The following is a 57671-nucleotide window of genomic DNA, read 5'->3' as shown; positions in this document are numbered from 1 at the left end:
TTCACAGTTCGAGACTTGGATACGGATTCTGTCATTTTCAGGCTAAAGAACCACCATTTTGACATTAAGGGAGAAGTAATTGGTCCCCGCATTGTTATTCAAGCTGCTCCGGCCTATAGGGGCATTATAAGTGATTCATTATTATGGGTAAAACCGGTACATGTGGATACGGTCTTTTGTACAACAAACTGGAAAGATTTGCGTCCATTCTATATCATAAAACAGTCTCCAGACGCGGCAGACTATGAATGGTTTACAATATGTTGGGCAGGAGTGAATAATTACTCTATGAGTGAACTTCTTAATAAGAAGCAATTATCAGATGTATGGGCATTAAAGAGCGGCTTATTGTATGCCTATTTTCAAGGTGAAGAAAAAAGCGGATACGGTTTCTGTCCTGCTGATGGAAAAGCCAAGACCTATTCCAAATTGTTCAAGAATGATGTAGACAAATATTGTCCTTCCATTGATTTCAGTATACCGATGAACATAAGCTCTCTTTTTTGCAAGAACGGTTATCTTTATATGTTGGTAGATGCTTTCAAATTCTTTGAAGAAGGTGCGAAGCCTCCTTTTCCTGATTTGAAAGAAGACAGTAACCCGGTATTGGTGAAACTTAAATTAAAAAAAGAGAAGTTGTTTTACTAGAACAAAAAAGTATGGCTATGAAAACATTAAAGACAATATCAGCAGCATTAGTCTTGGCAATTACAGCAAGCTCTTGCCACCAAGACGGAGAACAGGCGGATGCAACTTCGCCATTAAAAGACAATCCTGTTGTAGCCCAACAAGAGTGATACAGCTTCAACTTTTTGGATACAGGACTTTGAAGGAAAACTCATTAAATAAATCATAGCCGAGCACTTAACTATTGTGCCACCTGATTTCAGCACTCAGGCAGTAGCTACGCTAGACCGTGGGGAACATTATTGGTTTACGCGCGAATAGTATAACACTGACAGACAACAAATTGAGTGTATTCGGACGTTCCCTCAACGAGCTGGGACTGAAGGTAAAACACACCCGAACGGGAGTGTTATGCTGCGTAGTGAAACGTGAGAAACAGGGTACAACTGCAACAGACACTTTATCTGTCACACTTAAACTGTTAATAGACAAACCATTACAAAGGTGTGACAGATAAATTCGTGTTTTTAGAGTATGTATTTACTCAATAGGATATGTTTGATCGCAAGTATCATTCACTACTATCTCAAATTGGGCATAGACTTCATGCGCAACTATCACTTTTACCGTATAAGCTTTCTGTTCCAATTCATTAATTGCATATTCGATATTGACCGGACAAGTGCAATTTACCTCTCCTTTAGCTTTTACATTCTCATAAATAGTAAGCACATTACCATCTACTTTTACAGACACATCACAAGTTTCGGCATCACAAGAAACCATCCGATTCTGATGAAAGAAAATCAACGAATTTTCTTTCATACTGCAACGAATACTCTCTAAAGCATTTCCTACCGAACGTTCGGATAAGCATTCACTCATCTTCGCATTTCCTATTACCTCTTCTTTATTGTCGCAACCGCATACGACTAAGATAATAGATAACATCAGAGTACAACTCCATAATCTGCTTTTTCTCATATCTTTAACTATTTATATGTAATCATTCGTTCTTCTATATTGTTTCCATCTGAAATATAAATATAATATTCATCTTGCACCCAAGAATCCGTATTTATTTTCACCTCTCTTACCCCATTCATGCTATTCTGAGCATAGACTCGTTTTCTGCTACTATTATAAACTTCAATAGACTTAATAGACAAAACAGAACCTAAAGCCTTTCCCTTGCTAACAGTATTAACTGCTTTTATTATAAGTTCTGAGCTAGCAGAACACAAGCCCAACCAATAATATGGCGATGTTATTTCACAATTTATTATGAAAGGATTTGCAGCCCTTCCACAATCATTCTCCGCATAAATATACAATCTCCCATCAGCACAATCATCAGTATGAAACGAAAGTGATGTTTCGCCCTGCAAATGACGATTTGTAGATGTTACACATGTAAAACGGAATGGTTCAGTAGTATAAGGGCGTGATTTATTACCTGCCTTATCTGTATACTCTAACTTCAAATTAAAATCACCCGAAACATATAAAGTATTACCATGATCAATATTAGTGGTGATACTATTCTGTCCTTTATCCGTTTCCCAATATAGACTTCCGACATAAGGTGAAGGAACATTACTTGTAGCACTAATAGTTGAATAATACATTCCGTTTGGAGTGCTTATATTTGCTTTTATCTCGTAATATTCTGACCATGCAGAGCTTGCATTATTCAACGTCAAAGTAGGAGTATTATATATTTTCTTGCTAATAGACAATGGTTGATCATCCATTGTCGAAGAAGGAGCATAAGTAGTAACATCCCAATTAATAACACACCCAACAGGCAATTGGTTAGTTATATAATAATTTCCTGTCAAATTAAAATGAGGTAAGTCATTTATAGAGAACTTCCCATAATCATATGAATCCAAAGACACCCTACTTCCTAAATCTTGTGGTATAGAAGAAAATTGCGCATGCTCCTTATCAGAATTATAGCATTCTACTTTATATCGAAATGCTTCCTCGTAAGTAATGATATTATCATTATTATAATCAGAACCAACCTTTTTATTATTATCCGGCTGATAACCAGATATTCCACTAATCCAATAATAAGCAAACTTATCATAAGAATTGCCAACTCCACCATACGAATATTCATCACCTCTACATGCTGTATAAATATTACGATTTTCTTTCTTTAAAACATCAATAAAACCTCCACTATTACATGTTGTAAGAACAACATTAAGACAACGAACCTTAATTTGATCTAGTAAACTTGCAAATACCGAATCAGTCATAGAGCTATTCCACAAAGAAAAAAAATAGTTTTGCCCATTAGATGTCATACCACCATGACTTGTTATAAAAATAGTCAAATCATCAGTCTCAGTCAAAGAAGTAGCATAATTTTCCAACGTGGAATATACAGAAGAGTAAGTTGCATTTCCTGTTATATCAGGTACTCCATCATTATCCAAATCCAAAGGAGAAGAATCATACGAACCATTATTTAAATTTCTGTCATCACTAGGATCTGTACCATCAGACATAAGAACTTTAATATTAAGTTTATTATAGCCATATAATTTAATTAGTGACGTATAAAAAGCCGAACAGTTATTCCAATATCTAAGATTATTATTCTCCTTGTCAGCCCCTCCGTTGATAATCAAGGCATATTTATTAGACACCTTCGTTAATGATCTCGCTTGTGCAATATAACTAAATGGTTCAACAGGTGTGCAAGATTCAACAGTCGTATAGAGCACTTTTCTAAAATTTTCAGTGTTAGGTGGAAATGTTCCATTCTTAATTTCAACATTTCCATCTAACGATACATACACATATCGACAAGAATGGGCCCAATTCTCTATCGGTTTATCATCTATAAAAAAGAACCAACAAGGATAATCAACAGTTGGAATATAAGTAAAAAAACTCTCAATAGAATCATTACTTTCTTTCACCTCATTAGTTACAAACATGTTGATACCTAATGTATCATTCTGCAAAACCTGCAATTTAACTAAATTACACGCTTGCTCTTGAGTTAATACGCTAGAACCTCTAAGTTCAATTTCCTCTTTCTCATTCCTTTTCGAGTCTATAAAAGAGTCATTACATGAAACCATTTCCATAGTAAGGAATAATAACATAACACAAACTACCCTGTTAATCATAGCATCTTTTTTTGCGTTCAAAGTTATAGTAATAGCTTTTATCTCATTTTATAAAAGCGCCAATAAAAATCTTTTATTCTTTAACCATTCACTAACTAATTTCTGCAATTTACAAAAAAATAGAATAACAAAAGAATAAAAGACAAAAATATTCATAGTCTATTACATAACAGTGTCTTCCATTTTATTTAAAAAATAAGTTTGAGAAAACCAACAAACCTATTAATGTACATTAAAAACAGTTCTCGTTCGTATGCTAGGATTCAAGATGCATTTAACTATTTGTATATCAAAAAGATGCAAGGTATCTTAGATAAATCCGGCAATTTTCCCTGCCACTCTTTTACCGTCTTGGTCTTAATATATTCTCCTTCACAAGTGATATTGGCAGCAATGCACAACTTGGTTTGAGGACGACAGTTTTTCAGAATGTCTTCCGCCATCTTATTGTTTCGGTAAGGAGTTTCGATAAAGAGCTGCGTTTGGTCTTCTGAGTAAACGCGCTGTTCCAATACCTTAATCCGCTTGGCTCTTTCGCCCGGCTCAATGGGAAGGTAACCGTGGAAAGCAAAACTCTGACCGTTAAAGCCCGAACCCATGACAGACATAATAATGGAAGAAGGCCCTACTAACGGAACCACTTTCAGGTTCTTACGCTGGGCAATGGCTACTACATCGGCTCCCGGATCGGCAACAGCAGGACAGCCGGCTTCGGAAATTACTCCCATAGACTCACCCGACATTAACGGTTTCAGATAGCCAGAAATGTCTTCGGGAGAAGTGTGCTTGTTTAATGGATAGAATGTAAGTGAATCAATATCAATGCTACGCTCCACTTTCTTCAAAAAACGACGGGCAGAACGCACATCCTCGACTATAAAATGCTTGATGCCAAGGATAATTTCCTTGTTATATACCGGTAATACGTTCTCGACGGGAGTGTCGCCCAAAGTGACGGGCAACAGATATAATGCTGTTTCCATAATTCAGTTCTTTCAGAATAATCAGGGCTTGAAATCAACTTCACTCAATATACGGCGATAGTCGGTATCGTTCAATAAATCATTTATGGTTACGTCGTCATGAGTCTTCATATATTCGTCTATCAGCAATATGCCCATCCACACACCGATACTTGCCGGGGTTCGCTCACCACCTGTCATAATCGGTATAAAAGGGTCTTTACGAATATAGCTGCGCACAATCAACGGATCGGTAGCATCCAGATGTCCGTTGTCCAGCATACCTTTCCATAAGGCTGCTTTGTTCTTCCTGCACCATTCCGCCTCTTTCTCGTCATATCCCATCTCTTTCTCAAATGATTCATAACCTAATATGCGGGCTACTACCCAATTGATTTTTCCCCTATGCAGAATCATATCGAGCAAGGTACGTCCGGGACCCCAAGGCATGGGATATTCGCTCAATAAATAAAAGGTGAAACAATCTGGAACAATGCGGTCGGGCTCCATGCTGCGGCATTGGTAATCGTAGTAAAAACGTTTATAGAGGGGATAATCGGCCCCCATATATTTATCTATGCTGAACCCTACGATGCTGTCTCCTACCACTACCGACTGGTTGAGGGCGGAAAGTTGGGCATAGAAATGAGGAACGGGCAAAGAGGGAACTTCTTTCTTCAACTGCTTGAAGCCTTTGGTGAGTTTCTTCTCTATCCAACCCATATCCTTGAATTTTTCTTCGGCATCCTGTACCAATACCAATAAGGTGGTATCGGCATAATACTCCATCAGACGGTCGTTTATCTTATTGTCGTCCACTTCGCCGATGGCCAGCACATCTTCTATCAGAAGTTTGGTGGCTTGCGGAAAATCAGTATTCATCTTTTGCAGTGCCGAAAGGTTGTTCATGGTCACATACTCGAACAACAAACGGTCATAACGGGCTACTCTTATATCCAAATCGGCAGTATTGCCACTCTTTCCTCCGTTCCAATGACAAGAAGAAAGAGCAACAAGACCTACCAATATGAATATAATTTTGCGTATCATCTGTGATTATCCGTAAATGATATTTCCGTTTTCGTCTTTATATTCGTCCAATCCCTTTTCGTAAGTCGCCATGGCGCGAAGACTCATACCTACGCTGGAGAAACCACCGTCGTGGAAAAGGTTCTGCATGGTCACTTTGCGGGTGAGGTCGGAGAACATTACTATGCAGTAATCTGCGCACTCGTCGGCAGAAGCATTGCCCAGCGGAGACATACGGTTGGCAAAATCGAACAGTTTGTCCATGCCTTTTACGCCCGAACCGGCAGTGGTCATGGTCGGTGACTGGGAAATAGTGTTTACACGCACGTGATGTTCACGCCCGTAGATATATCCGAAGCTGCGTGCAATAGACTCCAATAATGCCTTTGCATCAGCCATATCATTGTATCCGTAGAATGTACGCTGTGCGGCTACATAACTCAAAGCCAAAATAGAACCGTATTCTGCAATGGCGTCCAGTTTCTTGGCAGCCTGAATCATTTTGTGGAACGATACGGCAGAGATGTCTAAAGTCTTGCCCAACATATCATAATCGAGGTCATCGTAAGTACGTTTTTTACGAACATTGGGAGACATACCGATAGAGTGCAAAACAAAATCTATCTTGCCACCCAGTACTTCCATTGAACGCTTGAATACATTTTCCAAATCTTCTACACTCGTAGCATCAGCAGGAATCACTTCGCAATGCAACTTGTCCGCCAAAGCCGAAACTTCACCCATACGGACTGCCACCGGAGTATTGGATAATGTAATGACAGCACCTTCCTCAACAGCTTTTTCTGCCACTTTCCATGCAATGGACTGTTCATTTAATGCACCAAAAATAATACCTCTTTTTCCTTTCAACAAATTGTAACTCATACCTATATTAGTGTTAAATTAGTTTGCAAAGATACAAACAATAAATGAATTATGCCTCATTTTTGCACACAAATGCAAAAAGAATGCAGTTTTAGAACAGTTTTTCCACTTCAAAAGTTTTAAAATATCAATAAATCCCACTATTCTGTCAAATTATACACACCCGGGAGAATCACATCCGCTATATTTGCTTCCGAATTAAGAGGTTTTTTCATAATATTTATTTAAGGTTAGGATTAGGTTAGATGAAACATTATCGCTCTTCTCGCAGACAGCCCGTGAGGGTGGTTTACGAGAGGGGGTGATAAGCCTTCTTAAGACAAGACACGAGGATTACGATTATTAATCTTAAACATACAATATAATACTCATGATTACATTATCAAGAAAAATGCTGCTCATCATTGCTGCATGTCTGCTGCCATTCTTTGCAGGATGCAACAGCTGCCCAAGTACAGACAGCCCGGAAGAAATAATTTCTCCGGATGTGTATGCCGGCCTTCCTTTTCGGATGGACAAAGTGGAACAACCGCAGTTTCCCGACTATTCGGTCAATATCATCGACTTCGGCGCGGTGCCCGATGGAGTGACGCTAAATACCCAAGCCATCAACAATGCTATAAAGGATGTTAATAAAAGGGGAGGCGGAAAAGTCGTGATTCCGGCGGGACTTTGGTTGTCAGGGCCTATCGAATTATTGAGTAATGTCAACTTATATACCGAGAAGAATGCGTTGGTGCTGTTTACCGATGACCATTCGCAATTCCCCATCATCGACACGTCGTTTGAAGGATTGGAAACACGCCGTTGCCAATCGCCTATTTCGGCTCGCAATGCCGAAAATATCGCCATTACCGGTCATGGAACATTCGACGGTAACGGAGACACATGGCGTCCCGTGAAAATGGACAAGCTGACCGAAAGCCAATGGAAGAAAAAAGTGGCATCGGGCGGCATTGTGGATGAAGACACTAAAGTATGGTATCCCAGTGAAGGTTCGAGAAAAGGGGCTATGGCTTGTGTCAACTTCAATGTGCCCGAAGGTATTGAGACGGATGAAGAATGGGAAAGCATCCGTGACTGGTTGCGCCCGGTATTGCTGAACTTTGTGAAATGTAACAAGGTGCTGCTGGAGGGTGCTACATTCAAGAACTCTCCTAGTTGGTGTCTGCATCCGTTGTCATGCGAGAATATTACAATTAACAAAGTTACCGTTTCCAATCCTTGGTATTCACAAAATGGGGATGCCCTCGACCTGGAATCTTGCAACAAGGCATTGATTATCAACAATTCTTTTGATGCGGGCGATGACGGTATCTGCATCAAGTCGGGCAAGGACGAAGACGGGCGCCGGCGCGGAGAGCCTTGCCGGAACGTGATTGTGATGAACAACACGGTGCTGCACGGACACGGCGGTTTTGTGGTAGGCAGCGAAATGTCGGGGGGAGTAAAGAATATCTTTGTCGATAATTGCACGTTTCTGGGTACGGATGTCGGACTGCGTTTTAAGAGCACGCGCGGACGCGGAGGTGTGGTGGAAAACATCTATATCAGTAATATCAATATGATTAACATTCCTAATGAAGCGTTGATTTTCAACTTGTTCTATGGCGGAAAAGGACGTGGAGAAGACCCGAATGAAGATGATAAAAAGGACGTGGAGGATATTCTTCCTGCAGTAACGGAAGAGACGCCGGTGTTCCGCAATATCTTTATCAAAGACATTACTTGCAAGGGAGTTGGAAGAGCCGCATTCTTCAACGGTTTGCCGGAGATGAGAATAAAGAACATAAATATGGAGAACATCACTGTATCCAATGCCAAAGAAGGCATCGTTTTGAAAGAAGCAGATGGGGTAAGCATGAAGAATATCAAGATAGAATTATTGAAAGATGGTTCTACTCTGAAAATGCAGCAAGTTTCCAATGTGACAATTGACGGACAGACTCATGCTGAAGTTGGAGCCGGTGGGAAAGAACTCAATTTCTAATAATTTTCCCGATAATGGGGGTTATGACATCAGTCGAATGCAATATTATCTTTGTTACGAATTTAATACATATAATAATGAAAAGACACTCAATGATTGCCCTCGCATTGCTGGCAGGATGCTGTACCGGTTCTTTTGCGCAGCAGGCAGAAAAGAGGCTGACAGTAGAAGTCAGTAACGAATGGACCAAGAATAAGACTGATGAACCTATTGTTATAGACCTAAACAGTCTAAAGACCGGCTTCAACGTAAAATCGGCCACTGTATGGGAAGGTAACAGAGAAATTCCATCTCAATTGGACGATTTGAATCGGGATGCCCGTGCCGACGAGCTGGCTTTCCTTGCCGATGTGCCGGCCAAAAGCAGCAAGAACTTCCGCATCGTCCTTTCTTCCGAAAAGAGCGACAAAACTTATCCTGCCCGCACCTATGCCCAAATGAAAGCTTACGGACATAATAACAAGTATGCCAACATTACCGGATTTTCAGCTGCCGGAGCGGAAAACGTATATAGCTTTGTCTATCATCACGGGCCTGCCATAGAAAGTGAACTGGTGGCTTACCGTATCTATTTCAACGAAAAACAAACAGTTGACCCTTATAGTAAGGTAAACAAACGCCTGGAAATAAAGGAAACCTGCTTTTATCCCACGAAAGAGCAACGTGCAAACGGCTATGGCGACGATGCCTTGCGGGTGTACAACAGCGGTGGAGTAGGTGCTTTGAAAGGCTGGAACGGTAAAGAAGCGACCCACATAAAACCGGTAGTAAACCGCACGGAGCGGATATTGGCATCCGGTCCGGTACGCGCCATTGCAGAAGTGGAAGTCATAGGCTGGGAATATCAAGGAAATGATTTGAATATGACCAACCGGTATACCATTTACGGTGGGCATCGTGATATACGCATCGATGTCATGTTCGACCGTCCTTTGAAAGAAGAAGTTTTCGCTGCAGGCGTACAGATTTTGAAAAAAGGAGAGCACATGAGTGACCACCAAGGGTTGCTGGGCAGTTGGGGTACGGACTGGCCCGTAAGTGATACCTTGGGCTATGCAAAGGAGACCACAGGTATGGGAACTTTCATCCCTAAATACAGAACACAGGAAGTAGAAGATGCGTCCAATTATCTATATATCCTGCAAGCTCCGGGAAAACAACATTTCCATTATTACTCCACTTTTACTTCAAAGAAGGAGAGTTTCGGATTCAAAGACATGAAAGCATGGTTCGAGTACCTTCCCGAATGGAAAAAGGACTTGGAACATCCGTGCAAAATCACAGTTAAATAAAAGCAGTACTATGAAACGACTCATCGCTCTCTATCTGCTAGAAGCATGCTTCTTATCGGCTTCTGCACAGAATTACGTATCTCAAGTATGGATAGCCGACCAAGGTAACGGAACTTATAAAAACCCAATTCTCTACGCCGATTATTCCGACCCCGACATTTGCCGCGTAGGAGAAGACTATTACCTGACTTCGTCCAGTTTCAACTGTCTGCCGGGATTACAAATATTGCATTCCAAAGACCTTGTCAACTGGAGCATCATCGGTGCAGCAGTGCCCTATGCACTTCCCCCCGTCACCGATGTGCGCCCTGAACACGGCAATCGCGTATGGGCACCCAGCATCCGCCATCACGATGGAGCATTCCATATCTTCTGGGGAGACCCGGACCAAGGAGTATTTATGGTCAAAGCCAAGAATCCGGAAGGACCTTGGAGTGAACCTGTCCTTGTGAAGCCCGGAAAAGGAATTATCGACACCACCCCCCTATGGGATGAAGATGGTCGCGTATACTTGGTTCATGCGTATGCAGGAAGCCGTGCCGGACTGAAAAGTGTAATCAGCATCTGCGAACTGAGTTCTGATGCCACTAAAGCTATCACCCAATCACGCATCATTTTTGATGGTCACGAAGTACATCAGACTTGCGAAGGGCCCAAGTTCTACAAACGCAATGGATATTATTACATCTTCCATCCGGCAGGTGGTGTACCTACAGGATGGCAGGTGGTACTGCGCTCAAAGAACGTATACGGCCCTTACGAATGGAAGACAGTGCTGGCACAAGGAAAATCACCTGTAAACGGTCCTCATCAGGGCGGATGGGTAGATACTCCCACCGGAGAAGATTGGTTCATACACTTTCAGGATGTAGGCGCTTACGGACGACTGGTTCATCTGCAACCCATGAAATGGGTGAACGACTGGCCTGTAATCGGTGTAGATGAAGATGGGGATGGTTGCGGCGAACCTGTACTGACATACAAGAAACCCAATGTAGGCAAAACTTATCCCATCTGCACTCCGCAGGAAAGTGATGAATTTGACGGCTATACATTATCCCCTCAATGGCAGTGGCAAGCCAACATCAATGAGAAATGGGCTTATTTCAATGGAGGGGAAAGCTATGTGCGTCTCTACTCCTACCCCGTCAGCGAAGATTATAAGAGTCTTTGGGATGTCTCTAACCTGATGTTGCAGAAGACTCCGGCTCCCAACTTTACTGCCACAACCAAACTGACTTTCAAACCGACAGAAAAGTATAAAGGGGAACGTACCGGATTGATAGTAATGGGAATGGACTATGCCGGATTGGTGATTGAAAACACAGACAACGGTCTGATACTGTCACAGGTAGAATGTATGAAAGCCGACCGCTCCGGTTCTGAAAAAGTGAATGCTTCCGTTCCTTTAAAAGACGGTACCGTTTATCTCCGTGCCAAGTTCTCTGCCAACGGAGAGAAAATAAAAGGCAGCGAAGGAGGTCATGACCTGCTTGTGAAATGTCAGCTGAGCTATAGTACAGACAGCAAGAAGTTTCAACCACTGGGAAAAACATTCCAAGTAAAAGAAGGAAAATGGATTGGTGCCAAAGTTGGTATCTTCTGCACCCGCCCCGCCATTGTCAGCAATGACGGTGGTTGGACAGATGTCGATTGGTTCAGAATTGAAAAATAAAGAAGATATTTATCATCTTTGGCAGACCTGTATTGCATTAATAATTTAAAAGGGAGTGTGTCAAAACTAAACCAGCCTATCCCATCGTCAGCTGTAGGGGCAGGGTTTGCCTGCCCGAAGACACAAAGTAAACTGTTTTCGGGCGAGCGAACCTCGCCCCTACGAACTAAACGACAGTATTATCCACGTTTTGACACAATCCCTTTATACTAATTTGTAACAAACTTATCCCAAGAATGAAATCAGCACGCCGGCAGCCACTGCCGAACCGATTACACCCGAAATATTACTTGCCATACAGTATTGAAGCACATGATTCTTCGGGTCATACTTCAATGCGATTTCATTTGCCACACGGCTCGCCATCGGCACAGCACTCAGACCACATGCACCAATCAACGGATTTATCTTTTTCTTGGTGAACAGATTAAATACCTTCACAAAGAAAATACCACCGGAAATAGACAATGCAAATGCCAGGAAACCGCCAATCACGATGCCGATAGTTGTCCAGTTGAGGAATGCTTCGGTAGTCATGGTGGCACCAACCGAAAGTCCCAGGAAAATGGTGGCGGCATTCATGATGCTGTTTGATGCCGCATCAAACAGACGCGAGGTATCGCTGCCGATTTCTTTCACCAAATTACCAAACATCAGCATACCAATCAAAGGCACTGCACTCGGCACGAACAAGGCCACGACCGTAGTAACGACAATCGGGAAAAAAATCTTCAGCACACGCAGATTCTTAATTTCTGTCTTTGAAGGGTATTTCTTTTCTTGTTCTTTCATATTGATACTCAACTCCTTCTTGGTACACCACAGTTTGACTACCAAAGGAATGATAACCGGAACCAAAGCCATGTAGGAATAAGCTGCAATAGCAATCGGACCCAACAGATGAGGAGCCAACTTGATGGTAGTAAAGATAGCTGTCGGGCCATCAGCACCACCGATAATACCCAGTGCGGCAGCTTCCTTCGGCGTAAAGCCTATCAAAATAGCTACCAACAATACAGTGAAAATACCCAACTGTGCGGCAGCGCCGAAAATAGAGAGTCGCAGGTTACGAAGCATCGGACCAAAGTCCGTCAAAGCACCCACACCCATAAAAATAATAGGCGGAAGGAAACCTGTCTTTATCAACATATAGTAGATGAAATTCATTAATCCGAGGTCGTGTGCAATTTCGTGCAACGGCATCTCCCAAATGTTTTTCATCACCCCGTTCACCATTACCATGCCGTTTTCATCGGCTTGGATTACGCCCATTTCACCACCGGGAAAGTTGGCCAGCAATACTCCGAAAGCAATCGGAATCAGCAATAACGGCTCATACTTCTTCTTAATACCCAGATAAAGCAAGATGAACGCAATGGCATACATTATCAAGAACTGCGGCTCGGCAATAATATTGCTGAAGGCAGTCATTTCATATAGTCTTGCAAATATATCTTCCATTATAATATCTTCATTAATACGTCATCTTCCGACACTGAATCACCCGAGTTTGCACAAACAGCAGTGATGGTTCCATCATATTCGGCACGAATGGCATTGTATGTCTTCATAGCCTCCACATAACAGATGACCTCTCCTTTTGCCACTTTGTCGCCCACCTTCTTTGGTGTTTCCTGTGCATTCTTTACCAAGAAGAATTTTCCTTCCAACGGAGAAAGGATATCTTTTCCCTCGCCCACCGGAGCAGCAGCCTGAGCCGCCGGAGCAGCTCCCGCAGCAGCATTGAGGGTAGCAGGATCTACGGCACCGTAGGCTACCGTCACGCGATAGGGCTGGCCGTTTACATCCACCGTCAATACCTTCGTCTTGTTCTCTGCTTCGGCTGGAGCCGTCGCATTGGCTTTTTCTTCACGGCGCTTCTTCACATCCGCCAAGAAATCTTCTTTAGCCTTTCCACTCTTATAAGCTTCATACTGAGCCGGATGCATGGCATACTCAAAGAGTTCTTCATCGTCCTGACCCTTATCCCATTGCTTTTCGAGCATCATCTTACGGTATTTATCCAATTGGTCGGGATAATTATCCTGCGGATTACCATCGAAGAACTTGCGGCCTTCGCGTTCTGCCTTTTCTATAATCTCGGGAGCCAATTTGCCCGGCAGACGGCCGGCTTTGCCCAAAATCATATCCCAGATATCATCGGCAATCATGCCCCAGCGTTCTTTACCCTTTTCCATGGCCATTACGTTCATCATGGCAAGGTTCTTCACGTATTGGCTGAACGGAGTCACCAAAGGAGGATAACCGACACGCGGCCATACATAAGCCACTTCATTGAAGAGTTTTATCAGCAACTCGTCTTGAGTCATAAACGGCAAATTGCGTTTTGCCTTATACTTGTTAATAGATTCAAGATTTGTTTCGAGGTCGGCCATCAAGCTTCCCATCATACCGCCCGGAAGCCCCGGAGCAATTAAGAGCGAGTTCATCAAACGGTTCTTCGGGCTGATATATAGTCCAAGGAAATCATCCATAAATTCCTGAATAAGAGAACGTACTTTCATATACGCCTCCATATTGATTTCGGGCACTTTGAAACCGGCATCCTTCAGCATAGCCTGCACACTGATGAGATCGGCATGTCCCGTACCCCATGACAACGGCTCCATGCCGACATCAATATAGTCGCAACCCGCCTGGCATACTTCCAATATAGAAGCCATGTTGAAACCGGGTCCTGCGTGAGAGTGGTATTGAATGGGAATATTCTTTATCTTCTTGATTCCCGCTACTATCTTGCCCAGTGAGACAGGACGTCCGATACCTGCCATATCCTTGATACAGATTTCGTCAGCTCCGGCTTCGATAAGCTGTTTGGCCATGTTCACATAATATTCCACAGTGTGTACCGGAGAGAAAGTGATACAGAGGGAGCATTGTGAAATCATGCCGGCATCATGGGCATAACCGATAGAGGGGATAATATTGCGGACATCATTCAAGCCGCAAAAAGTACGGGTAATATCTGTTCCTTGCGCGTGTTTTACTTTATAGAATAATTTACGGACGTCTGCCGGAACGGGACTCATCCGAAGACCATTCAATGCGCGGTCTAGCATGTGTGTCTGGATACCTGCCTCGTGGAAGGGTTTTGTCCATTCGCGCACTGCTTTATTCGGATTCTCGCCAAACAATAAATTTACCTGTTCAAAACCACCGCCATTTGTTTCTACGCGGGCAAAACAACCCATTTCAATAATGGCCGGGGCAACTTTTACCAACTGGTCTACGCGGGGCACATACTTGCCTGCGCTCTGCCACATATCGCGGAAGACCAGACTAAATTTTACTTCTCTTTCCATTTTCCTTAAATGTGTTTTTCTTTTGGATTATAGCTTCTCAATTTTTATCACCTGACCTTTACCTGCCGTCAAAATCTCTACTGCCGCCTTAATAGCATCCATAGCTCCCGCATCGGCTGTAGGAGCTACTGTCGGCACTTTCTTGGGAGCTTCTTCGGGGGCTACCTTGTTGACAATAGTAATGAGGTACTTGCTCAGATAGATAACAATGAGTAGTATGACAAAAACAGTAGTCATTCCAACTACCATCAGCATCAATCCAACTCCTATGTTCTCCATAAATCTAGTGTTATTAATAGTACTTACTACACTTATAGGTTATTCAAAGCCTAAAAAGTGCTCAAATTTAGGCATTTCGGCTCTATTTTTATAATAAAGGGTTTGAAAAATATGCAAAATTAGTAGAAATCAAAATAGAAATTTCACCAAACATGGATTGTCATCTTCTACTCTCCGGAGTATTTTAGCCTGCTCTTCCTCTCCCACTAGCGGAAGCAATTTCTCCAACTCTTCTGTGGGCACCAGCATAAGCATATAATCTTCCGCTATCAGTTCCGGCCTCAGTTCGATGCCTTCGACGGTTTGTTTAAAAAAGTAAGATTTACCGGTATCGATGACTGCATCATAAATCAGCCAAGGATATTCCTCCGGCCCCTGTCCTACTTTGCCGATAGAACGGATATACTTTCCCTGACTGTCAAAGACCATCAGTGTGATATGATTGTATGTCGGATAATCTTCAGAAATAAATAATAGTTGCCATTACTTTCGCACACTCTGACAATATGTGCCAACAGTGAAGAGTCATTCGTTTCCAACAGAATGACCTCCACCTTAGTAAACAGGTCTTTTACCGATACGGAAGTTTCCTCCAAAGACACCTGTAGCACCCTCCTCTCCTCCTGTTTGGAAGAAGAGGAACAGGATGCCAACAAAAACAAAAATGAAAGAATAAAAAGGTGTTTCATAGTATTGGTTGTCCATCTTAAAATAAGATTTCTTCTTTAGACTTTCGCTTCTTTTCTGTCGGTTCGTCTTCAGCATATCCTACAGGAATCAAAACGGCCGGCTCGATATATTCGGGCAATCCTAAAACAGTGCTGCACTGAGAAGCATCGAAATTACACACCCAGCACGTACCCAAACCCTGCTCGGTAGCAGCCAGACAGAGGTGTTCCACCGCAATGGCTATATCAATATCTGCATGATCTTTGTTGTCGGCACGACGATGCCATGATTCTTCATGATTTGTGCAAGCCACAATGATACAGGGAGCTGTGGCAAGCCACTCACGCTTATAGCATTGCTGCAACGCCTTTAATGTAGGTTCATCTGTGACTATTTTAAACCGCCACGGTTGGAAATTAACTGCCGAGGGAGCCAAACGTACACACTCCATGATATACTCCAATTTTTCTGTCTCAACCGAACGACCGGCATATTTGCGGGCAGAATAGCGCGCTTTTACTAATTCTAGAAAGTTCATAAGCATTATTATTAGTTTGCAGACAAAAATACTAACTTTGCTAATATATCGCAAGCTTTTTGCCATGAGTAATCATTTATTCATCTCTTACGAAGTATTTATATTTTTATTCTGTAAATTCGAACCCTATTTGTTTTAAAATTAGTATCTTTGAGCCATTGGAAAACAACTCTACATTTTTATGTAAGTAAGAGTGTATGGTTGTGATTTGCTTTCAAATTAGTATCTTTGAACCATTGGAAACAACTTAGCTCAGCTATGAGTTTTAAGCTCCTGTGTTGTGATTTGCTTTCAAATTAGTATCTTTGAACCATTGGAAACAACAAGAAGCTCGTAAAGTAGCAGTAGAAGAAGGTTGTGATTTGCTTTCAAATTAGTATCTTTGAACCATTGGAAACAACTCTCGAGAAATAATTGCTTTGGCAAAAGGGGTTGTGATTTGCTTTCAAATTAGTATCTTTGAACCATTGGAAACAACACTAGCCGGTAGAGGAACACAAACGAACAGTTGTGATTTGCTTTCAAATTAGTATCTTTGAACCATTGGAAACAACGCCCCGCTCAAAAAGAATTGCAGAATACGGGTTGTGATTTGCTTTCAAATTAGTATCTTTGAACCATTGGAAACAACACAGCACGTCAAGTTATCTCGCGTTTGTCTGTTGTGATTTGCTTTCAAATTAGTATCTTTGAACCATTGGAAACAACTGAATACACATTACTATCTAATTTCCAATGAGTTGTACACATATCCAGAATTAAAAAACAAAGTTGTTTTCCAATAAGAAATCCCGTTTTAAATGGGATTTCTTGTTTCTAAAATAATTCCAATTGCTGTCCCGGAGTAGTTACGTCTTGTATTTTCTTTCCATAAAAAAGTTCTATAGCAGCAAATTGTTTATCAGTAATACACATTATTCCCACTTGTCCATATTCAGGCAAAAAAGATTTAACTCTATTTATATGAACAGACGCATTTTCGCTACTAGCACAATGACGAACATAAATTGAAAACTGAAACATGGTAAAACCATCCTTCTGGAGATTTTTTCTAAAATCAGTATAAGCTTTCTTGTCTTTCTTTGTTTCCGTCGGCAAATCAAATAATACTAGTACCCACATAATCCGATATTCACTAAAACGGTCCATTATCGTTCAGGATAACTCATACGACGAATTTCTCCACTAAAACATTTATATAGGGAAGCTGTGGTCTGAGCGACAGCTACCATTAGCGGACTACGCTTACCACCAATACGCACATCCAGTGTAGGAATAACAAGCAAACATGATTTTATTTCTTTTGTTAAATCCAAATTTGCGCCATACAATTTCACTAAGCCAAATACTAATTCATCAACATAAGGCCGATATGGTTCCATCACATCATCGGCCAAACAATATGCATTGTAACGATTATGATGATGAATTCCTAAAGTAGGAAGCAATCCACTTGTCACCAAAGCACGAGCAACGGTAGCACGAAGTATGGCATAACCATAATTCAACAAGTTATTAGGAGAAATTCCTTCCCTGTCACGAGTAAAGCCAACAATATCTGCAAACAAATTTTTCCAGTAAAAGGCTGCCGCACGTGCTTCCAAATTTTCAGGATCACCACTCTTCACTTCATTCGCCCAAATTCGCATACATTTCATTTCTTCACCCACACAAATACTCAATACAGATGCCTGATTATCTATTTTTGCTTTAATTGTTTGTTGCCAAAGTTGCTTTTTCAAGGGTAATGATGCATCCAGTTGTTGACGAAAACGTTCATTCTGAGTCGTATTTCCATATAAGGGAAGCATTAATCCCACAGGCATACTTTTACTATCACAAGTAATAACAGCACAATTATTCTCCAGTAGAGATTCCAACACACCGGAAGTGATAGTAATTTGTTTATGATCCAATATTACAATGCCTAAATCTTCAATCGGTTTTGTTATTTCCGATTGTTTTTTGAAAGATTCTGGCAGAGAAACACTTTTCTCAACTTCCGGAAGTTTGATAACTAATTGGTTATTTCGTAATGACAAATAGGTCGGATTACCAAAATAAAGTGTTTTTTTTATCATAGTATCGTATTTTGAAGGTTAATATATCACTTCCTTCGCAGTTTTTTCTGCTCTTTTTCAAAATTTTCAATGAAATGTATTTCTACAGGAGATAACTGGTTACTAATGCGTTCCTTAAACTTATCATATTCAAGATTTGCTTTTTTCTTTGCTAATTCTGCTGAAATAATTCTGCCATTTGTCTAATGTCAGCCAAACAGTATCATTACATAATGTAACCTCAATTCTTGACTCACCATCTATCGTTTGATATAAAAGAATTTGTCCCTTGTTTTCTTCCATAAAATAAAAGTATATTATTTTTTATGCAAACTAATTGATTCTAAGACATTTCCTAAACGATCAACTTTTATAGGTATACATATTTCTTTTATCATTTCATTGGTCCACGCCTTTTGCGCTTTATTATTACTACCTAATTCTATCGTCTGCAAAATAGGATTCGCTATTCTTGCAGGTATAAAATGTCCTTCATTTCCCGTGCAACTCACCATCTTATAAATCCTCCCCCTATCCAAAGGCTGGGCAATAATACCAGTAGCTAAATCATCTGTAGTAGGAAGATAAACCAAATCATTCGGTGACAACACAAAAATCGATTCATTATCATTTTCATCTTTTGGTGCAACAGGTAAACCTTGTTTTTGTCGTTCAATTGCAACATTCAGTGGAATAGTAGCATAACTTCTTTTCTTTATTACAGCATTCGTCTTATCACCCAGAACATTTGACTCATAAACAGCAAAAAATAAATTCGTTCCTTTTGCAGCTTCCACAAATTTAGACGATTTATTACCTAGTTTACCTACAGCAAACTTATCAGCTTTTTCATAAACGCGTACTTTAACGATAGGTTGATGATACTTTCCCTTATTCAGTTGAACAATATTACGATTCATTTCATCAATACCATCCGGTGAAAAAGCAATATCCGGATTATTATCCTTCTGTTCCAAATGACGCAACAATATCTTTTGGATACCCGTATCAGTAATACTACTCTCTATTCTCTTTCTGTCAAAACTAGTATCCAGCGGTTTTCTAGTAGCAAAGAATCGATCTTTAGTATCTTTACTAAAATAGTAGACCTCTATTTTAGAAAGATTTACATCACTCCAAGCCTCCCTGTTATCTTCAAAGTACTTCTTTATTCTCTTCTCATCAAATCCTAAATTCAAAAGTTCCAGTAATTTTCTCTTGAAGTCTTTCACGACTATGCTTTGAAGATTTTTCATCGCTTCATTTAAAGTTACTGTCTTTATCCTATGCAAATTAACTTCTCCAAATACCGTATCTTTATGCATGGATTTACGTATAGCCCAGTTGTCCCCTTTTTCCTGTCTCACAAATATCTTTTTACCTTCTTCATTGTAATGCAGAAAGTGATTAGTCGCTTTATTTATAACACGCAAATTCTGCTTAAAACTGACTATTATGTCTTCCAATATCCCATGTACGTCCTGTGTAAACGATCCCCACGGTTTTCTAATCACCCATTTATAATTGCCTTTATCATCAGTCTTAGCTTTATCACACAACAGCTTCTGCAAATCATATCTAGATAATTTTGCTTTAGCAGTCGCCGATTCATTATTCAAATAATTAATAATATTTCTATTTGCACACGCTATCACAATGGCATCCATTGCATGATGACGATGGTCGATTCTTTTCTTATTAAAACCTTTTTGCAATTCCAAAGGCATTGTTGGAATCTCATGATTTCCAGCACTTTTAGTTGTAAATTTATTCGTATCGGTCAACTCATTTAAACGTTGGAAACGAGGAAGTATAATTTTATTCCAGACATCATTTATACCCCAATCTTTTTTCAAACGATCAGTAATTCCTCCGGTGCAAGGAATCACATTCTTTGATATTACTTCTTCCTCTCCCTTTTCTCTTACAATATTAGAAAGAAGAGACTTTACAACTTTACTGATGTACCTACTATCATTCAACTGACGGGCAACAAACTCATCCGGAATATCATCCATCAAAAGTTTTTTCATCTTACCACGAGTCCGCGAATAGTTATCTTTTATAAACTGTTCATATTCATCCACAGAGAAAATCTTTACCTTTTTCCCAAAAGGAAGTTCCACTATCTCTCCATGGTGTTTCACTATAAACTCATGTCCCAGTAAATTATCTTTCTGTTTATTGACTTCCGCTTCACAAATCACCTTATTACTAAAAGAATCATCAAAATAGCGTGATTGGGGAATGACATGTTCTATCTCGTATGCAGGAGTAAACAGTTTGCCCAATGGTATCACTTCACCGGTATAGGGAGAACGATACCTTTGTTCCAGCCAAAGTTTATAACGCAAAACTTCCGACTTTGAGGGACGCTTCTTCAAGTCTGTTTCTGTAAATTTTTTCAATATATCCGCTATTTCTTCAGGCAAATCAGCCACACTATTTAAAACGCCATCTTCATAAATACGCAAAATATCCTGCTGACTTGGTGAATAAGGACGAACATTTTCAATCTCATATTCAGGATTCAAAAATTCCGTAAGCAAATACTTTATACGCAAGTTGGCATTCTCATTTTCGGATATTTGCTGTGTCATTTTAGCCCGTTTATCAGCCGGATTCTTCATCTCACGCCCCAATTCCACATGTATTTCATCAATATTCCCCACTTGTTTCCAAATATCACGAACAACACGTAGCGTTTCAATAATAATCTGCTCAACAATCGGATTACGCAATGAATGTTGCTTAAAAGATTCTAAATACGAATCAATATCAGCAGGAGATTCCCACTTGGTTATTTCTTTTGCTTCAGAATGACGGCCATAAACAATGTAACACACTAACCAAAGAGGCAAACCTTTGAAATCAGCAACATCAGCAAGATGAATTGCTTTCTCCCTCACTCTATTTTCTATTTTCTCATCACATTCTCCTGTTATTATCTTATCAATCCGTTCACGCGTTCCTTTATCTATCGAATTCTCACTCCAATATTTCCCCATACGCATTAAAGGCAATAATTTTTTAATTGCTTTTGCCGAATAGGAACCATATTCTTTTTTAAAAGGTGGAAATTTCTGAAATACATCAACAAAAGAAGCATTCAGGTCATGTTTATCCGCAAATTTTTGCAAGGCTTTTGCTATTTCATTCTTATTCTCAACTGAATACAATATATGCCATAAGGCTTCCTCATTCTCTTTTGTCAAGACTTCAATAGAAATATCACATTTCTCCAGCCGCGCCAACATCGATGAATGGGTTTCATTGCATGGATAAGGTTTGTCTTGTACATAATTCCAACGATAATTCTCTACCTCTTTCTTTAGTCCAAAAGCCGGATACTTCAAAAAGTTCTTCTGATCAATTTCTTTTTTACCATTCAACCAGTCAAATAAAGCAACGTAATCTTCTTCAGCCTTCAACAGCTCATTTGTAACATCCGCATCTTGTGCCAGGTCTTTCCTATAAATACGGAGATTTATTATAAATTGCCACAAACGAAATTCTTGAAACAACGGATGTGATTTAGCAATACATTTTATAGGAAAAGATTTTATTTCTCCTGTTTCCTTGTCAAGGCAATGGTTCTCCTCATAAGGGCAATTGTTTATTAATGATTTTTTGCTCTTAAGAGGACGTTGATAAAAGAGTATATCTTCCAAAAACAAATAAATAAAGTCCTGATTGCTGATATTATTCCGATGTGCTTCATTTATCGAATATAATTCTTCAATACAAGCAGTATACAATGCTCTATCTTGCAATTCCGAATGGAACTCCTTCTGCTTCTCCAAAATCAGTTTCAACTCATCCTTATAATATTTGCGTTCAATGGTTCTCACCAGTCTTCCACGAACTTTCTGATTAGGATTTTCTAAAAGCGTATCATAAATATAGGTACCTACTGTTTTATGAGTCTGATCAATATCTACTTCTGTTTTCTTCTTGAGCAATGACCAGTCATCTTCTTTAGGAGCGCGAAAAGAGCGTTTCACGTTCCCTTCCTTATCTTTTTTCGGCGTTCCGTCCTTCTCTAAATCCGTAGTTACAATAAACTCTTTAGTTTTGCCAACCCAATCAAGCGGCATATTACTTGTTCTCCGATATATCCACCCATTTTCCAAATGTACATTATACCAAGTATCCTTTCCTTTTTTCTCTCCGGAATCTTCTACCGCAATTACTTTAAGAGCATAGAATTCAACTAATTTATTGTTATTTTCCTCCTCTTCCTCACCACGTAATTGATGATATCCACGCTTTTGATTAAAATTCAATAATATCCAAGCTAATTCTTCTTTTGAAATTTTAGAAGTCAATCCTTTTTTACGAAGATAGTAGATAGTCCAGTCATAGGGTACTTTTTTATCATCCGTTATCAAATCCGGATGATTTAGTTTAAAGTCCTCCAGCATTTCTTTAAATGATTTTTGGAATATAAATTCAAACTGACCCGATTCATTTTTGCGCCAAGCCAATTTAGGCTCCTTTCCCTTGACTATCTTACCATACCTATCTAAATCTTGAGCAAAATGAGAGGGTAAAAATCCTAAAATATCAAGAATTCTATGCAATCGTTCTCTACGAAGTAAATATCGTTCACATAAACGACGACTTGCACGCAACTTGGTTCTATCGGCTGTTTGGGATATAGAATTACCTTTATTAAAATCTCCTATCATAGCTGCATCCATAGGTATGATGCGACTTCCTGAAGCCTGTATCTTAACCAGTTGTTCACTTCCCTCTTCATTGATAATTCCATTCACTACCGCCCAACCTATGCTATTGGTACCTAAATCAAGACCTACTATATTTTTCATAATACTACAATTCTATTATAACTTTTCAAAGTTATTAAATTATTCTGATAGATACTTGTTTCTTACATATTTATTTCATAGCTTTGCCATACTAATTTGAAGCAAGTCACAATAAGGATTATTCCGTTGTGAAGACATTTAGGTCGCCCTCGTCCTTTAACGGGGGCTTTTTTATGTTTGCACCGATAAAAAAAATACAAATATGAAGAAACTTGTGATATTTGATTTAGACGGCACATTGCTGAATACAATAGCTGATTTGGCTGCCGCTACCAACCAAGCTTTACAGTACTATGGCTATCCCACTCATGACACGGATGCCTACCGTTTCTTTGTAGGAAACGGAATCAACAAACTGTTTGAACGAGCATTGCCCGAAAGTGAAAGAAATGAAGAAAATATTTTAAAAATACGCTCTCAGTTCGTTCCTTATTACGATAAGCATAATGCTGATTTAAGCCGTCCTTATCCGGGTATGGAGGAACTACTGCTGACTTTGCAAAAGAGCGGAATAAAGACAGCCGTAGCATCCAATAAATATCAAGCTGCCACACGGAAGCTGATTTCACACTATTTCCCCGAAATAAATTTTGTGGAAGTATTGGGACAAAGGGAAGGAATACCTGCCAAGCCAGACCCTTCTATTGTAAATGATATCATTGCCATAGCCGGAGTTGCCAAAGAAGAAGTGCTGTACGTAGGAGACTCCAATGTCGATATGCAAACGGCGCACAATGCCGGAGTCACTGCCGTAGGAGTAGCCTGGGGATTCAGACCGCGAACAGAACTTGAAGCCCTTCATCCTGCACACATCATCGAAAAAGCAGAGGAACTGATTCCATTGCTCAATTGATTCGGACGAAAATATGTACAGACAGCAGATATAGTGAAAACATTTCATCAAAGGACTTCTCTTTATGGAAAATAATATGTATGTTTGACCGGCTTTAAATAAAAATGAAATGAAAAGGAATAGAATACTGATTATATTATTCGCTATACTGATAACGACCGGAGCAAAAGCTCAATTAAAAGAAACGATCCAACAGATATTAGGCAGTGACTCCACTCAAACAATATCCTCTGCGACCTCTTCGGATTCTATCCGCATCAAACAGATGCAGCAAGAACTTGAGACCGCACGTCTGAACGAGGCCAATATGAGACTTGAGATGGAGCAGTTGAGGCTTGAAACTTTCTCTGCTGATTCACTGAAACAGGCCCAGCAAAAAATGCGTATCGATTCGCTGAGGCGAGTGACCAAGGGAGTACCGGTTATAGTGGAAGGAGATACTTTATTCTACCTATATACCAAGCGGGGCGGATATACCCCTCAAACCAGAGCGGAAATGGATGCAGCCATCATCACTGAATTAGGAGAACAATTCAATCTGCATCCTGATTCCGTTTATATTGAGAACTCGGATATCGTTTCGGATATCATGTATGGCAATAAAGTGATTGTTTCTTTCACTGACCAAGACGGATTATGGGAAAACAGTACGCGCGAACAACTGGCAGAACATGTCCGTACAATTATTGTAAACAAGCTGAAAACAATGCACGAAGAGCATAGCTTTATACAATTATGTAAACGCATTCTCTATTTTATCCTTGTCCTGGCAGGCCAATACCTGCTTTTCCGGATTACGCTTTGGCTATACCGGAAAAGCAAAGTCAGGATACAGCAATTAAAAGACACCAAATTAAAGTCTGTCTCTATCCAAAATTATGAAATACTGGACACACAGAAACAGGTGAATCTCTTGATTTTCTTTGCCAATATGGTACGCTATGTTCTTGTCTTCCTACAATTGCTGATTACGGTCCCGATGCTGTTTGCCATCTTTCCGCAAACCAAAGATTTGGCTTACAAAATATTATTCTATATTTGGAATCCCATAAAAGAAATCTTTAAAGATATAGTGAACTATGTACCTAATTTATTTACCATACTGGTGATTTATTATGCCATCAGATATGTGATAAAAGGTTTGCATTATCTGGCAACAGAAGTTGACTCTGAGAGGCTGAAAATAAACGGTTTCTACCCCGACTGGGCTATGCCGACTTTCCATATCATACGGTTCCTACTCTATGCTTTTATGATAGCCATGATTTATCCGTACTTGCCGGGGTCTGATTCCGGCGTATTCCAAGGGATTTCCGTATTTGTCGGTCTGATTATCTCACTCGGTTCAAGTACTGTCATTGGTAACATCATTGCAGGGTTTGTCATTACTTATATGCGGCCGTTCAAATTGGGAGACCGTATCAAGCTGAACGAGACAACAGGAAATGTGGTAGAAAAAACGGCTTTCGTAACCCGAATCCGTACACCGAAAAATGAAGTGGTGACGATACCCAATTCATTTATCATGTCCTCACATACCGTCAACTATAGCGCATCGGCAAGAACATACGGACTAATCATTCATTCGGAAGTGACCATCGGCTATGATGCACCTTGGAGGAAAGTACATCAGCTACTTATTGATGCTGCTTTGGCCACTCCGGGAATACAGGCCAATCCTGAACCATTTGTGCTGGAAACATCATTAAGTGATTGGTATCCGGTTTATCAGGTCAATGCCTATATAAAGGATGCGGACAAGATGGCCATCATCTACTCTGATTTGCACCAAAACATACAGGATTATTTCAATAAGGCAGGCATTGAGATTATGTCTCCCCACTATGTTGCCACAAGAGATGGCAATGAAATAACCATCCCTAAAGAAACAGCCGAAGAATAAAATGAACAATTATCCGTTTTTTACGTTTTTATAGATAAATAGTATAAACTTTAAAAGAGCAATTTATGTCTGTTATTTATAAATTCTTATTTCCCTCAAAACCGGATGGTACAGCCATGTCATTACTATTATTGGCATTACGCATTTTATTCGGTGTATTATTGATGTCACACGGAGTGCAGAAATGGGCAAACTTCGATGCTATGAGTGGAAGTTTCCCGGATCCTTTGGGAGTAGGAAGCCAAATGTCTCTCATTTTGGCCATTTTTGGCGAACTGGTCTGTTCACTGGCTTTTATCTTCGGATTCCTTTACCGCCTTGCTATGATTCCCATGATTTTCACAATGAGCATGGCATTTTTTGTGATTCACGGTAATGACCCGTTCTCTGTCAAAGAGCTGGCATTTATCTATCTTGTGGTATTTGTTCTGATGTACATAGCCGGACCCGGCAAGTATTCTATCGACCACTTTATCGCCAAGGCTATTTCGAAAGCCAACAGATAAGTTAATTAATATGCTTTAAAAAGCGTCTGATATCATCTTCCAGCCTTTTATAAAGCGGAGATTCTTTGTAACTCGTATGCTTGCGGAGTACTATGTCAACTCCTAACTGACGGCGCTGATAGCTTGTCAGCTCATTATGGAACTGCATATCGTGCTCGGCAAGTTCTTTAATTTCCGCCTCACGCTCACGACGGAGAACATTGCAGACAGGTGTCAGCAACTTCATCACCACACTATCCATGATATGATGTCCCTGAATAAACATATAAGTATTATCCGGATAGACACCCAATTGGGCAAACTCTTCTTTCATAGCCTCTATCTCCCCTATCGCCTTGGGATGACGACGTTCCAGCTCCTGTAATTTCCGCCTTACACGCCGGCCCATATTTTCCAAACTGCGTTCGGGCCGATAAACACTTACTTGATCCAACTTGACAAACGAACAAAAGTCAAGCAATGAAAATTCGGATAATATATGTTTCCGATAAAACCATACCGACCAAATAAAAAGCGGGTAAGCAATCTGTGAATACATCTTCATAAAGGCAACAAAATCTACCAACGGATGGTCATTCAAAGTAGCCATGACACACACTTCATGCAAAGCTTCCGAATAACACTGATAGTTTTCAATGGCGTATGCATACGTATGAAACACATACTTATTATTGATAATATAGCGGGAAGTATGCGTAGCACCCTGAAGTAAATAGTCGTAATCACTGTCTACACAGGCAATCATATTCTGTCCCAGCTGTGCACCCAGTTCATTCATCAATACAGATTTCTTGCCTTTTGCCAAAGTGGTTTTGGAAGGAAGCATCACTTCAAAATAACGAGTATCATCTTCAAACTCTCCCAATAAGGTACGCCAAAAAGAAACATCATCGTAACTTTCAACATAAGCCACGATTTTCCGTCTTGCCTTTTTGGGCTTTAACATATTCGCCGCACCGATATATAAAGAAGAAAGGTTGTCGGATAATCTCTTTCCCATAGTCGTGTCGTTTAGTTAAATTCATTGTGTTATGTCGCTCACTTCGGTAACGGCATCAAGCCATCCGTCCATGACCAAAGCCGGCGAATGAGTAGTGAGTACAATCTGTACATTGGGATTCAATTCACGAATCAATGAAATGAGACGCTGCTGCCATTCAACATGAAGGGAAACCTCAGGCTCATCCATAAACAATACCCCATGCCGCTTGTCCTGTACCAAAACAGTGAGCAAAATAACCAATATCTGTTTTTCTCCCGAAGAGAGTTGGTAGGGATATAACGTATCACCGTCTTGCTCAAACAAAATCTCATTACTCTGACGGATGATTTTCTTTCCTGTTTCTCCGAAAAGGTCATCCATTAAATCCTGGAATTTCTTTTTAGGATAAGACATTTGGGCAGCACGCATTTGGTCTTCGGGATTACCGGAGGTAAGACACTCGATGATACGATTTCCTATGTTCACCTGATAGTCCAGATAACGACGTTGCAACTGATAAAGCTGCCAGTCCAGTTCTGTCTTCACATTCTTATCCGCCATCTTTTCGAGCAATTCGGAATGAATCAGCGGCCGGTCAAAACTTCTGATAACATCAAAATGAATTTGAGTTGCGTCTTCGGGAGAAAAGACAAAATGTACACCCGGTGCCGAGCCATTACTTAAAGCTCCCCCTTCCAAAGCGCTCAAACTATTTACAGACCTGTTTAGAATAGTACTCTTACCTATTCCATTCACCCCACTCAAAATGTTAACATCAGGGCGAAGTTCCCACGAGATATCCTTACGTCCCCACAACCGCTTAATCTCGATACGCTTAATATAATCAGCCTGCTTTTTCATTTTATATAAATTTACTATAAAGCAAAGATAGAAAATATAAAAAGAAACGCCTACATTTGTACTGTTATTTAAGGTAAAAAAGATATGGCTATTCAGAAGTATAAAGGACATTTGGCATTGCTGGGCGCTGCCATAATGTGGGGATTAATGTCACCCATCGGCAAAACGGCTTTAGAGAACGGAATTTCAGGACTTTCACTGGCAACTTTTCGGATGACGGGAGGCGCAGTCTGTTTTTGGATTGCATCTATTTTCGCACCCAAAGAACAAGTAAGGTCTCATGACTTGATGATGTTGTTCTTTGCCGGACTATTGGGTATCGTATTTAATCAAGGTTGCTTTACCTTCGGGTTATCGCTCACCTCTCCCATCGACGCTTCCATCGTGACCACCACCGCCCCGATTGCAACCATGATTGTTGCAGCCGTCTATTTGAAAGAACCGGTGACCGGAAAGAAAGTAATCGGCATCTTTTTAGGTTCTATTGGGGCTTTAACCTTGATTATGAGCAGCCAAGGCTCTACGGACAGTAACGCCGGAAGTATCCCGGGAGACTTGTTGTGTCTGGCGGCCCAGATAAGTTTTTCTTTTTATCTGGCTATCTTTAAAGGACTTATCAGCAGATATAATATCTTCACATTGATGAAATGGATGTTCACGTATGCCGCCATCTGTTTTATTCCATTCTCTTATCACGAAGTATCGGCCGTTCAATTCAATGAGATATCCCCCGCCACATGGGGCTGCGTCATCTTTGTTATCTTGGGAGGCACATTCTTTGCCTATATTCTAATGATGATAGGACAAAAGACATTGCGTCCGACTGTTATCAGTATGTATAATTACGTACAACCGATTGTCGGTACTTCCGTCTCTATTTTATTGGGAATGGGTACATTCGGACTGGCAAAAGGACTGGCCGTCGTATTGGTCTTCTTAGGAGTATATATTGTCACTCAAAGCAAGAGCCGCGAACAGATGCTGGCTGAACAGGCGGCTCAAAAAAACAGGGAATAACGGCTGTCACAAACACCCTCCCTCTACCGGAGAATTATATGATTGACTCTTCCAAGCGAAGTTGCTCTATATATTTCTCCGTGTCTTCCCAAAGCTGTTTGGCCTGCGGATGGTTCATGAACTTATCCTTCACTTTCTTCGGTTTGCAAGAAGCAAATAATTGTCCGGTCACTCCCGACACTTCTTCATCCAGCAATAAGTGAATAGCTGTTGCCGCCCCTTCTTTGGGAGTACGGATACAAGGGCGGAAAAACCAATCCGTCAGTTTATCAAACCACATATCCATACGAATGATATTGGTAGAAACAATTCCCGGGTCGGCGGCATTGACTGTAATCCCGCTATCCTTCACCCTTTCCGACAGTTCGCGCGTAAACAGCCACAAAGCCAACTTGGTGTTGCTATAAATAGGAATGCGCCAAAAGCTGCCAGGCTTTCCGCGCGAAAAAAAATCGGGCGTAATATGCCCTACAGAATAAGTGCACGAAACCATATTGACAATACGGCTCCCTTTCCCCATCAAAGGCAATAATTTCATAGTCAAAAGAAAAGGAGCAACATAATTCACCGCCACCGTTCTTTCCAGCCCGTCTTCAGTCTGCATCAAATGAGTACTCATTGTTCCGGCATTATTCATCAAAAGATCAATATGTTTTCCACGTCCCAACAGTCCGTCCGCAACATTGATAACAGACGCCATAGAAGACAAATCAACCTGACGTACTTCTATCTCCTTGTTTCCTGTTTCCAATATCATCTGATTCTTACGTTCCTCTCCTTTAAAAAGAGTATAACACAACATAATGACATGATATCCTGCTCCGGCTACAGCACGGGTAATTTCCTTTCCCATTCCTCCATCGGCACCGGTTATAACAGCTAATTTACTCATTTTTCCACTCCTGCTTTTATATATACATATTTATTTCTTCTCCAATCTCTCAATCTCTTTTTTCAAACTAGCCGGCAGTTCTTCCCGCAAGTGCTGGTGGCAAGCCATCTCGATAGTGTACATCCGTGCTATACAATAGTTGCTATGCTTACAGTTGCAACGCGCCTTCTCCTCTTCACGCATACGATTGACAAAACCGGGTTCATTGAGCAAAGCACGTGCCATCTGTACAAATTCAAAACCATAATCCAATACCTCATCAATCTTTTCACGCGAGACTAATCCGCCGACATATACTAACGGAATATCCTTGATTTCGGTTCTGAACTTCAAGGCATCTTCCAAAAAATAGGCTTCTTTGAAAGGCACAGTCGGAATCATCCATTTACCTACCAGCCTGACTCCATACTTCAACCACCAGCAGTCCATATAGTGAGTCATAGTCTTGATAGGCATCTCGCCGCGCATGACATACATCGGAGCCTTGCTAACAAAACCTCCACTCAGCACCAACGCCTGCGCACCATCCTGCACCAATCGTTTGGCTACCTGCATTGTTTCGTCTATCTCCATGCCTCCCTTGAAACCGTCACGCATATTCATTTTCACCAATACAGCCATATCACTACCTGCAGCCTGCATCACCTCGTTCATAACCATATCCATAAAACGCATACGGTTCTCTAATGAACCACCATACTCATCTTTACGATGATTGGTATAAGGAGAAAGAAACTGACTGATGAGATATCCATGTCCGGCATGAATTTCCACTGCGTCAAAACCGGCTTCACGCGCTAAATTGACAGAACGGCCATAAGCTTTTGCCATCACCGGAAGTTCGTCCTTACGCAAACCGCGCACAAATGTAGGAGAATAAAGATTGAAACCGGAAGAAGCTCCTACAGGAGTTACCCCACAAATACTTTTATGAGACATATTTCCACAATGCCCCAACTGAATGCCGGCTGCCGCACCTTCCTTATGAATGGCATCAGTTATCTTTTTCAACCCCGGCACTATTTCAGGACGCATCCACAACTGCCGATCAAAAGACAAACCGCTTTGAGCCACAGCAGCATAAGCGATTGTGGTCATTCCTACCCCTCCGGCCGCTACCGCACGGTGATAATCCAATAATTGCTGTGAAGGTACATTGCCCGGACACATGCTTTCAAAAGCTGCCGAACGGATGGTACGATTTCTCAAAGTAAGCGGTCCGATGGATGCCGAAGTAAATAGTTTAGAATCTATCATGACTTTTATAATTTATAGTCCAATCAGTTAATAAATAAAAGGAATCATTCGTTTTCTGCTACCCACAGCCTGTGCTCCAAACTCTTCACGATAACGATTACGGATAGAATTGGCACGAGGAGCCAGATTAGCAAACGTCCACAATACAAATACCCAAGCAGCCGGTGAACAAGTCAGTACGGCAAAACCTACCCATTCCAATAATTCTCCGAAATAGTTACCGGATGTGACATATCGGTACATCCCTTTCTGTGGCAAATAATGGCGGGTGTCGCCCGGTTTGCGCAAATGACGTATCACACTGTCCGAATGAATATTAATTCCCATACCTACAAAAAACAAAACCAATCCCGACCAGAAAGAAGGAGTGCCGAACCATGCATCCGAGTAAAGTCCGTCGGGGGCAATATAAAAGAGCCACTCGCCTTGCATCAGACCGTTCAACACATTAAAGACCACTCCCATCAGCATAATGGTAATAGGCATCCGGCTCTTTCCTTTCATCAGGAAAGGGAATATAAATGCACGCTGGAAATAATGCAATTCAAAAAGAAGAAAAAAGACAAGAGGTACTGCGTCGCAACGCACACTACTATTCCACCATAAATAAAGCATGACGAAAAACACCGGTGCTTCCATCAATACCCAACCCACTTTATTGTTCAGCGAAATTCCCCATTTAGAAGTTTGGAACATACCGTAGCCGGCACGCACATAATAAAGGGCTACAAATACAACACCCGCTAATGCAGTCATTGTCAGAAGCAATAATTCAAAAGTCTGTTGTTCCATACTCGTTCCTCCTTTTATTAGATTTAGTTAGTCACTAACAAATTTAAAGAAAATTCGAGAGAGGAGAAAGAATTTAGCTAGTTTTTGTGAGAAAAGACTATAAAAACAAGAATTTGACGAAAAACATCCGGCGTACAAGCGACCCATGTGTTCGCCCATACACCGGATATTCTCCTCATCAATTCCAAAAAGATTGTTACTTCATATATCCAACCGCTGACATTCCCTTGCCTGTCAAGTGAAACCGACACATTACGTTTTCATCCATGATGGAAGCAGATTGATTTCACCCATAAAAATCCCGGCTTATTTTTCAGCCATTATCTCTGCTTCAAAGGCACATATTCCATTTCTTCCAATACATTCTTATACGCCGGACGAATAATACGTTTTCCTTCAAAATTCAATTCCTCATTGCGATGTGCACACCAGCCTACAATACGCGCCATTGCAAACAATGGTGTGAAGATTTCCTGTGGCAAACCAATCATTTCATATACAAAGCCCGAATAGAAGTCAATGTTGCTGGATACCGTCTTTCCATTATTCTTAATCTTTCCGAACATAGCGATAGCACGCTCTTCCAACAACTCCAGAAAAGCAAATTCTTCTTCCTTACCTTTTTCTTTTGCCAAGTCACGTGCCAATTCTTTCAACAAGATGGCACGAGGGTCGGAAATAGTATAAACAGCATGACCGATACCATAAATCAGACCGGTTTTATCATACGCCTCCTTATTCAACATACGGGTAAAGTAGGTATCGATTTCATCCACATTCGTCCAATCCTTAATATTTTCCTGCAAATGATGGAACATATCCGCCACCTGAATGTTGGCTCCTCCGTGAAGCGGGCCCTTCAACGAACCGATACCTGCGGCAATGGCCGAATAAGTATCTGTGCGGCTGGAAGAAACGACACGGACTGTAAAAGTGGAGTTGTTACCGCCACCGTGTTCTGCCTGAAGTACCAACAGCAAATCAAGCGTGCGCGCATCAAGTTCCGTATAATCCCTTTTCAACATATATAGGAAATTTTCTGCAATGGACAGTTTTTCACGCGGATGACGGATATGCAAAGAACGGCCGTATGTGGCATGACGCAACATATTATATGCATAGGCAATGATTGTGGGGAATTTGGAAATCAAGTCAATGCTCTGGCGCATCAGATTATCACGCGAAGTATCATCCGCCTGCGGGTCGAAACGATACATCTCCAATACGCTGCGTGCCAGAATATTCATAATATTATTTCCCTCCAACTCAATGATATTCATTTTAGTCTTCTGCTCCAGCGGCGTATTATCATTAATCAGTTCACAGAAAGACGCCAATTCTTCCTTGTCGGGCAAATGGCCGGAAAGCAACAAATATGCCACCTCTTCAAAGCCGAAGCGTTTCTCTTTAATAATGCTATGTGCCAAATCTTCCAAGTCATAGCCACGGTAGAAAAGTTTACCGGGTATCGGTTTCAATCCTCCTCCGGGAATACGTTCATATCCCACCACATTGCCAATCTTTGTCAGTCCTACCAGCACTCCCGTGCCGTCTTCATTACGCAAGCCGCGTTTTACATCAAACTTTTTAAACAGTTCATTCTCAATCCGAGTCGCATTTTTCATTTCCTCGGAGAGCTTATAAATAATGTATTCCTTTTTCATATCCGTGAGTTTTTAGGAGTTTATTCTTTCTATTATTTCTTTTGTAAAATCAGAAGTTCCAAGTGACACTCCGTTCGGCATAAAACGAGCCAAATCATGAGTGGCGCGTCCTTCGCCAAAGCTGGCCTCCAATGCATTCACAATGAGTACTGCCGCCTTGTTCCAGCCGAAATGCTCCAGCATCATCACTGCCGACAGTATGAGCGAACAAGGATTTACCACATCTTTTCCGGCAATATTGGGAGCCGTTCCGTGAGTTGCCTCAAAAATGGCATGTCCCGTATTGTAATTGATATTCGCTCCCGGAGCAATACCGATGCCACCCACCATCGCTGCCAGTTGGTCGGAAATATAATCTCCGTTCAGATTCAACGTAGCCACTACCGAATATTCCTCAGGAATCAACAAAGTGTTCTGCAAAAATGCATCGGCAATGCAATCTTTAATGATGAGTTTGCCGGATGCCATCACTTCTCCGAACTCACGTTCCGCCACTTCATAACCCCATTTTTTAAACCCTCCTTCGGTGAACTTCATAATATTTCCTTTATGAACCAATGTAACCGAAGGCAAGTCATGCTCCAAAGCGTATTTACACGCCGCACGTACCAAACGTTCCGTTCCTTCTCTGGATACAGGTTTCACGCCAAAAGAAGAAGTTTCGGGGAAACGTACCTTTGTCACTCCCATCTCCTCATGCAAGAAACGATAAAACTTTTCGGCTTCAGGCGTTCCGGCTTCCCATTCGATACCGGCATAAATATCTTCCGTGTTTTCGCGGAAAATGTGCATATCCACTTTCTGAGGTTCTTTCACCGGAGACACAACCCCGCGAAACCAGCGTACAGGCCGCAAACAAACATACAAATCAAGTGTCTGTCGCAACGCCACATTCAAAGAACGGATACCACCCCCCACCGGAGTAGTCAACGGCCCTTTAATACCAACACCATGTTCTTGAAAAGCTTTCATCGTTTCTTCCGGCAACCATGACCCTGTTTCATTAAAAGCACGTTCACCGGCCAACACTTCCAGCCATTCTATTTCATGCTCGTTGCCGTAAGCCTTTTTCACGGCTGCATCTACAATTGACTGCATAGCAGGAGTAATCTCCGCTCCCACTCCATCGCCTGTAATATAAGGTACTGTCTTTTTCATCTTTTATCTTGCATTTAGAGCAGAGCCGGCACGGAACCAACCTATCTGCTGTTCGTTATAAGTATGTTGTACTTCAAAACTGTCCCGAGTGCCATCTTCATGGTGCAAAGTCACAGTCAGATGCTTACCTGGAACAAACTCCTTCAAACCTCCGACAGTTATTAAGTCATGTTCCTGCACCTTGTCATAATCCGCTTTATCAACAAAAGTCACTGCCAGCATACCTTGCTTCTTCAAGTTAGTCTCATGAATACGTGCAAAACTCTTTGCCAAAATTACTTTCACATTCAGGAAGCGGGGTTCCATCGCTGCGTGTTCGCGGCTGGAACCTTCTCCATAATTTTCTTCCGCAACAACCATAGAGCCGAGACCTTTCGCTTTATATTGCTTGGCCGTAGCCGATACACTCTCATACGTGTTTGTTAATCGGTTCCATACCTTGTTCGTTTCTCCATTGAAAGCATTTACAGCTCCCATCAACATATTATCGGAAATGTTTTCCAGATGTCCCCGGAAACGAAGCCATGGACCCGCCATCGAAATATGGTCAGTAGTACATTTGCCTTGCGCTTTAATCAGTAAAGGCATATCTGCAAAATCCTTTCCGTCCCATGCCGGAAACGGAGCCAATAACTGCAAACGCTGTGATTCGGGATTCACCTTAATTTCCACCTGTGCACCGGCAGGAGCCAAATAACCGGAATTACCCTGAGTGAAGCCTGCCGACGGCAATTCATCTCCCTTGGGAACGCTCAATTTCACCTTCTCGCCTTCTTGGTTTATCAACGTATCTTTCAACGGATTGAAACATAAATCACCGGCAATAGTCAGAGCCAATACCAATTCGGGCGAAGCTACAAATGCATGTGTATTCGGATTACCATCCGCACGTTTGGCAAAATTACGGTTGAAGGAAGTAACAATCGAATTTTTATGGGCAGGATCATCGGTATGGCGTTTCCACTGTCCGATACACGGTCCGCAAGCATTCGCCATAATAGTAGCCCCAATCTTTTGGAAAGCATCAATCATCCCATCACGTTCGGCAGTGGCTCGAATCTGCTCAGAGCCCGGATTGACAATCAGAGGAGCGGCCACAACCAAATGCTTTTCAGCTACCTGACGGGCAATGGAAGCGGCCCGACTTAAATCCTGATACGATGAATTGGTACATGAACCTATCAACCCGACTTCCATCTTACGCGGATAACCATTAACCAAGACCTTTTCGGCAAACTCTGAAATAGGTGTCGCGGCATCCGGTGTAAACGGCCCGTTGATATAAGGTTCCAATTCGGACAAATTGATTTCAATCACACGGTCGTAAAAAACAGAAGGATTGGCAACAACCTCCGCATCGGCACGTAAATCATTTGCAACATTTTCGGCCATCTCTGCCACAGATTCCCTTCCGGTAGCTTTCAGATACACAGCCATCCGGTCATCATAAGGAAACAATGAAGTGGTAGCTCCCACCTCTGCACCCATATTGCAGATAGTAGCCTTACCGGTTGCTGAAAGAGAAGCAGTTCCTTCTCCAAAATATTCTATAATGGCATTCGTTCCACCTTTCACGGTCAGGATACCGGCCAATTTCAGAATCACATCCTTTGGCGAAGCCCATCCATTCAAGCTCCCGGTCAGATGAACACCAATCAGTTTCGGCATCTTTAATTCCCATTCCATCCCGGTCATTACATCCACAGCATCGGCTCCCCCGACCCCGATTGCCACCATTCCCAATCCGCCGGCATTGGGGGTATGAGAATCCGTTCCTACCATCATTCCTCCGGGAAAAGCATAGTTTTCGAGTACTACCTGATGAATAATTCCTGCTCCCGGTTTCCAGAATCCGATACCGAAACGCGAAGAAACATCCCGAAGGAAATCGTATACCTCACGATTGGTTTCAGTAGCCGTCGCAATATCCGGACCGGCCCCTTTATATGCCTGAATCAAATGATCACAGTGCACGGTGGAAGGTACAGCGACAGAATTCTTTCCGGCATTGATAAATTGCAACAATGCCATTTGTGCCGTTGCGTCTTGCATAGCCACACGGTCGGGACGGAAATTCACATAGTCCTCACCACGTTCATAATTCTTCAGTTGGGCATCATCATAAAGATGCGTATACAGAATCTTCTCAGCCAATGTCAGCGGACGCTGTAACACGGCTCTTACCCGGCTTATCTTCTTTTCGAAAGAAGCATAAAAGGCTCTTAACATGTCCAAGTCATATACCATACCTTCTACTATTTATAATTATTACAGTTTTAAATCAATTTTATTTTTGGCAATATAAGGATAATATTCGATTTCTTGTGTAATCTATAATACGTTTAACAAAATAAAACATAAAGCCCTAACTAGAAGATTATTATTATCTTTGCAATTCTTATAGAAAAAAGCATCATTATGAACCAACATACACCCCTTTCTAATATAATTAACAAACTACAACGCAAAGAGTTGTTGCTAAAGTTAGAATATGATTACGAAAAAGAAACTTTCAGGCAACAGACCGAAGCAATGGGCATCGGCCGCAAAGTGAAACGGGGTATGTGCTGGTATCCCATATCAGCAGGAAGGAGTTACTATAACTCATTGAACCAACTGGTTGTAGAAGTAGAAAGACAAGAAGACAAAGACATAGAACATGTATTTGAGTTCGGCCGTCCGGTATGCTTTTTTACGCAAAATGCATCAGGCCAATTACATTATTTCAATTTTACGGCAACTGTCAACTACGTGGACGAAGACCGAATGGTAATCGTTCTTCCCTCGGCAGATGCATTGCTCAGCATTCAGTCAGCCGAATGGCAATTGGGAGTACAGCTTTATTTTGATGAAACCAGTTATCGGTTGATGTTCGAGGCGTTGGGACAAGTCATCAAAGCAAAAGGGAATCGCCTGGCAGAGTTACGTGAAATTTTTCATGACCATCAAAAGGCGGGAACCTTCAGTTTCGGCTTCACCCGCTTTCCATGGTTAAACAATACACAGGAGGAAGCAGTAAATAAAGTGATGCATGCCAAAGATGTTGCGATAGTCCACGGCCCTCCCGGAACCGGCAAGACTACCACATTGGTAGAAGCTATTTACGAAACCCTTCATCGGGAAAATCAAGTCATGGTGTGTGCACAGAGCAATATGGCTGTCGATTGGATTAGTGAAAAGCTGGTCGATCGAGGTGTTCCCGTATTACGAATCGGAAACCCCACCCGCGTCAATGACAAAATGCTTGCTTTTACCTATGAACGCCGTTTTGAGAGCCATCCCGATTATCCGCAATTATGGAGTATCCGAAAAGCAATACGCGAACTCTACGGACGTTCCCGCAAAGGAGCAGAGCGTGAGAATATCCGGCTGAAAATCAACTCACTGAAAGATCGTGCCACCGAACTGGAAATTCGCATCAACGAAGCACTGTTCGGCGAAGCACGTGTGATAGCCTGCACACTGGTAAGTTCCGCCAACAGAATATTGACAGGACATAAATTCGGTACCTTATTCATAGACGAAGCCGCACAAGCTCTAGAACCTGCCTGCTGGATTGCCATACGCAAAGCCGACCGTGTGATTTTTGCCGGTGACCATTGCCAGCTTCCCCCTACCATAAAATGTATGGAAGCAGCCCGAGGAGGATTAGACCGGACACTGATGCAAGAGATTGCAGACAACAAGCCCGACACCGTATCCTTATTAAAGGTACAATATAGAATGAATGACGAAATTATGCGTTTCTCATCAGAATGGTTCTATCATGGTGAACTGAAATCAGCCCCCGAAGTAAAATATCGGAGTATATTGGACTATGACACACCGATAGAATGGATAAATACAGAAGGAATGGAATGCAACGAAGAGTTTGTAGGTGAAAGCTTCGGCCGCATCAATAAGGAAGAGGCAGCGCTCTCCATTTCCCAACTTACCAACTATATCAATAAAATAGGTAAAGACCGTTTTCTGGAAGAACGGATTGATGTCGGATTAATTTCTCCTTATAAAGCACAAGTACAATATCTCCGTCAACTGATAAAACGAGATGCTTTCTTCAAACCTTACCGACACCTTATCACCATCAATACGGTAGATGGTTTTCAAGGACAGGAACGAGACGTTATCCTTATCAGTTTAGTACGTGCAAATGAAGAGGGACAAATTGGTTTTCTAAATGACTTGCGACGAATGAATGTAGCAATTACACGTGCACGCATGAAACTCATTATATTAGGAGACGCTTCCACACTGACTAAGCATCCGTTCTATAAAAAGTTATATGAATATATTTATTCGTTACAAACTCATTAAAAAAGGTAAGATTCTTTTGTGAAACAATATAATTCAATAACTTTGTGGCCAACAAATTGGAATTGTATTTCCGAATTATGAAAGAACCAACCATAGATCTAATAGCTTTAAGTAAAGGAAACACACAGGCTTTTGACTGTGTGTTCTTACTTTATTATCCTAAAGTAAAAACTTTTATTTATAGTCTGTTGGATAACGAGGAAGAAGCTGAGGACTTAGCACAAGATACTTTTATTAAATTATGGACTGCTAGGACCCAATTATCCCAAGTACAAAATATCAATGCATATATTTACCAAACAGCCAAGCACGTTTTATATACCTTTTTAGATAAAAAGACAAACACCCACACAGTTGGAATAGACAGTGTGCAGGACACTCCCTCTCTCGAACAAGTAGAAGAAATTGTTTATAGCCACGAACTTGAATCATTGATCAATCGTGCTATTGATAATATGCCCACACAAAGAAAGCAAATCTTCTGCATGAGTCGTAAACAAGGAATAAGTAATGAAGAAATCAGTCAACGACTGAATATCAGCAAACGTACCGTAGAAACTCACATATCCATAGCACTAGCCACATTACGGAAAGTTACTTCCGCATTAATGCTCTTCTAAATTTATTGCCTCAGAACTTTCCCTTTTCTTTTTCAAATCATAAAAAATGTAAAATACGCAAAGCACGTTACGTGTATTTATTCCTAACCGGGTCTTATTATTAAAAGACTGGAAGAAATGAAAAAACAACTGATATATCAAATTATCCGTAAACTAGCCGATAGAACATTACCGGCTTCCCAACGTGATATTGTATTACGCTGGTTAACCGGCCCACAAAATACTTCAGAAAAAGAGGAAGCCATGTTTCGACTATGGAATGAAACGAATGGCATAGAAGTTTCAGATGAGTCAGCAAAAAGAGCCTTACAAAATGTAAAGGAAAAACTCAATATAAACAAGTCACGAACAAGACATATCCAATGGATTCAAGTTGCAACTAAATATGCAGCTATCCTTTTATTACCTTTAATAACCGGACTGATAGTTTGGGGAATCATGGAAAACAAAGTGGCAGAAAGTTCGGATATGATAGAATGTTTTGTACCCGACGGCGAACAGAAGACCATCCAATTGCCCGATGGCACCGAAGTGCGGATAAACTCTCATTCCTTATTAATTTATCCCAAACAATTTCATGGAGACTACCGCCACATTCACTTATTGGGTGAAGCCTTCTTCAAAGTGTACCGCAACGAAGAGATGCCTTTTATCATTAGTACCGGTCCACTAAAAATAAAAGTTCTGGGAACACAATTCAACGTAAACTCTTATCCTGATGAAGACTACATCACCACCACTCTGAACGAAGGAAGCGTGAAAGTGTACCGCAGCGACAACGAAGTAAGAGGCATTACCATGAAACCGAACGAAAAACTAATATATAATAATAAAAATAGCACCTTTGAACTGATCCTCGCCAACGCTAAGGAAGAAAGTTCGTGGACTCAAGGAGAAATACGTTTTGACGAACAACCTCTGTCTTACATTCTGAAAACGTTGGAACGTCAGTATAATGTAAAATTCCAATACGGAAAAGACATTCATGTTAACGACTTCTATACATTGAAATTCAAACACCACGAAAACATAGAAGAAGTCATGAATGTATTATCCATCTTGATTGAAAATATTGATTATGAGATAAGTGGAAAGACCATCTTCTTGTTTCAAAAGAAAGGAGGTAAACCGCAATAAAAAAGGATGTCGGAAAGTGCCTTCCACAACAACTTCCCGACATTTGAAACCAGACCCATAGATTTACATTTTCTTACTACGAAAAAGAAATGAAACAAATGAATATTAAACATATAGATCTAATACACAAAGTTATGAATTTAAATTTTAAGAAAGCCTTTTATGTACCATTAAAAAGTGCTAAATTAATAGTCTTTTCTTCTTTGTTTTGGTGGAGTGGTGAAATTTTCGCACAGCAGCAAGTCATTCAACTGCCTCCAAAATCCATCACCTTGCAAGAAGTTTTCCAACAAATAGAAAAACAAACGAATCTGTCTGTCGACTATAAGAAAACAAACTCCACTAAAAAGAGAGTGAACATAACAAGCGGAAATATTCAGGAAGTACTTAACAAGGCTTTACAAGGAACAGGATTGGGATTTCGTTTTGAAGGTCAGCACATCATCATCAGCCCCATAGAGAAAAAATCACAAAATGCAGGCACTCCCAAGAAAGTTTCCGGCAAAATACTAGACAATAACGGTGAACCTGTTATTGGTGGTACCATCCGCTTAAAAGGGACTACAACAGGTAGCATTAGCGATGTTAACGGTAACTTTACACTTGATGCAAAAATAGATGACATACTGGAAGTGTCCTACATCGGTTATGTCACTCAAAATATAAAAGTAGGTAACCAAGACATGCTCACCATTAATCTGGAAGAAGATACCCAAAAATTGGACGAAGTAGTGGTAGTAGGTTATGGTACCAGCACCAAACGTTCGTTAATTTCTTCTGTATCTAAGGTAGAAACCGACGGCATGGAAAAATCACCAGTCGTCAATATAACTGAGTCATTAGCAGGTCGTGCACCGGGTTTAGTAATCCAAGGTAACGGTGGCGGTATTGACAAGTCATCCACCATTACTATCCGTGGTGGTGATACTCCGCTAGTAGTCATTGATGGAATTATTCGTGACTATTCCGATTTCAAGACACTGGCTCCCAGCGACATCGAATCAGTATCTATCCTGAAAGACGCCTCTTCAACAGCCGTGTACGGTTCACGAGCCGCCAACGGTATCTTGCAGGTAGTCACGAAGAAGGGTAAGGAAGGTAAAATGAGCATCGACTACTCATACAATCTTTCATTGGCCCAGCCCAGTGTATACCGTGAGCGTTTGAATTCAGGCCAAATTGCCGAACTGACCAATCAGGCATATAACAATGATGGACTTGACGATTACTTCACACAAGAACAGATAGACAAATACTATGACGGTTCCGACCCCTTGAACTATCCCAATACAAACTGGCGCAAGTTGGTGTTGCGTGACTGGGCTCCTACCCAAAAGCACAACATCACCATGACAGGCGGTACAGAAACCAACAATTATCTGGCTTCATTGGGTTACATCAACCAGGAGTCTCTATACAAAGTGAACTCACACAACATGCAACGCTACAACATACGCCTCAACCAGTCAACCTACATCAAAAGTATCGGGTTGCGTGAGACGGCTTCATTGGACGGTTATGCCCAAGAAAAGACTCATCCGTGGACTTCCACTGCAAGCAACTACTATGGCGTTTTCTCGCATATACAGAACCAATCTCCCATGAGCATTGCCTTGAACAAATTGGGGCTACCCTACACTGGTCCTGACAATCCGGTGGCTGAAACATCCAAAGATGCAGGTTACAGACGCGAGAACCGCAAGATGCTGAACGCCAAGTTACAACTGGAATGGGATGTGCCTTGGGTAGAAGGCTTGAACCTGCGCGGAGCGGTAAACTACAACTACTATATCCGTCGCGACAAGAATTGGCGCAAGGATCCCCCCCAATACGCTTGGGACTCAGATGTTCCGCAGGCTGGAGGTGCGCCGCAATTGAACCGTTACACTGAATCAAACTATTACTATACGTGGCAATGGTTTGCCAACTACAACCGCACTTTCGGCAAGCACACCGTTTCAGCATTGGCTGGTTATGAAGCCACTTACGGATTGAATGAAAACGAAAGTATGGGCCGTTCAAACTACGTGTTCAATATCGACCAATTCGGTTCGGGTCCCGAAGCCACCACGACCATCGGTGCCGGTGAGGGTGAATATGGACGTGCCGGTTGGGTAGGTCAGGCCAAGTACAGTTATGACAACAAGTATTTTGCCGAATTCTCGCTCCGCTACGACGGATCAGACCAGTTCCCGAAAGACAAACGTTGGGGTACTTTTTGGGCAGGATCACTCGGTTGGTCTGTCGATCAGGAAAAGTTCATGGACCCACTCAAAGAAAAGCATATCCTCGACATGCTGAAGCTCCGTGCTTCGTATGGTGAGGTAGGCGCCGACAACTGGGGCGATTCCAGCAACCCATACTACATCTACCGCTACTCTTACCTGTCATCTTATGGTTACAATGGTCAGGGAGCTGTAATTGATGGCAAATATTATGGAACGTTCAGCGAAGGAGGCCCCGCCGCTACAGCTATCACTTGGTTCACTTCCTCACAGACCAACGTGGGTTTCGATTTCGCCTCATTAAATAACCGTCTTTACGGTGCGTTCGATTACTTCTTCTATAGGACAAAAGGATTTATCTATGCACCCGAAGCCAAGAATGTAGGCTACTATGCACCGCTGGGCACATCTCTGCCAAAAGTATCAACGAATGCAGAATTCCGTCGTGCCGGTTATGAATTCCAACTGGGCTGGCGCAGCAACATTGGCGACTTCAAATATGATGTATCGTTAAACTACACCTACTTTAACCAATTATGGAACAACGACCCGAGCGAGAGCATCACTTCACAGATGAATCCCCGCACTCGTCGTGTACAGAATACCGATTATCTAACTACCGGCTACCATTGTTTGGGCTTCTTCACTTCCGATGAGGAAATCCGTAACAGCGCATTACCAGTCAACTCGAAAGACCTGAGACCCGGCGACTTGAAATACGAAGATGTGAACGGTGATGGTGTAATCGATGGATCCGATGCTCAGCGCATTGGCCGAGGCGGATTCCCTCACAGTAACTATGGCATCACGCTGGGTGCTTCTTACAAGGGCTGGAGTGCCAACATCCTGTTCCAAGGTGCAGGTAGTTTCGACATGTATCTAGGCAATGTGATGCAGTATGGCGATGCCGCCACCAAATTCATGCCGATGTATAAATTCATGACCGATACATGGACACCTACCAACACCAACGCCCGTTATCCGCGATTGACTCACAACGCAGGTAACAACAATGGCAATAACAACTATCTGACCAGTGACTTTTGGATGGTCGACGGTAGTTATTTCCGTTTGAAAGACTTCACTGTCGCTTATGATTTCAAGTACAGCCTGTTGAAAAAATGCAAATGGATCACAAAGTTACAGGCAAGCATCAGCGGCCAAAACATTTTTACCATCTCTGAAGCCTTTGATTATGGTATGGACCCCGAGAACGCAAGTCAGGACAACTACGGTTATCCGAACGAACGTGTCATCGCTTTTGGTCTGAATGTTGGATTCTAAAAACAATAAAAAAAGATATGAAAACGAATAAATGGATAAAATATACCTGCCTAAGCGTGGCAGGACTGTTCATGGTCACTTCGTGTGCTGATATCATGGACACCCAACCATTCACCTCTTATGACGAGGAATTAGTTTGGAACTCTAAGGCTACGGCCGATGCTTTTGTAGTCGGTACTTATAGCGGAGTTTTGGGACTAGGCGAGTACAAGGCAAGTGCGGATTATTCGTACCGCACCCCCTATAGCGCACATGATGACTTCGGCAGTTCCGACGGTTTCAACCGCGAAACTTACAACGTGACTTCCGACTTCGGTATCAACAAATTCGGAACCCTGCGTCGTTGCAATATGATCATTGAAAAGGCAGCTACCTCTACCGGCATTCCAGAATCGGAGAAAAAAGCATTGATAGCCGAAGGACATTGTCTGCGCGGTATGGTATTCTTTGCCCAAGCTCAGCAGTTCGGCCGCATCATTCCTGCCACACGTGTATATTCATATCCCGAAGATGTCGAGACATTCAATACATTGGATTTGACTGCCAACCCCACAGAAACTTATAAGTATGTGATGAATGACTTTGATGAAGCTGTTGCCGGATTGCCCGAGACATCGGCAGCTGGCCGTTTGAATGTGTATGCCGCCCACATCCTGCGTTCGCGTGCCGCTTTGCAAGCATACGCTTACACCAAAGACCCTGATTATCTGGCAAAAGCGAAGGAATCCTGTAACGCAGTTATCAATAGTGGAAAGTACCCTTTAGTTACTACGCCGGATGCTTATAAGAACATGTTCCTAGAGGCAGGTGCCTACAATACATCCGAAACCATTTTAGCCTACTACCGTTTGGCCAACGATACGCAGTGTAGTGATATTGTAGAATTAATCCGTACCGTGCCCAACAACAGTAATGATGACAACATCGGAACAGGCGTTACAGACAAGTTCGCTAACCCCGGCGGTGTCCGTGTGTTTGAAGCATGGGGCAATATATTCCCCACTCAGGACTTAGTGGATATGTATTTGGTGAACGATGCCGCTACCGGTGAGGCGTTGCCTTGGTACGAAACCTCTCAGTACAAGAACAATGTAGAGGAACTCGACCCCACCACTTGTACACAAGGTGCCGTTGACTCTTATGAAGGTGACCTGAAAAGATATATGCCGACAGAAGCTGAATCGGCTACAGCCACCGTTAACTGGGGTAATGGGCAGAAGTCAACTGGCATCATCCGCTTTGCCCGGTTGAAAGAAAATTCTGAAAAGAACATCTCTGAATTGATGTACGAAAAGCGCGATGCTCGTTTCTATGGTACCGTGGTATATGACAATTGCGACTGGATGGGCGAACGTGTAACCACTCAGTTTGGCGGAAACCTATGGTGTGGTGCCCGTAAACATGGTATATCTTCACAATTCACCACCACCTCAAGCTACTATTGGCGCAAGTCGGTTTACGAGGTGTCACCGCGTGTATATTATAACAATAAAACCAACTACCATTGGGTGCTCTGCCGCGCAGCCGAAGCATACCTGAATCTGGCCGAAGTGTATCTGTACGAGAAAAATGTACAGAAAGCCGTTGAGATGCTGAATGTAACCCGTACCACTCACGGACAGCTGAAAGCTTCGACTGCCTCAACCCTTGACGAGGCATGGGCCGACTACAAGCGTGAACGTGTCTGCGAGTTCGTATTCGAAGGTTCTAACCTATATTTCAGCATGTTACGTTGGGGTATTGCCAACAGTACCAATGCCACATTCGCCGACGGTTATGCCGACGCTGATGTTGTGAAAGAACTTGAGACTCCCGCAACCAAGATTTATATCTCCGGTGACCGCAAGAAAATGGCAGTAGGCTATATCACATTCAGTGACCAGTACAGCCGTAAGTTTACTCCCGAACACCGCTACATGATGCCCATTCCGCAAGGATTCATCGATGACCGTGCAGCTTATGGCATCACGACGACACAAACTCCGGGTTGGTAATGTTTTGTTTAACGCTTAAAAAAAGAAAATCATGAAGAAAATATATTTAGCTATTCTTGTGATGCTGCCCCTTCTGTTTACGTCCTGCCTGAAAAGCAACTTGGAAGAAATCCAGGTATATCAAGAAGCGAACATCACCAGTATTCGCGGTATGTATTACTACTTTGACATTGAAACAACCCATGACGGGAATGTCATCTTCTCAAAAGGAGACATCTCACGCGCGAATGTACAAATCGATACCGAAGCCGGTAATATCGTGATTGGCAAAGCCACTCCCGCCAAGGCAAACATCACATCGTTCAGCCCGCAGAAAGTGGTGATGATGTTCAACATCTCGACGGCCGCTACCATTGAACCGATTGAAGGATCAGCCAAATTAGGAGTAGAAGCGGATTGGACAGTCGGAAAGACCAACAAATACAAAGTGACCGCAGCAGACGGAAGCAGTAAGGTTTGGTCGGTGACCGTCCAGTCGTATATCACTGAATAATCATCTTATCAATAGGTATTAAAAAGTTTGTTTTTTTGTAATAGCATGTGATTGAGAGGGCGGAAGTCTTGTAAAAACCTTCCGCCCTTTATTCATATGGCCATATCCCCAACAACAGATACTTTAAATACCCCCTTTTTTACTTATTAAAATGAATATTATGAGAAAAGCGCTCTTACTATTGCTTTGTGCATGCTTGGGAGTTCAATTCATCTATGCACAAAAAGGACCGAAACTGTCACTCGCCCCTGCCAAATACCTCATCAACGGACGCATCTGCTACAGCAATCCCGGCGAAAACATGGACTGTCCGTGGCAGGCTCCCGCCACCATGCAAGAGCTATGGGGTTATCACGCCAAGGATTTCCAGTGGAAATCCGGCCGACAGAACGCCGGGCTATCTACAGGAGGTATTAAAGCCGATGTGCTCGCCATCCAGCGGGACGGCTGGAATGCAAACATCCACCAGCAATAGATACTTGTTCCCGTCGGTAGCGAGGAACAGCACCACTACGGTAAAGGCCGAGAAAGACGACAGCTATCCGTACAGCGCGGTCCAGCTCCGATGGAGAAATATGAGATGAAACCCGGTACGTATAACTGCCACTTCCGCATCTGTGCGCAAGACGCAGCCCAAAACTGATTAATCCGATTATTAATAAAAATAAAAGCAGAATCATGAAACATAGATTATTAGTATGTACAGCCTTGTGCATGGCCACCGGTCTGGCACAAGCGCAATATAAAATGAATCTTTCCGATGTCATCTATCCTAAAATAGAATACCTGAAAATGGGGAACGTCGGTCCTGTCGGTCAGGAAATCCGCATCAACAACCTTTACTTGGACAAGGGCGGTGTGCCCCAACTGCCCGTCATGGGCGAGTTCCACTACGCCCGCATGAACCCTGAGTTTTGGAAAGATGCCCTGCTCAAAGCGAAGGCTTCGGGCGTGAACATCGTATCGACTTATTGTCTTTGGGCATTGCACGAAGAGAGCGAAGGCGAACTTTCATGGAAAGGGCACCTCGACCTGCACCGTTTCATCACCCTTTGCAAAGAAATCGGATTGAAAGTCCACTTGCGTTTCGGTCCCTATTGCAATGCCGAAATTGTAAATGGAGGATTACCGATGTGGTTGGTGAACAACAAACAAGTCAAGAAACGCTCGAACGACCCGCTCTACCTAGCATACGTACGCCGTTGGTACGAGGCAGTTTTCCGACAAGTGGAAGGATTGTTCCACAAAGATGGCGGTCCCATCATGGGCTTGCAACTCGAAAACGAATACGTGACTCGCGGCCAGATTATCCCGCACCTCACCACCCTGAAGCGCATGGCACAGGAAATAGGCTTCGATGTGCCTTTATATTCGATGACCCACTGGATGGACTGCGAATATCCCAAAGGCGAAATCGTACCTTATGCCGGCTTCTATATCGAGGCACCTTGGACAACCAACGGCAAGCAGGAAATGCCTACTTCCAACTTCGAGTTCTTCACCTACAACCGTCTGTCGGACAATATCGGTACCGACATCATCAAGATTGAAGGCGAAGTGCAGTCCCTCAGCGGTGAGAACAACGACTCCCCTTTCTTTACTTGCGAAGTAGGCGTAGGCAGTACCACTTTCTACCCTCGCCGAGCCATTGTTCCCGAGGAACTGGCCGGTGAAACCATCAATCTCCGCCTAGGATGTGGCGCCAATCTGATGGGATATTACATGTATGTAGGCGGAACCAACCCTGTGGGAAAACTCCGCACCTTCGAATCGTCGGGTCCCCGTGTAAGCTACGACTATCAGGCCCCCATTCGGGAGAACGGTACGCTAGGCGCAGTGATGCCCGAGACCAAGAAATATAACTATTTCATGAACGACTTCGGTGCCGAACTTGCTCCTACTGTGGCTTACCTACCTAACAGCAACAACAACCGTGACAACCTTCAGTGGGCCGTCCGTTCCAAAGACGATGCCGGTTATTTGTTCTGCTCGAACATCCTTTACCGCCACGAGCGTCAGGCCTTCAAGCACGTGCAGTTCCACCTAAAATTAAAGAATGAGACACTGCATATCCCTAGCAAAAAAATAACTGTAAAAGAAGGTACTTATTTCTTATGGCCGTTCAACCAAACCATGGGTAAGGTGCTGCTGAAATATGCTACTGTACAACCCATCTGTTCACTGAAAGAAGGAAAAAATCAGACGTTCTTTTTCTTTGAGGATGACCAAATCGGCGGCGAGTTCCTGTTCCAAGGTGACAACATCAAGGAAGTGACCGTCAACCGGGCCGTTTGCCAGCGGAAGAAGAACGGTTACTTCATCGACCAGCTCCAGGCCGGCAAGGATTGTGTCATCACCATCACCAAAAACGATGAAACCAAAGTCCGTTTTGTGGTTTTGACCGAAGAACAGTCGGATATGCTGTGGAAGGGCAAGACAAAGAACCGGGAATTTGTAGCATTGACTTCCTCATCCCTAATCTATAACGACCAGCACATCACCCTGATTGACGATGCTCCCCAAACCAGCATCGACCTGTATGACAACGGTACTTTCCAGACCCGAAACTTCAAGGGTGATACCCGCCGGCTGAATGCAAACCTCCGTGCGTTGCGTCCTATGGAACACAGCCGTTTCATCGCTCCGGCCGAAGGAAGCAGTGTGACCCGTACTTTCCAGCTCCAACGCTTTGCCGAAGTACAGAAAGCCTTTGTACGTATGAGCGCTCCCCAAGGCACGGCCTTCAGCCTCAATGGGCAGACGGTACAGATGCAGGATTTAGTTGACTACCAGCGTGCAGATGTAACTAAGCTTTTGCGCAAGGGAGAAGCCAACGCACTGACCTTGACAGGCATGGACGCACAGAATGCAGCCGTGGCCGAAGTGGAAATTCTCATGACCAACGGCGAACGCATCCTGTGGAACACTGATGCCACCTGGACTTCCGCCCAAGGCAAAGTGCCTGCCGTAGTGAAAGAAGGAACCTTGCCCAAAGCCTTCGCTCCCGAAGAACATCTGGCAGTCTATGAGTTGAACGCACCCGCACCCGTACGTGGTGAAGAAGAGACCCGTATGTATATACGCTACAAGGGTGATGTGGCCAATGCCTACATCAACGGCCAACTGGTAGCCGATAATTTCTATGACGGAGCCGACTGGATTGTCAGCCTGAGCCGTCAGAAGTCCACCATTGACGCCAACCCCATGGTCATCCGCATTGACGGTCTGAAGACTGCCGACGCTCCCATCTACTTCGAAAAGCACATCGACCCCTCACTCTGTGTGCAGCCGGAACTCAATGAAGTGGAAGTAAAACAGGAATATCGTTTTACCTTTTAATCATATTAATTCCTACTCATAATGAAACGACTCAAAAAATTTTCAATCGCTTTGCTTTCGGCAACCGTCCTTTCGGCTACCGCCCAGCAAAGTACATACACCTATTCCGTACCCGACAAGCCTTGGGGCGAAGGAATGGGTAACCACCGTGCCGTCATAGAGGTAAAGAGCCCCGCCGAAGCAGTGGAACTCCGTCTGGACTGGCGACGTGGCGACGACGCTTCGAACCAAAAGCGATTCCTGATTATCAACGCACAAACCGGTGACACAATCCCCAACGTGCAGAAACTTCAAGTAAACAATGAAAGCTGCGACATCGTATTTGGTCCCATAAGCAAGGCAGGCACCTATTATTTCTACTACTTGCCTTACCGGGTACAACCCGGACAAGGTAGCTACTGGTACGGCTATCTGAACGATGTACCCGCCGACTCGGTATGGGCATCCACAACAGCCAAGGCGACAGACTACCCGCGTGCCGAGGTGAAACGCATCGAATCGCGCACGGCCTTCGACAGTTTCTACCCCATGGAAGTCATCGCCACGGCCGACGAGGTAAACGCATATGTCCGCAGCCACAAACAGACCTGGTTTGTTTTTCCCGAAGACCGAAAAAACCCCATCCGCATGCGCCGACACCTACCCTTGCAGTGGATGAAGGCCGTACCGGGAAACACCTTTGCAGGAACAGCAGCCCCCAACGAGTACTATGCGTTCCAATTAGGCGTGTGGAGTCCGTCCATCGCGCTGGACAACGTGCGCTATGAAGCATCAGAATTTACGAATGGCACCACCGTACTGGGCAAGGACCGCATCACCTGCTTCAACACCGAAGGCATCAATCCGGCCGGCAAGCCTTTCACTAAGAAAGTAAACGTGGCCAAAGGACAGGTACAACCCCTGTGGTTCGGACTGGACATTCCCGAGGACACCCCTGCCGGTACCTACAAGGGAACCATCACCGTAAAGGCCGACCACCAAGTAGATCAGCGCATCCCGGTAGCCATCACCGTGAAAGGTGCCCCCATCGCCGAACGAGGTGACAACGAACCGTGGCGCCACAGCCGACTGCGCTGGCTGAACTCCACACTGGGTATGGCGGATACCCCTGTCCTGCCCTATACCCCGATGGAAAGCAAGGGGGATGCAATGAGCTGCCTGGGACGTGACGTGACCTTGAGTCAAACATCCGCCCTGCCCCAACAGATTAACTCCTGGGGCACCGACCTACTGAACAATCCCATCGCCTTCATCGTGGAAACCGAAGAGGGCATCCGGCACTACGAGGCAAAACCTGTGATCGCCGAACAGACGGCCGGCCACCACACCTGGACCTGGAAGGCCGGAGATGCAGCCCTGGAACTGACCTGTACCGGACGCATGGAGTTCGACGGATGGATGAAATACACCTATACACTGACTCCCCAAAGCGACCTGAAGGTGAAGGACGTACGCCTTGAACTTCCCGTGAAATCCGAAGTGGCCTCCTATTTCCTCGGTGCCGGACTGCCGGGACAGAATACTCCCGCTGCCTACGAAGGCAAATGGGACACCCCCGAAATGACGGTCAACGACCACGGCGTGTCCATCCCCGTGAACAAGCAGGCCAACTGGCTGTGGCCTTTCGACAGTTTCTGGATGGGAAATACCAAGGCCGGAATCCACTGCGAACTGCGGGGTTCTACCTATAGCGGCCCGCTGTTGAGTGCCTACCGTCCCGCCTATCCGACTAGCTGGCACAACGGCGGCAAGGGTGGTTTCCGTCTCAAGAAAGAAGGTGCCACAACCCGCATGACCATATATAGCGGTGCGCGTACACTTAAAGCAAACGCTCCCATGGACTTCGAATTCGCCTTCATCGTCACTCCCGTGAAACCTCTCAACCTGAAAAGCCAGTTCACCGACCGCTACTACCACAACGGTGCGAAACCCACACCAACCGATGACGACGTGAAGGCAGGCGTGAAAATGATCAACATACATCATGCCAACGAGTATAACCCTTACATCAACTATCCTTTCCTGAGCGGTGATAAACTGGTACCTTTCATCAAGGAATGGCACAAGAGGGGATGCAAGGTGAAACTCTACTACACTTTGCGCGAACTGACCAATGTAGTAACCGAAATCTGGGCCATCCGCAGCTTGGGCGACGAGATTCTGCGTGATGGACGCGGAGGCGGCTATCCCTGGCTGCGCGAACACCTGATGACCGGATACACCCCCCAATGGTACCAGCATTTCGACGATGAAACGATGGTAACGTCCGCCGATGCAGCCATCCTCACTTCGGAAAGTGACTCGCGCTGGTACAACTACTATATCGAAGGCCTCCGCTGGATGGTGCGCCACTATGACATCGACGGACTATACCTTGACGACGTATCGTTCGGCCGTGACATCCTGCAACGGATGCGCCGTGCCATGGAAGAAGTGAAACCCGGATGCATCATCGACCTACACTCGAACACCGGATTCTCGCGCGGACCTGCCAACCAATATGCCGAGTTCTTCCCCTACATCGACAAGACCTGGTTCGGCGAAAGCTTCCTATACGACCGCATGACACCCGCCAACTGGCTCGTAGAGTCGAGCGGCATCCCTTTCGGACTGATGGGCGACATGCTGCACCGCGGCGGCAACAAATGGCTGGGAATGCAGTACGGCATGACTGTTCGCCATCCCTGGCTCACCGAAGGAGTGGTGTGCGACCCGCGTGTGATATGGAAGGAATGGGACAAGTTCGGTATCGCCAAAGCCAAGATGACCGGCTTCTGGGAAGACAACGTGCCCGTGACGGCTGATGACGAAGCGGTGAAAGTCACCGTCTATCAGCGTGGCAAAAAGTTCCTCCTCTCCATAGGCAATTACTCGGACGAAGTAAAGCGCGTACACCTGAACATCAACTGGAAGAAGCTGGGCATACGCCCGCACAAGGTACGATTCACCATACCCGCTATCGATACCTTCCAGCCTGCCTTAAAACTGTCCGAAGGCGAAGAACTAAGCATCGAGCCCCGCAAGGGATGGCTCATCTATGTAGAATGACAGTCATCCAAACTGCTGTTTGCTTTTTGATTAACATTTTAAGCCTTAGTGAGGGAGGAAGATTCCTTCACTAAGGCTTCAATAAATTCCAATAGCTATAACGGTCTGTATATCATCCTGTATACTATGAGCCGACTGAATATCTATTTGAAAATCTAATTGTACCTTTATAGAACAAAAACATGAAACAATTCTTATTGACAGGACTTATCGCTTTAAGTATAAGTATCCCCAATGTATACGCCCAACATCTTATCCATGTATCCCCATCCGTAGAAAAGGATGCGGACATGACTCAAGAACTACAGCACGCCATTGACGAAGCTGCTTCTTACAAAGGAATAAAACCGGTGGTTATCCGTTTGCAGCAGGGAGATTATCACCTGTACAGGCAGAGTGCCATCGTAAAACGCTATCCGGTGTCAAATACCACTTCGGAAACCGAGAATCCGGACCCGGTGAAACACATCGGACTTTGGATGAAAGACTTGAAGAATGTGACGTTCGACGGAAACGGTGCCAGACTGATCACTCATGGTGAGATGACCACCTTCTTCATGGACCGGTGCGAACGCATCACGCTGAAAGACTTCACCATAACAGCAGACGACCCCACCGTGCCCGAACTCACCATAGTAGAGAAAGGAGAACGCCATCTCACCGTCCGCATTCATCCGCAAAGCCGTTATGAAATAAAAGCAGGCCGGTTTGCTTTCGTAGGCGACAGCTGGCGGCTGGACGGAGGAATCGCCCAAGCATACAACCCGCAAACGGATGCGACCTGGCGGACGGAATCCCCTTTGACCGGACTGAGAAGGGCGGTGGAACTGGAACCGGGACTGCTTCGCTTTGCCTATGACCATGAACCTGTGGGACGTGCCGGACTAGTTTATCAGATGCGCGACGGCATCCGAGATGAAGTATGCGGCTGCATCCAGTATAGCCGGGACATTACACTAGAAAGAATTCATTTTGCTTTTCTGGGTAATTTCGGTCTCGTAGGACAGATGTCCGAGAATCTGACCTACAGACAACTGATTTTTGAACCGGAGTCTGGAAGCGGACGCACGTGCGCCGGTTTTGCCGACTTTGTACAGATGTCCGGGTGCAAAGGCAGGGTATTGATTGAAGATTCCCGCTTCTCGGGAGCGCATGACGACCCTATCAACATACATGGCACCCACTTGAAAGTGACCAAGTTCCCGGCATCCGACCAAATGGTGCTGAAATATATGCACCATCAGACTTACGGCTTCCAGTCCTTCCTTCCGGGAAATGAAATCGAATTCATCCACCCCAATACTTTGTTGCCGCTGGCTTCTGCTAAAGTAAAAAAAGCGGTAATGAAGAACGACCGCGAGATAATCGTCACCCTGACACGGGACGTGCCGCAGCATCTCAAGAGTATGCAAGACCTAGTCGTAGAGAATGTCACTTATACTCCCGAAGTCATTGTACGAAACAATTTCTTCTCCCGCATTCCCTCTCGGGGACTTTTAGTTACCACACGACGTAAAGTACTGATAGAAAACAACACTTTCTTCCGAATGCAGATGAGCGGCATCTTGATAGCAGACGATGCACGCAGTTGGTTCGAGTCGGGTATGGTGCACGATGTGACCATCCGAAACAATCGGTTCATCGAATGCGGTACGCCCGTCATCTTCATCGCCCCCGAGAACAATCGTCATGAAGGCTATGTACATCGCAACATCCGCATCGTCAACAACCGCTTCCTGCTAAAAGGGACTGATGCCATCCATGCCAAATCAGTGAATGGGCTGCACATCACCAACAACCTATTTCTTACTTCCGGCAAAGAAAGTATCGAAAAGCTGGTCACAACACAGGAATGCAACGATACCACGCTAAGAGGAAATATCGTTCAAGATGTTGTACGTTAAGCAATTAAAAGGAGGTGTGCATTTTATGTTTTTACTTGCCTAAAAACATAAAATACACACCTCCTCAAACTAATTTCAAGCCAGCTTACTCATAAACTTCTCCCTATCGACAATATAGCGCACATGTGTACCCTCGCCAATCACCCCTTTACTGTCCTTGGCCTGCACTTCGAAAGTAAGCTTTCTGCCTTCCACTTCCTTCAATACAGCAGTTGCCGAAACCGTATCTCCCATGGCCGAAGGTTTGATATGAGTCGTATTCATCATCGCACCTACAGTAGTGGCACCTTCAGGCAATTCTCCTACTACGGCATTCATTGCCGCATTTTCCATCAATGCCACCATAGCCGGTGTAGCAAAAACCTCTAAATCTCCGCTGCCCATTGTGGCAGCTATGTTGTCTTCCGACACTGTAACGGTCGAAGTATAAGTCAATCCTGTTTCCATACGTTCTATTCTCATTATATTTACATGCAAAGGTATTCATTTTTCTTCTATCAACCGGCTATGTTACTCAACCAATTTATTTCTGCTATCGCAAGGAAGTTTGAATTCAACCGGTACTTGCCCTTTTTCATTTTCATCTCTCATATGCCTCATCATCTCCCCTTATCCCTGATGAATAAAGGATTTCAGGTATGAGAGATACGAATGAGAGATACCTAAAAAGGTGAGAGCATTGCTCTCACCTTTTTCAAAATATGTCATTTTTTGTACGTTCCACCACTCTATAAAACACACCATTCCTAGTACGATGACTCAGAATCCCCAACTTGCTCAAGAAACGTCCGAACATATTCATCTTTCCGACCGGCAACTTGATACCGCTCTTTTTCTGCAAACATTGGAAAATCTCCACTGCCAGCATCCATTCTCCTTCCGACTCATCCTCCGCAGCGCGGAAATACTGATGATACAACTGTTCCTGAATAGGTTCCTGCTGAAATTCACGATTACTTTCCGTCTGCCGCATACCCTCTTCGCGCGTAAACCAATAACGCTCCCCATTATCCAATGCAGCTACCGCCTGAGCATAAAGTTGCTGATAATCTATCGGTTGCGAATTATCTATTTCCGAAACATGCACACAGATAAAACGACGGCTGCCGCTAGGGTCATTCAACAAATCTTCGTGATTGCTGGTGGCAATGAACGAAGCATAGCGACGCACTTTCTCTATATAAGCACTGTTGGGACGGCGCACATTGACCGAAGGCTTCTGCAACAAATGCTTCAGGAAGCCTTGATGACGGACACTGATTTGATCGAACTCATCCAGATTAATCAGCGCAAAACGATTCAGATAGAGCATGGCATGGCGCTTTTCGCTGAAATCCAAATCATCCGTATAATAGAGATGTAGCTCCGGAGGAAGAATCTCTGTGCAAAAAGTAGATTTATCAATGCCTTGCGGACCCACCAGCAATGGTGAAGTACTGTTGGCGTGCTTCGTGTCGCGTTCCTGCCAATACGCCACCATTCCCAAAAACCATCGATAAAATAAGTCCTGCCAATGCAGATTGTCACATTTCACACGTCCTGCCAAATCACGGATATAATCATGTCCATCCCAACGAGGAAGCTTCTGCAAAAAATCATCTATCGGCGAAAAATCCTTCACTCTATCGGAGTTGATATAACGGCGCACATCCCTGTCCCACAACTGCAAGCCTTCAAGCTGGGCGTTCAGTGCTATACTGTTATAAACTAAATCGGTAACGGGTCTGAACTGAAAACAGAACGTTCCCTGTTCACGATGTTCCACTACTCCCGTCATCACATTTCGCCGAAACTCATAACGACGGTTCATAAACTCATTCACTTTCAACGCCTGCAATTGTTCGGGCTTACACAATGCCTTTTCATTGAATCCTTTCTTCACCTGATACGTATGGTGCAAAGTCTCCCTTATCTCAACTTCCGACAAGATGGTATCCCAATACAGCATCGTCCACTTCACGGCATCTTCTTCGGAAATGCCGGCACAGAAACAGCCTTCTCCCAGCAGATGAAGCAACGGTTTGAAATCCAATTTTAAATCAATGTTTCCATACTTCTCTATCGCACAGCCCAAAGCGAGCTCAAACTGGACAGAAACGTAACGTTGCTTCTCGT

At 43.3% G+C, this 57671-nt stretch carries 44 protein-coding genes and 1 CRISPR repeat array (2 of these 45 running past the window's edge); of the genes, 19 read left to right on the top strand and 25 right to left on the bottom strand.

Annotated elements, in window-relative coordinates; translation table 11 throughout:
• Both IR173_RS08635 and IR173_RS18075 read left to right on the top strand, forming a co-directional pair.
• A protein-coding gene (locus IR173_RS08635) for an NHL repeat-containing protein (protein WP_237039250.1) crosses the window boundary here: on the top strand, window positions 1–648 show its 3' portion. The gene continues 591 nt to the left of window position 1, outside the view; the window shows 648 of its 1239 coding nt (coding positions 592–1239); its start codon lies off the left edge, out of view; it ends in the stop codon at window positions 646–648.
• 17 nt (window positions 649–665) lie between these two features.
• Window positions 666–797, top strand: a complete 132-nt coding sequence (locus tag IR173_RS18075; protein ID WP_262914285.1) for a hypothetical protein — start codon at window positions 666–668, stop codon at window positions 795–797.
• 370 nt (window positions 798–1167) lie between these two features.
• On the opposite strand, the gene IR173_RS08630 is transcribed toward IR173_RS18075, so the two are convergent.
• The 5 genes from IR173_RS08630 to IR173_RS08610 all read right to left on the bottom strand — a co-directional run bounded on the left by IR173_RS08630 (window position 1168) and on the right by IR173_RS08610 (window position 6655).
• Window positions 1168–1611 (bottom strand): hypothetical protein, encoded by a 444-nt coding sequence (locus tag IR173_RS08630; protein ID WP_237039249.1) that lies wholly within the window; start codon window positions 1609–1611, stop codon window positions 1168–1170.
• Between the two features lie 8 nt (window positions 1612–1619).
• A complete protein-coding gene (locus IR173_RS08625) occupies window positions 1620–3779 on the bottom strand; it encodes a C13 family peptidase (protein WP_237039248.1) in 2160 nt (719 codons plus the stop codon).
• A 278-nt stretch (window positions 3780–4057) separates the two neighbouring features.
• Complete coding sequence (locus IR173_RS08620) at window positions 4058–4762, bottom strand: SAM-dependent methyltransferase (RefSeq protein WP_005940971.1); 705 nt, start codon at window positions 4760–4762, stop codon at window positions 4058–4060.
• Between the two features lie 21 nt (window positions 4763–4783).
• Window positions 4784–5791: a gliding motility protein GldB-related protein gene (locus IR173_RS08615; RefSeq protein WP_237039247.1), complete on the bottom strand. Its 1008-nt coding sequence runs from the start codon at window positions 5789–5791 to the stop codon at window positions 4784–4786.
• 6 nt (window positions 5792–5797) lie between these two features.
• Window positions 5798–6655 (bottom strand): enoyl-ACP reductase FabI, encoded by an 858-nt coding sequence (locus IR173_RS08610; RefSeq protein ID WP_237039246.1) that lies wholly within the window; start codon window positions 6653–6655, stop codon window positions 5798–5800.
• Between the two features lie 370 nt (window positions 6656–7025).
• Between IR173_RS08610 and IR173_RS08605 the strand changes: the two genes are divergently transcribed.
• The 3 genes from IR173_RS08605 to IR173_RS08595 all read left to right on the top strand — a co-directional run bounded on the left by IR173_RS08605 (window position 7026) and on the right by IR173_RS08595 (window position 11612).
• Window positions 7026–8645: a glycoside hydrolase family 28 protein gene (locus tag IR173_RS08605; protein ID WP_237039245.1), complete on the top strand. Its 1620-nt coding sequence runs from the start codon at window positions 7026–7028 to the stop codon at window positions 8643–8645.
• Between the two features lie 77 nt (window positions 8646–8722).
• Complete coding sequence (locus tag IR173_RS08600; RefSeq protein WP_237039244.1) at window positions 8723–9937, top strand: DUF4861 domain-containing protein; 1215 nt, start codon at window positions 8723–8725, stop codon at window positions 9935–9937.
• A gap of 10 nt (window positions 9938–9947) precedes the next feature.
• Window positions 9948–11612, top strand: coding sequence for a glycoside hydrolase family 43 protein (locus IR173_RS08595; protein ID WP_237039243.1), 1665 nt, complete (start codon window positions 9948–9950; stop codon window positions 11610–11612).
• Between the two features lie 225 nt (window positions 11613–11837).
• Here IR173_RS08595 and IR173_RS08590 read toward each other — a convergent pair whose 3' ends face one another.
• The 10 genes from IR173_RS08590 to cas9 all read right to left on the bottom strand — a co-directional run bounded on the left by IR173_RS08590 (window position 11838) and on the right by cas9 (window position 23313).
• On the bottom strand, window positions 11838–13073 hold the full coding sequence (locus tag IR173_RS08590) for a sodium ion-translocating decarboxylase subunit beta (RefSeq protein WP_237039242.1): 1236 nt from the start codon (window positions 13071–13073) through the stop codon (window positions 11838–11840).
• Window positions 13073–14935, bottom strand: a complete 1863-nt coding sequence (locus tag IR173_RS08585; protein WP_237039241.1) for a biotin/lipoyl-containing protein — start codon at window positions 14933–14935, stop codon at window positions 13073–13075. The genes IR173_RS08590 and IR173_RS08585 overlap by 1 nt, the downstream gene beginning before the upstream one ends.
• Window positions 14936–14962: 27 nt before the next feature.
• Window positions 14963–15214, bottom strand: a complete 252-nt coding sequence (locus tag IR173_RS08580) for an OadG family protein (RefSeq protein ID WP_237039240.1) — start codon at window positions 15212–15214, stop codon at window positions 14963–14965.
• A 129-nt stretch (window positions 15215–15343) separates the two neighbouring features.
• Window positions 15344–15643, bottom strand: coding sequence for a 6-bladed beta-propeller (locus tag IR173_RS18070; protein ID WP_262914284.1), 300 nt, complete (start codon window positions 15641–15643; stop codon window positions 15344–15346).
• Window positions 15643–15903: a 6-bladed beta-propeller gene (locus IR173_RS18065; RefSeq protein ID WP_262914283.1), complete on the bottom strand. Its 261-nt coding sequence runs from the start codon at window positions 15901–15903 to the stop codon at window positions 15643–15645. The genes IR173_RS18070 and IR173_RS18065 overlap by 1 nt, the downstream gene beginning before the upstream one ends.
• Before the next feature lie 17 nt (window positions 15904–15920).
• The gene (locus tag IR173_RS08570; protein WP_237039239.1) at window positions 15921–16421 is read right to left on the bottom strand and encodes a nitroreductase family protein; all 501 of its coding nucleotides are present in this window, start codon (window positions 16419–16421) and stop codon (window positions 15921–15923) included.
• A 200-nt stretch (window positions 16422–16621) separates the two neighbouring features.
• Window positions 16622–17129: direct repeats of the CRISPR family, unit length 47 nt; unit sequence GTTGTGATTTGCTTTCAAATTAGTATCTTTGAACCATTGGAAACAAC.
• A gap of 108 nt (window positions 17130–17237) precedes the next feature.
• Window positions 17238–17570, bottom strand: a complete 333-nt coding sequence (cas2, locus tag IR173_RS08565) for a CRISPR-associated endonuclease Cas2 (RefSeq protein ID WP_237039238.1) — start codon at window positions 17568–17570, stop codon at window positions 17238–17240.
• On the bottom strand, window positions 17570–18502 hold the full coding sequence (cas1, locus tag IR173_RS08560; protein WP_237039237.1) for a type II CRISPR-associated endonuclease Cas1: 933 nt from the start codon (window positions 18500–18502) through the stop codon (window positions 17570–17572). Before cas1 ends, cas2 begins: the two co-directional genes overlap by 1 nt.
• Before the next feature lie 129 nt (window positions 18503–18631).
• The gene (locus tag IR173_RS08555; RefSeq protein ID WP_237039236.1) at window positions 18632–18784 is read right to left on the bottom strand and encodes a hypothetical protein; all 153 of its coding nucleotides are present in this window, start codon (window positions 18782–18784) and stop codon (window positions 18632–18634) included.
• A gap of 14 nt (window positions 18785–18798) precedes the next feature.
• The gene (gene cas9 / locus IR173_RS08550; protein ID WP_237039235.1) at window positions 18799–23313 is read right to left on the bottom strand and encodes a type II CRISPR RNA-guided endonuclease Cas9; all 4515 of its coding nucleotides are present in this window, start codon (window positions 23311–23313) and stop codon (window positions 18799–18801) included.
• A 202-nt stretch (window positions 23314–23515) separates the two neighbouring features.
• Here cas9 and IR173_RS08545 point away from each other — a divergent pair, with 202 nt between their 5' ends.
• From IR173_RS08545 to IR173_RS08535, 3 genes are all read left to right on the top strand, one after another.
• The gene (locus IR173_RS08545; RefSeq protein WP_237039234.1) at window positions 23516–24166 is read left to right on the top strand and encodes an HAD family hydrolase; all 651 of its coding nucleotides are present in this window, start codon (window positions 23516–23518) and stop codon (window positions 24164–24166) included.
• 109 nt (window positions 24167–24275) lie between these two features.
• Entirely contained in the window at window positions 24276–26069 is a 1794-nt protein-coding gene (locus tag IR173_RS08540) for a mechanosensitive ion channel family protein (protein ID WP_237039233.1), read from the top strand.
• 65 nt (window positions 26070–26134) lie between these two features.
• Window positions 26135–26575, top strand: coding sequence for a DoxX family protein (locus IR173_RS08535; RefSeq protein ID WP_237039232.1), 441 nt, complete (start codon window positions 26135–26137; stop codon window positions 26573–26575).
• A 1-nt stretch (window position 26576) separates the two neighbouring features.
• On the opposite strand, the gene IR173_RS08530 is transcribed toward IR173_RS08535, so the two are convergent.
• Together IR173_RS08530 and IR173_RS08525 are read right to left on the bottom strand one after the other, a co-directional pair.
• Window positions 26577–27575 carry a DUF4435 domain-containing protein gene (locus tag IR173_RS08530; protein ID WP_237039231.1) on the bottom strand — a complete coding sequence of 333 codons (999 nt, stop codon included), beginning with the start codon at window positions 27573–27575 and terminating at the stop codon, window positions 26577–26579.
• Between the two features lie 21 nt (window positions 27576–27596).
• Window positions 27597–28418, bottom strand: coding sequence for an AAA family ATPase (locus tag IR173_RS08525; RefSeq protein WP_237039230.1), 822 nt, complete (start codon window positions 28416–28418; stop codon window positions 27597–27599).
• A gap of 84 nt (window positions 28419–28502) precedes the next feature.
• On the opposite strand from IR173_RS08525, the gene IR173_RS08520 reads away from it, so the two are divergent.
• Window positions 28503–29435, top strand: coding sequence for a DMT family transporter (locus tag IR173_RS08520; RefSeq protein ID WP_237039229.1), 933 nt, complete (start codon window positions 28503–28505; stop codon window positions 29433–29435).
• 34 nt (window positions 29436–29469) lie between these two features.
• Here IR173_RS08520 and IR173_RS08515 read toward each other — a convergent pair whose 3' ends face one another.
• The 6 genes from IR173_RS08515 to IR173_RS08490 all read right to left on the bottom strand — a co-directional run bounded on the left by IR173_RS08515 (window position 29470) and on the right by IR173_RS08490 (window position 37445).
• Window positions 29470–30327, bottom strand: coding sequence for an SDR family oxidoreductase (locus IR173_RS08515; protein ID WP_237039228.1), 858 nt, complete (start codon window positions 30325–30327; stop codon window positions 29470–29472).
• Between the two features lie 30 nt (window positions 30328–30357).
• Window positions 30358–31584 (bottom strand): NADH:flavin oxidoreductase, encoded by a 1227-nt coding sequence (locus tag IR173_RS08510; protein ID WP_237039227.1) that lies wholly within the window; start codon window positions 31582–31584, stop codon window positions 30358–30360.
• 27 nt (window positions 31585–31611) lie between these two features.
• Entirely contained in the window at window positions 31612–32376 is a 765-nt protein-coding gene (locus IR173_RS08505; protein WP_237039226.1) for a DUF1295 domain-containing protein, read from the bottom strand.
• A 320-nt stretch (window positions 32377–32696) separates the two neighbouring features.
• Window positions 32697–34040, bottom strand: coding sequence for a citrate/2-methylcitrate synthase (locus IR173_RS08500; RefSeq protein ID WP_237039225.1), 1344 nt, complete (start codon window positions 34038–34040; stop codon window positions 32697–32699).
• Window positions 34041–34052: 12 nt separating this feature from the next.
• A complete protein-coding gene (gene icd / locus IR173_RS08495) occupies window positions 34053–35198 on the bottom strand; it encodes an NADP-dependent isocitrate dehydrogenase (RefSeq protein WP_237039224.1) in 1146 nt (381 codons plus the stop codon).
• Between the two features lie 3 nt (window positions 35199–35201).
• Complete coding sequence (locus IR173_RS08490; RefSeq protein WP_237039223.1) at window positions 35202–37445, bottom strand: aconitate hydratase; 2244 nt, start codon at window positions 37443–37445, stop codon at window positions 35202–35204.
• 171 nt (window positions 37446–37616) lie between these two features.
• Here IR173_RS08490 and IR173_RS08485 point away from each other — a divergent pair, with 171 nt between their 5' ends.
• The 10 genes from IR173_RS08485 to IR173_RS08440 all read left to right on the top strand — a co-directional run bounded on the left by IR173_RS08485 (window position 37617) and on the right by IR173_RS08440 (window position 55556).
• The gene (locus tag IR173_RS08485) at window positions 37617–39512 is read left to right on the top strand and encodes an AAA domain-containing protein (protein WP_237039222.1); all 1896 of its coding nucleotides are present in this window, start codon (window positions 37617–37619) and stop codon (window positions 39510–39512) included.
• Window positions 39513–39589: 77 nt separating this feature from the next.
• The gene (locus tag IR173_RS08480; protein ID WP_237039221.1) at window positions 39590–40132 is read left to right on the top strand and encodes an RNA polymerase sigma-70 factor; all 543 of its coding nucleotides are present in this window, start codon (window positions 39590–39592) and stop codon (window positions 40130–40132) included.
• A 117-nt stretch (window positions 40133–40249) separates the two neighbouring features.
• Entirely contained in the window at window positions 40250–41269 is a 1020-nt protein-coding gene (locus tag IR173_RS08475; RefSeq protein WP_237039220.1) for a FecR family protein, read from the top strand.
• Window positions 41270–41403: 134 nt separating this feature from the next.
• Window positions 41404–44778 (top strand): TonB-dependent receptor, encoded by a 3375-nt coding sequence (locus IR173_RS08470; RefSeq protein ID WP_237039219.1) that lies wholly within the window; start codon window positions 41404–41406, stop codon window positions 44776–44778.
• A gap of 17 nt (window positions 44779–44795) precedes the next feature.
• Window positions 44796–46772: a RagB/SusD family nutrient uptake outer membrane protein gene (locus tag IR173_RS08465; protein WP_237039218.1), complete on the top strand. Its 1977-nt coding sequence runs from the start codon at window positions 44796–44798 to the stop codon at window positions 46770–46772.
• Between the two features lie 31 nt (window positions 46773–46803).
• Window positions 46804–47265: a DUF5018-related domain-containing protein gene (locus IR173_RS08460; protein ID WP_237039217.1), complete on the top strand. Its 462-nt coding sequence runs from the start codon at window positions 46804–46806 to the stop codon at window positions 47263–47265.
• A gap of 160 nt (window positions 47266–47425) precedes the next feature.
• On the top strand, window positions 47426–47740 hold the full coding sequence (locus tag IR173_RS08455) for a hypothetical protein (RefSeq protein ID WP_237039216.1): 315 nt from the start codon (window positions 47426–47428) through the stop codon (window positions 47738–47740).
• A 203-nt stretch (window positions 47741–47943) separates the two neighbouring features.
• Window positions 47944–50604 (top strand): beta-galactosidase, encoded by a 2661-nt coding sequence (locus IR173_RS08450; protein WP_237039215.1) that lies wholly within the window; start codon window positions 47944–47946, stop codon window positions 50602–50604.
• A gap of 21 nt (window positions 50605–50625) precedes the next feature.
• Window positions 50626–53652 (top strand): glycoside hydrolase domain-containing protein, encoded by a 3027-nt coding sequence (locus tag IR173_RS08445; protein ID WP_237039214.1) that lies wholly within the window; start codon window positions 50626–50628, stop codon window positions 53650–53652.
• A 182-nt stretch (window positions 53653–53834) separates the two neighbouring features.
• Complete coding sequence (locus tag IR173_RS08440; protein ID WP_237039213.1) at window positions 53835–55556, top strand: right-handed parallel beta-helix repeat-containing protein; 1722 nt, start codon at window positions 53835–53837, stop codon at window positions 55554–55556.
• Window positions 55557–55631: 75 nt separating this feature from the next.
• Here the strand turns inward: IR173_RS08440 and IR173_RS08435 are convergent, their stop codons facing one another.
• Together IR173_RS08435 and IR173_RS08430 are read right to left on the bottom strand one after the other, a co-directional pair.
• Complete coding sequence (locus tag IR173_RS08435; protein WP_237039262.1) at window positions 55632–56003, bottom strand: thioesterase family protein; 372 nt, start codon at window positions 56001–56003, stop codon at window positions 55632–55634.
• A gap of 247 nt (window positions 56004–56250) precedes the next feature.
• A protein-coding gene (locus IR173_RS08430) for a BT4734/BF3469 family protein (RefSeq protein WP_237039212.1) crosses the window boundary here: on the bottom strand, window positions 56251–57671 show its 3' portion. It continues 670 nt past the right edge of the window; 1421 of the gene's 2091 nt are visible here — the last part of the coding sequence; the start codon falls outside the window, past its right edge; its stop codon occupies window positions 56251–56253.

Origin of the sequence: Phocaeicola faecalis (assembly GCF_021730445.1) — a bacterium.
Classification (GTDB): domain Bacteria; phylum Bacteroidota; class Bacteroidia; order Bacteroidales; family Bacteroidaceae; genus Phocaeicola; species Phocaeicola faecalis.
The sequence above is the reverse complement of the archived record's forward strand: the minus strand, read 5'-3'. Positions and strand labels throughout refer to the sequence as shown.

Bases quoted from the DNA above. Each gene is read 5' to 3' on its own strand.
- IR173_RS08525 (WP_237039230.1), bottom strand. From the start codon at position 28,418: ATGAAAAAGCAGGCTGATTATATTAAGCGTATCGAGATTAAGCGGTTG.
- IR173_RS08600 (WP_237039244.1), top strand. From the start codon at position 8,723: ATGAAAAGACACTCAATGATTGCCCTCGCATTGCTGGCAGGATGCTGT.
- IR173_RS08470 (WP_237039219.1), top strand. From the start codon at position 41,404: ATGAATTTAAATTTTAAGAAAGCCTTTTATGTACCATTAAAAAGTGCT.
- IR173_RS08505 (WP_237039226.1), bottom strand. From the start codon at position 32,376: ATGGAACAACAGACTTTTGAATTATTGCTTCTGACAATGACTGCATTA.
- cas1 (WP_237039237.1), bottom strand. From the start codon at position 18,502: ATGATAAAAAAAACACTTTATTTTGGTAATCCGACCTATTTGTCATTA.
- IR173_RS08480 (WP_237039221.1), top strand. From the start codon at position 39,590: ATGAAAGAACCAACCATAGATCTAATAGCTTTAAGTAAAGGAAACACA.
- IR173_RS08450 (WP_237039215.1), top strand. From the start codon at position 47,944: ATGAAACATAGATTATTAGTATGTACAGCCTTGTGCATGGCCACCGGT.
- IR173_RS08490 (WP_237039223.1), bottom strand. From the start codon at position 37,445: ATGGTATATGACTTGGACATGTTAAGAGCCTTTTATGCTTCTTTCGAA.
- IR173_RS08630 (WP_237039249.1), bottom strand. From the start codon at position 1,611: ATGAGAAAAAGCAGATTATGGAGTTGTACTCTGATGTTATCTATTATC.
- IR173_RS08540 (WP_237039233.1), top strand. From the start codon at position 24,276: ATGAAAAGGAATAGAATACTGATTATATTATTCGCTATACTGATAACG.
- IR173_RS08590 (WP_237039242.1), bottom strand. From the start codon at position 13,073: ATGGAAGATATATTTGCAAGACTATATGAAATGACTGCCTTCAGCAAT.
- IR173_RS18065 (WP_262914283.1), bottom strand. From the start codon at position 15,903: ATGAAACACCTTTTTATTCTTTCATTTTTGTTTTTGTTGGCATCCTGT.
- IR173_RS08595 (WP_237039243.1), top strand. From the start codon at position 9,948: ATGAAACGACTCATCGCTCTCTATCTGCTAGAAGCATGCTTCTTATCG.
- IR173_RS08485 (WP_237039222.1), top strand. From the start codon at position 37,617: ATGAACCAACATACACCCCTTTCTAATATAATTAACAAACTACAACGC.
- IR173_RS08500 (WP_237039225.1), bottom strand. From the start codon at position 34,040: ATGAAAAAGGAATACATTATTTATAAGCTCTCCGAGGAAATGAAAAAT.
- IR173_RS08515 (WP_237039228.1), bottom strand. From the start codon at position 30,327: ATGAGTAAATTAGCTGTTATAACCGGTGCCGATGGAGGAATGGGAAAG.
- IR173_RS08475 (WP_237039220.1), top strand. From the start codon at position 40,250: ATGAAAAAACAACTGATATATCAAATTATCCGTAAACTAGCCGATAGA.
- cas2 (WP_237039238.1), bottom strand. From the start codon at position 17,570: ATGGACCGTTTTAGTGAATATCGGATTATGTGGGTACTAGTATTATTT.
- IR173_RS18070 (WP_262914284.1), bottom strand. From the start codon at position 15,643: ATGGTCTTTGACAGTCAGGGAAAGTATATCCGTTCTATCGGCAAAGTA.
- IR173_RS08530 (WP_237039231.1), bottom strand. From the start codon at position 27,575: ATGGGAAAGAGATTATCCGACAACCTTTCTTCTTTATATATCGGTGCG.
- IR173_RS08585 (WP_237039241.1), bottom strand. From the start codon at position 14,935: ATGGAAAGAGAAGTAAAATTTAGTCTGGTCTTCCGCGATATGTGGCAG.
- IR173_RS08625 (WP_237039248.1), bottom strand. From the start codon at position 3,779: ATGATTAACAGGGTAGTTTGTGTTATGTTATTATTCCTTACTATGGAA.
- IR173_RS18075 (WP_262914285.1), top strand. From the start codon at position 666: ATGAAAACATTAAAGACAATATCAGCAGCATTAGTCTTGGCAATTACA.
- IR173_RS08535 (WP_237039232.1), top strand. From the start codon at position 26,135: ATGTCTGTTATTTATAAATTCTTATTTCCCTCAAAACCGGATGGTACA.
- IR173_RS08545 (WP_237039234.1), top strand. From the start codon at position 23,516: ATGAAGAAACTTGTGATATTTGATTTAGACGGCACATTGCTGAATACA.
- IR173_RS08460 (WP_237039217.1), top strand. From the start codon at position 46,804: ATGAAGAAAATATATTTAGCTATTCTTGTGATGCTGCCCCTTCTGTTT.
- IR173_RS08440 (WP_237039213.1), top strand. From the start codon at position 53,835: ATGAAACAATTCTTATTGACAGGACTTATCGCTTTAAGTATAAGTATC.
- icd (WP_237039224.1), bottom strand. From the start codon at position 35,198: ATGAAAAAGACAGTACCTTATATTACAGGCGATGGAGTGGGAGCGGAG.
- IR173_RS08455 (WP_237039216.1), top strand. From the start codon at position 47,426: ATGAGAAAAGCGCTCTTACTATTGCTTTGTGCATGCTTGGGAGTTCAA.
- IR173_RS08570 (WP_237039239.1), bottom strand. From the start codon at position 16,421: ATGAACTTTCTAGAATTAGTAAAAGCGCGCTATTCTGCCCGCAAATAT.
- IR173_RS08610 (WP_237039246.1), bottom strand. From the start codon at position 6,655: ATGAGTTACAATTTGTTGAAAGGAAAAAGAGGTATTATTTTTGGTGCA.
- cas9 (WP_237039235.1), bottom strand. From the start codon at position 23,313: ATGAAAAATATAGTAGGTCTTGATTTAGGTACCAATAGCATAGGTTGG.
- IR173_RS08605 (WP_237039245.1), top strand. From the start codon at position 7,026: ATGATTACATTATCAAGAAAAATGCTGCTCATCATTGCTGCATGTCTG.
- IR173_RS08615 (WP_237039247.1), bottom strand. From the start codon at position 5,791: ATGATACGCAAAATTATATTCATATTGGTAGGTCTTGTTGCTCTTTCT.
- IR173_RS08520 (WP_237039229.1), top strand. From the start codon at position 28,503: ATGGCTATTCAGAAGTATAAAGGACATTTGGCATTGCTGGGCGCTGCC.
- IR173_RS08465 (WP_237039218.1), top strand. From the start codon at position 44,796: ATGAAAACGAATAAATGGATAAAATATACCTGCCTAAGCGTGGCAGGA.
- IR173_RS08580 (WP_237039240.1), bottom strand. From the start codon at position 15,214: ATGGAGAACATAGGAGTTGGATTGATGCTGATGGTAGTTGGAATGACT.
- IR173_RS08620 (WP_005940971.1), bottom strand. From the start codon at position 4,762: ATGGAAACAGCATTATATCTGTTGCCCGTCACTTTGGGCGACACTCCC.
- IR173_RS08435 (WP_237039262.1), bottom strand. From the start codon at position 56,003: ATGGAAACAGGATTGACTTATACTTCGACCGTTACAGTGTCGGAAGAC.
- IR173_RS08555 (WP_237039236.1), bottom strand. From the start codon at position 18,784: ATGGAAGAAAACAAGGGACAAATTCTTTTATATCAAACGATAGATGGT.
- IR173_RS08445 (WP_237039214.1), top strand. From the start codon at position 50,626: ATGAAACGACTCAAAAAATTTTCAATCGCTTTGCTTTCGGCAACCGTC.
- IR173_RS08510 (WP_237039227.1), bottom strand. From the start codon at position 31,584: ATGATAGATTCTAAACTATTTACTTCGGCATCCATCGGACCGCTTACT.